This window comes from Nocardia sp. NPDC005998, assembly GCF_040614395.1.
Lineage (GTDB): Bacteria > Actinomycetota > Actinomycetes > Mycobacteriales > Mycobacteriaceae > Nocardia.
Genome location: NZ_JBEXUI010000005.1, coordinates 181,587 through 237,248, shown reverse-complemented (window position 1 = coordinate 237,248; position 55,662 = coordinate 181,587). Strand labels below are relative to the sequence as shown.

Annotated in this window: 59 protein-coding genes (1 of these 59 cut by a window edge); 24 read left to right on the top strand and 35 right to left on the bottom strand. The window is 66.4% G+C overall.

Going from position 1 to position 55,662, the window contains the following annotated elements:
• From ABZ293_RS11205 to ABZ293_RS11185, 5 genes are all read right to left on the bottom strand, one after another.
• A protein-coding gene (locus ABZ293_RS11205) for a bifunctional uroporphyrinogen-III C-methyltransferase/uroporphyrinogen-III synthase (RefSeq protein ID WP_355179509.1) crosses the window boundary here: on the bottom strand, positions 1-387 show its 5' end (the start). 1,176 nt of this gene lie to the left of the window's left edge; the window shows 387 of its 1,563 coding nt (coding positions 1-387); its start codon is at positions 385-387; its stop codon lies beyond the left edge, outside the window.
• A gap of 73 nt (positions 388-460) precedes the next feature.
• Positions 461-1,522: a hydroxymethylbilane synthase gene (hemC, locus tag ABZ293_RS11200; protein WP_355179507.1), complete on the bottom strand. Its 1,062-nt coding sequence runs from the start codon at positions 1,520-1,522 to the stop codon at positions 461-463.
• Positions 1,519-2,964 carry a glutamyl-tRNA reductase gene (locus tag ABZ293_RS11195; protein WP_355179505.1) on the bottom strand — a complete coding sequence of 482 codons (1,446 nt, stop codon included), beginning with the start codon at positions 2,962-2,964 and terminating at the stop codon, positions 1,519-1,521. The genes hemC and ABZ293_RS11195 overlap by 4 nt, the downstream gene beginning before the upstream one ends.
• A 73-nt stretch (positions 2,965-3,037) precedes the next feature.
• Complete coding sequence (locus tag ABZ293_RS11190) at positions 3,038-3,859, bottom strand: redox-sensing transcriptional repressor Rex (RefSeq protein ID WP_355179503.1); 822 nt, start codon at positions 3,857-3,859, stop codon at positions 3,038-3,040.
• A gap of 253 nt (positions 3,860-4,112) precedes the next feature.
• Positions 4,113-4,373: a glutaredoxin family protein gene (locus tag ABZ293_RS11185; RefSeq protein ID WP_354961370.1), complete on the bottom strand. Its 261-nt coding sequence runs from the start codon at positions 4,371-4,373 to the stop codon at positions 4,113-4,115.
• Positions 4,374-4,502: 129 nt separating this feature from the next.
• On the opposite strand from ABZ293_RS11185, the gene ABZ293_RS11180 reads away from it, so the two are divergent.
• On the top strand, positions 4,503-5,513 hold the full coding sequence (locus ABZ293_RS11180) for an HAD-IB family hydrolase (RefSeq protein WP_354961381.1): 1,011 nt from the start codon (positions 4,503-4,505) through the stop codon (positions 5,511-5,513).
• Between the two features lie 114 nt (positions 5,514-5,627).
• On the opposite strand, the gene ABZ293_RS11175 is transcribed toward ABZ293_RS11180, so the two are convergent.
• From ABZ293_RS11175 to ABZ293_RS11135, 9 genes are all read right to left on the bottom strand, one after another.
• Positions 5,628-6,659 (bottom strand): lysophospholipid acyltransferase family protein, encoded by a 1,032-nt coding sequence (locus ABZ293_RS11175; RefSeq protein ID WP_355179501.1) that lies wholly within the window; start codon positions 6,657-6,659, stop codon positions 5,628-5,630.
• Positions 6,656-7,687, bottom strand: a complete 1,032-nt coding sequence (locus tag ABZ293_RS11170) for an NAD-dependent epimerase/dehydratase family protein (RefSeq protein ID WP_355179636.1) — start codon at positions 7,685-7,687, stop codon at positions 6,656-6,658. The genes ABZ293_RS11175 and ABZ293_RS11170 overlap by 4 nt, the downstream gene beginning before the upstream one ends.
• Positions 7,688-7,968: 281 nt before the next feature.
• Positions 7,969-8,070: an AURKAIP1/COX24 domain-containing protein gene (locus ABZ293_RS11165; RefSeq protein WP_003402602.1), complete on the bottom strand. Its 102-nt coding sequence runs from the start codon at positions 8,068-8,070 to the stop codon at positions 7,969-7,971.
• A 169-nt stretch (positions 8,071-8,239) separates the two neighbouring features.
• Positions 8,240-8,428, bottom strand: a complete 189-nt coding sequence (locus ABZ293_RS11160) for a helix-turn-helix domain-containing protein (protein ID WP_040696222.1) — start codon at positions 8,426-8,428, stop codon at positions 8,240-8,242.
• 378 nt (positions 8,429-8,806) lie between these two features.
• Positions 8,807-9,646 carry a pyrroline-5-carboxylate reductase gene (proC, locus tag ABZ293_RS11155; protein WP_355179499.1) on the bottom strand — a complete coding sequence of 280 codons (840 nt, stop codon included), beginning with the start codon at positions 9,644-9,646 and terminating at the stop codon, positions 8,807-8,809.
• Between the two features lie 71 nt (positions 9,647-9,717).
• Complete coding sequence (locus ABZ293_RS11150; RefSeq protein WP_355179497.1) at positions 9,718-10,638, bottom strand: thioesterase family protein; 921 nt, start codon at positions 10,636-10,638, stop codon at positions 9,718-9,720.
• Positions 10,639-10,783: 145 nt separating this feature from the next.
• Positions 10,784-11,692 carry a sugar phosphate isomerase/epimerase gene (locus ABZ293_RS11145; protein WP_355179634.1) on the bottom strand — a complete coding sequence of 303 codons (909 nt, stop codon included), beginning with the start codon at positions 11,690-11,692 and terminating at the stop codon, positions 10,784-10,786.
• Positions 11,693-11,777: 85 nt separating this feature from the next.
• Entirely contained in the window at positions 11,778-13,502 is a 1,725-nt protein-coding gene (locus tag ABZ293_RS11140; protein ID WP_355179495.1) for a hypothetical protein, read from the bottom strand.
• Complete coding sequence (locus ABZ293_RS11135) at positions 13,499-14,530, bottom strand: Ppx/GppA phosphatase family protein (protein ID WP_355179493.1); 1,032 nt, start codon at positions 14,528-14,530, stop codon at positions 13,499-13,501. Before ABZ293_RS11135 ends, ABZ293_RS11140 begins: the two co-directional genes overlap by 4 nt.
• 162 nt (positions 14,531-14,692) lie before the next feature.
• Here ABZ293_RS11135 and ABZ293_RS11130 point away from each other — a divergent pair, with 162 nt between their 5' ends.
• Both ABZ293_RS11130 and ABZ293_RS11125 read left to right on the top strand, forming a co-directional pair.
• On the top strand, positions 14,693-15,556 hold the full coding sequence (locus tag ABZ293_RS11130; protein WP_355179491.1) for a hypothetical protein: 864 nt from the start codon (positions 14,693-14,695) through the stop codon (positions 15,554-15,556).
• A gap of 223 nt (positions 15,557-15,779) precedes the next feature.
• Positions 15,780-16,112 (top strand): hypothetical protein, encoded by a 333-nt coding sequence (locus ABZ293_RS11125; protein ID WP_354956909.1) that lies wholly within the window; start codon positions 15,780-15,782, stop codon positions 16,110-16,112.
• 147 nt (positions 16,113-16,259) lie between these two features.
• On the opposite strand, the gene ABZ293_RS11120 is transcribed toward ABZ293_RS11125, so the two are convergent.
• The 3 genes from ABZ293_RS11120 to ABZ293_RS11110 all read right to left on the bottom strand — a co-directional run bounded on the left by ABZ293_RS11120 (position 16,260) and on the right by ABZ293_RS11110 (position 18,691).
• Positions 16,260-16,949: a response regulator transcription factor gene (locus ABZ293_RS11120; protein ID WP_040696229.1), complete on the bottom strand. Its 690-nt coding sequence runs from the start codon at positions 16,947-16,949 to the stop codon at positions 16,260-16,262.
• Positions 16,946-18,181: an ATP-binding protein gene (locus tag ABZ293_RS11115; RefSeq protein WP_354956908.1), complete on the bottom strand. Its 1,236-nt coding sequence runs from the start codon at positions 18,179-18,181 to the stop codon at positions 16,946-16,948. The genes ABZ293_RS11120 and ABZ293_RS11115 overlap by 4 nt, the downstream gene beginning before the upstream one ends.
• 126 nt (positions 18,182-18,307) lie before the next feature.
• Complete coding sequence (locus ABZ293_RS11110; RefSeq protein ID WP_355179489.1) at positions 18,308-18,691, bottom strand: helix-turn-helix domain-containing protein; 384 nt, start codon at positions 18,689-18,691, stop codon at positions 18,308-18,310.
• 91 nt (positions 18,692-18,782) lie between these two features.
• Between ABZ293_RS11110 and ABZ293_RS11105 the strand changes: the two genes are divergently transcribed.
• Entirely contained in the window at positions 18,783-19,448 is a 666-nt protein-coding gene (locus ABZ293_RS11105) for an NAD(P)-binding domain-containing protein (protein WP_355179487.1), read from the top strand.
• 354 nt (positions 19,449-19,802) lie between these two features.
• Here ABZ293_RS11105 and ABZ293_RS11100 read toward each other — a convergent pair whose 3' ends face one another.
• The 5 genes from ABZ293_RS11100 to ABZ293_RS11080 all read right to left on the bottom strand — a co-directional run bounded on the left by ABZ293_RS11100 (position 19,803) and on the right by ABZ293_RS11080 (position 24,519).
• Entirely contained in the window at positions 19,803-20,549 is a 747-nt protein-coding gene (locus ABZ293_RS11100) for a phosphoglyceromutase (protein WP_355179485.1), read from the bottom strand.
• A 54-nt stretch (positions 20,550-20,603) separates the two neighbouring features.
• Positions 20,604-21,509: an ROK family protein gene (locus ABZ293_RS11095; protein WP_355179483.1), complete on the bottom strand. Its 906-nt coding sequence runs from the start codon at positions 21,507-21,509 to the stop codon at positions 20,604-20,606.
• 91 nt (positions 21,510-21,600) lie between these two features.
• The gene (locus ABZ293_RS11090; protein WP_355179481.1) at positions 21,601-22,101 is read right to left on the bottom strand and encodes a YbjN domain-containing protein; all 501 of its coding nucleotides are present in this window, start codon (positions 22,099-22,101) and stop codon (positions 21,601-21,603) included.
• The gene (mshA, locus tag ABZ293_RS11085; protein ID WP_355179479.1) at positions 22,098-23,525 is read right to left on the bottom strand and encodes a D-inositol-3-phosphate glycosyltransferase; all 1,428 of its coding nucleotides are present in this window, start codon (positions 23,523-23,525) and stop codon (positions 22,098-22,100) included. The genes ABZ293_RS11090 and mshA overlap by 4 nt, the downstream gene beginning before the upstream one ends.
• A gap of 172 nt (positions 23,526-23,697) precedes the next feature.
• Entirely contained in the window at positions 23,698-24,519 is an 822-nt protein-coding gene (locus ABZ293_RS11080; RefSeq protein ID WP_355179477.1) for an alpha/beta hydrolase, read from the bottom strand.
• 98 nt (positions 24,520-24,617) lie between these two features.
• Between ABZ293_RS11080 and ABZ293_RS11075 the strand changes: the two genes are divergently transcribed.
• Together ABZ293_RS11075 and mscL are read left to right on the top strand one after the other, a co-directional pair.
• On the top strand, positions 24,618-25,352 hold the full coding sequence (locus ABZ293_RS11075) for an SDR family NAD(P)-dependent oxidoreductase (protein ID WP_355179475.1): 735 nt from the start codon (positions 24,618-24,620) through the stop codon (positions 25,350-25,352).
• Positions 25,353-25,477: 125 nt separating this feature from the next.
• Positions 25,478-25,927: a large conductance mechanosensitive channel protein MscL gene (gene mscL / locus ABZ293_RS11070; RefSeq protein ID WP_355179473.1), complete on the top strand. Its 450-nt coding sequence runs from the start codon at positions 25,478-25,480 to the stop codon at positions 25,925-25,927.
• A 66-nt stretch (positions 25,928-25,993) separates the two neighbouring features.
• Here the strand turns inward: mscL and ABZ293_RS11065 are convergent, their stop codons facing one another.
• Positions 25,994-27,232, bottom strand: a complete 1,239-nt coding sequence (locus ABZ293_RS11065) for an Ig-like domain-containing protein (protein WP_355179471.1) — start codon at positions 27,230-27,232, stop codon at positions 25,994-25,996.
• A gap of 68 nt (positions 27,233-27,300) precedes the next feature.
• On the bottom strand, positions 27,301-28,392 hold the full coding sequence (locus ABZ293_RS11060) for a UDP-N-acetylmuramate dehydrogenase (protein ID WP_355179632.1): 1,092 nt from the start codon (positions 28,390-28,392) through the stop codon (positions 27,301-27,303).
• Positions 28,393-28,432: 40 nt separating this feature from the next.
• On the opposite strand from ABZ293_RS11060, the gene ABZ293_RS11055 reads away from it, so the two are divergent.
• Complete coding sequence (locus tag ABZ293_RS11055) at positions 28,433-28,918, top strand: DUF2505 domain-containing protein (RefSeq protein ID WP_355179469.1); 486 nt, start codon at positions 28,433-28,435, stop codon at positions 28,916-28,918.
• A 307-nt stretch (positions 28,919-29,225) separates the two neighbouring features.
• Here the strand turns inward: ABZ293_RS11055 and ABZ293_RS11050 are convergent, their stop codons facing one another.
• Positions 29,226-29,768 (bottom strand): VanZ family protein, encoded by a 543-nt coding sequence (locus tag ABZ293_RS11050; RefSeq protein WP_355179467.1) that lies wholly within the window; start codon positions 29,766-29,768, stop codon positions 29,226-29,228.
• Between the two features lie 121 nt (positions 29,769-29,889).
• Between ABZ293_RS11050 and ABZ293_RS11045 the strand changes: the two genes are divergently transcribed.
• Together ABZ293_RS11045 and ABZ293_RS11040 are read left to right on the top strand one after the other, a co-directional pair.
• Positions 29,890-30,411 (top strand): DUF2505 domain-containing protein, encoded by a 522-nt coding sequence (locus ABZ293_RS11045; RefSeq protein WP_355179465.1) that lies wholly within the window; start codon positions 29,890-29,892, stop codon positions 30,409-30,411.
• Positions 30,381-31,175, top strand: coding sequence for a class I SAM-dependent methyltransferase (locus ABZ293_RS11040; protein ID WP_355179463.1), 795 nt, complete (start codon positions 30,381-30,383; stop codon positions 31,173-31,175). The genes ABZ293_RS11045 and ABZ293_RS11040 overlap by 31 nt, the downstream gene beginning before the upstream one ends.
• A 39-nt stretch (positions 31,176-31,214) precedes the next feature.
• On the opposite strand, the gene ABZ293_RS11035 is transcribed toward ABZ293_RS11040, so the two are convergent.
• Positions 31,215-31,823: a hypothetical protein gene (locus ABZ293_RS11035; RefSeq protein ID WP_354956893.1), complete on the bottom strand. Its 609-nt coding sequence runs from the start codon at positions 31,821-31,823 to the stop codon at positions 31,215-31,217.
• 99 nt (positions 31,824-31,922) lie between these two features.
• Here ABZ293_RS11035 and ABZ293_RS11030 point away from each other — a divergent pair, with 99 nt between their 5' ends.
• The gene (locus ABZ293_RS11030; RefSeq protein WP_355179461.1) at positions 31,923-32,648 is read left to right on the top strand and encodes a DUF2993 domain-containing protein; all 726 of its coding nucleotides are present in this window, start codon (positions 31,923-31,925) and stop codon (positions 32,646-32,648) included.
• 329 nt (positions 32,649-32,977) lie between these two features.
• Here the strand turns inward: ABZ293_RS11030 and deoC are convergent, their stop codons facing one another.
• Positions 32,978-33,604 carry a deoxyribose-phosphate aldolase gene (gene deoC / locus ABZ293_RS11025; RefSeq protein WP_355179630.1) on the bottom strand — a complete coding sequence of 209 codons (627 nt, stop codon included), beginning with the start codon at positions 33,602-33,604 and terminating at the stop codon, positions 32,978-32,980.
• Between the two features lie 194 nt (positions 33,605-33,798).
• On the opposite strand from deoC, the gene ABZ293_RS11020 reads away from it, so the two are divergent.
• A complete protein-coding gene (locus ABZ293_RS11020; protein WP_355179459.1) occupies positions 33,799-34,368 on the top strand; it encodes an N-acetyltransferase in 570 nt (189 codons plus the stop codon).
• Positions 34,369-34,632: 264 nt separating this feature from the next.
• On the opposite strand, the gene ABZ293_RS11015 is transcribed toward ABZ293_RS11020, so the two are convergent.
• Positions 34,633-34,908 carry a hypothetical protein gene (locus ABZ293_RS11015; protein ID WP_354956888.1) on the bottom strand — a complete coding sequence of 92 codons (276 nt, stop codon included), beginning with the start codon at positions 34,906-34,908 and terminating at the stop codon, positions 34,633-34,635.
• Positions 34,909-35,035: 127 nt separating this feature from the next.
• On the opposite strand from ABZ293_RS11015, the gene ABZ293_RS11010 reads away from it, so the two are divergent.
• The gene (locus tag ABZ293_RS11010) at positions 35,036-35,989 is read left to right on the top strand and encodes a formyltetrahydrofolate deformylase (RefSeq protein ID WP_355179457.1); all 954 of its coding nucleotides are present in this window, start codon (positions 35,036-35,038) and stop codon (positions 35,987-35,989) included.
• A 323-nt stretch (positions 35,990-36,312) separates the two neighbouring features.
• Here ABZ293_RS11010 and ABZ293_RS11005 read toward each other — a convergent pair whose 3' ends face one another.
• The 5 genes from ABZ293_RS11005 to ABZ293_RS10985 form a co-directional block, all read right to left on the bottom strand.
• A complete protein-coding gene (locus tag ABZ293_RS11005; protein WP_355179455.1) occupies positions 36,313-37,347 on the bottom strand; it encodes an alpha/beta fold hydrolase in 1,035 nt (344 codons plus the stop codon).
• A gap of 1,325 nt (positions 37,348-38,672) precedes the next feature.
• Positions 38,673-38,969, bottom strand: a complete 297-nt coding sequence (locus tag ABZ293_RS11000; protein ID WP_354956879.1) for a DUF2516 family protein — start codon at positions 38,967-38,969, stop codon at positions 38,673-38,675.
• Positions 38,970-39,040: 71 nt separating this feature from the next.
• Positions 39,041-39,697, bottom strand: coding sequence for a heparin-binding hemagglutinin (locus tag ABZ293_RS10995; RefSeq protein WP_355179453.1), 657 nt, complete (start codon positions 39,695-39,697; stop codon positions 39,041-39,043).
• Positions 39,694-40,194, bottom strand: a complete 501-nt coding sequence (locus tag ABZ293_RS10990; RefSeq protein ID WP_355179451.1) for a helix-turn-helix transcriptional regulator — start codon at positions 40,192-40,194, stop codon at positions 39,694-39,696. Before ABZ293_RS10990 ends, ABZ293_RS10995 begins: the two co-directional genes overlap by 4 nt.
• A 103-nt stretch (positions 40,195-40,297) precedes the next feature.
• Complete coding sequence (locus tag ABZ293_RS10985) at positions 40,298-41,740, bottom strand: DUF445 family protein (protein WP_355179449.1); 1,443 nt, start codon at positions 41,738-41,740, stop codon at positions 40,298-40,300.
• Between the two features lie 234 nt (positions 41,741-41,974).
• Between ABZ293_RS10985 and ABZ293_RS10980 the strand changes: the two genes are divergently transcribed.
• From ABZ293_RS10980 to ABZ293_RS10940, 9 genes are all read left to right on the top strand, one after another.
• Entirely contained in the window at positions 41,975-42,655 is a 681-nt protein-coding gene (locus ABZ293_RS10980) for a TetR/AcrR family transcriptional regulator (RefSeq protein WP_354956918.1), read from the top strand.
• A gap of 264 nt (positions 42,656-42,919) precedes the next feature.
• Positions 42,920-44,359 carry an AarF/UbiB family protein gene (locus ABZ293_RS10975; protein ID WP_355179447.1) on the top strand — a complete coding sequence of 480 codons (1,440 nt, stop codon included), beginning with the start codon at positions 42,920-42,922 and terminating at the stop codon, positions 44,357-44,359.
• Between the two features lie 31 nt (positions 44,360-44,390).
• A complete protein-coding gene (locus ABZ293_RS10970) occupies positions 44,391-45,641 on the top strand; it encodes a saccharopine dehydrogenase NADP-binding domain-containing protein (protein ID WP_355179445.1) in 1,251 nt (416 codons plus the stop codon).
• A gap of 268 nt (positions 45,642-45,909) precedes the next feature.
• Positions 45,910-46,299, top strand: coding sequence for a hypothetical protein (locus tag ABZ293_RS10965; RefSeq protein ID WP_355179443.1), 390 nt, complete (start codon positions 45,910-45,912; stop codon positions 46,297-46,299).
• 3 nt (positions 46,300-46,302) lie between these two features.
• Positions 46,303-46,971 (top strand): hypothetical protein, encoded by a 669-nt coding sequence (locus ABZ293_RS10960; protein ID WP_355179441.1) that lies wholly within the window; start codon positions 46,303-46,305, stop codon positions 46,969-46,971.
• Positions 46,968-47,663, top strand: coding sequence for an ESX secretion-associated protein EspG (locus tag ABZ293_RS10955; RefSeq protein ID WP_355179439.1), 696 nt, complete (start codon positions 46,968-46,970; stop codon positions 47,661-47,663). Before ABZ293_RS10960 ends, ABZ293_RS10955 begins: the two co-directional genes overlap by 4 nt.
• 20 nt (positions 47,664-47,683) lie before the next feature.
• Positions 47,684-48,529, top strand: a complete 846-nt coding sequence (locus ABZ293_RS10950) for a polyphosphate kinase 2 family protein (protein WP_355179437.1) — start codon at positions 47,684-47,686, stop codon at positions 48,527-48,529.
• 145 nt (positions 48,530-48,674) lie between these two features.
• Positions 48,675-49,454, top strand: coding sequence for a thioredoxin domain-containing protein (locus ABZ293_RS10945; RefSeq protein ID WP_355179435.1), 780 nt, complete (start codon positions 48,675-48,677; stop codon positions 49,452-49,454).
• Positions 49,451-50,017 carry a vitamin K epoxide reductase family protein gene (locus tag ABZ293_RS10940; RefSeq protein WP_355179433.1) on the top strand — a complete coding sequence of 189 codons (567 nt, stop codon included), beginning with the start codon at positions 49,451-49,453 and terminating at the stop codon, positions 50,015-50,017. Before ABZ293_RS10945 ends, ABZ293_RS10940 begins: the two co-directional genes overlap by 4 nt.
• Positions 50,018-50,023: 6 nt before the next feature.
• Here ABZ293_RS10940 and ABZ293_RS10935 read toward each other — a convergent pair whose 3' ends face one another.
• Positions 50,024-51,145: a trypsin-like peptidase domain-containing protein gene (locus ABZ293_RS10935; protein ID WP_355179431.1), complete on the bottom strand. Its 1,122-nt coding sequence runs from the start codon at positions 51,143-51,145 to the stop codon at positions 50,024-50,026.
• Between the two features lie 107 nt (positions 51,146-51,252).
• Here ABZ293_RS10935 and ABZ293_RS10930 point away from each other — a divergent pair, with 107 nt between their 5' ends.
• Together ABZ293_RS10930 and ABZ293_RS10925 are read left to right on the top strand one after the other, a co-directional pair.
• Entirely contained in the window at positions 51,253-52,305 is a 1,053-nt protein-coding gene (locus ABZ293_RS10930; protein ID WP_355179429.1) for an NAD(P)-dependent alcohol dehydrogenase, read from the top strand.
• A 107-nt stretch (positions 52,306-52,412) separates the two neighbouring features.
• On the top strand, positions 52,413-53,618 hold the full coding sequence (locus tag ABZ293_RS10925) for an AI-2E family transporter (RefSeq protein ID WP_355179427.1): 1,206 nt from the start codon (positions 52,413-52,415) through the stop codon (positions 53,616-53,618).
• 7 nt (positions 53,619-53,625) lie between these two features.
• Here the strand turns inward: ABZ293_RS10925 and ABZ293_RS10920 are convergent, their stop codons facing one another.
• On the bottom strand, positions 53,626-54,915 hold the full coding sequence (locus tag ABZ293_RS10920) for a condensation domain-containing protein (protein WP_355179425.1): 1,290 nt from the start codon (positions 54,913-54,915) through the stop codon (positions 53,626-53,628).
• Positions 54,916-55,039: 124 nt separating this feature from the next.
• Here ABZ293_RS10920 and ABZ293_RS10915 point away from each other — a divergent pair, with 124 nt between their 5' ends.
• Entirely contained in the window at positions 55,040-55,615 is a 576-nt protein-coding gene (locus ABZ293_RS10915) for a TetR/AcrR family transcriptional regulator (RefSeq protein ID WP_355179423.1), read from the top strand.
• The last annotated feature ends 47 nt before the right edge of the window (positions 55,616-55,662 follow it).

The window sequence follows — 55,662 nt, the reverse complement described above, 5'->3', positions numbered from 1 at the left end:
ATTGGGCAGACCCGGCAGCACCTCGAAGACCATATGCGAACGAGTGACCGCATTGACCTCGGCGATCACCGAATCGGTCGTCAGCGGATCACCCGCGACGACCCGGACCACATCGTGGCCGCTACGCGCCTCGGCGATCAGCGTCTTGGCCACCTCGGCGGGATCGCCGAGCGCGGGCCGCACATCGACCGGACGCTCGCCATCCGCGCCCGGCTCGACCTCGATACCGATCAGCGCAAGCACGCTCTTGTCGACATCGGGATCGGTGAACGCCAGCGTCGCGCGACCGAGCACCTCGCGAGCACGCACTGTCAGCAGTGCCACATCGCCGGGACCCGACCCGACGAACAAGATCCGACCAGGGTGCTTCTTGTGTGCTCGGCTCATGCCAGTACCTCGCTAGCGCTCGGCACCGGCATGCCCGAAGGCGCTGTGCTGATGATTCGCTCGCTGCACTCGCTCATTGGCTGTTCTCCATTGGGCTGGAATTGATGAAGTCAGTGGCGGGCGGGTTCACCGCCGATGTGGGGGAACCGGCAGACTCCGGTTCCGGCGCGCTGAGCAGTTCGCGGGCGCCCAGTTCGAGCAGTTCCCTGGCCAGCTCGCGGCCCAGTTCCGCGGCGCGCTCCGGCGGGCCGACCACGGAGGCACGCAACACATCGGAGCCGTCGACGGCCGCCGCGCAGCCGCGCAGCGAGAGTTCGTCGACGATCTTGCCGTCATCGTCGAGCGATTCGACGACCTCGGCAATGGCGCCGATCGGCGCGGTGCAACCGGCCTCGAGTTCGGCGAGCAGCGACCGCTCGGCAATGACGGCCGCACGGGTGGCGGCGTCGTCGAGTTCGGTAAGCACCTTGATCAATTCCGCGTCATCACTGCGGCATTCGACCGCCAGCGCGCCCTGCGCGGGTGCGGGCAACATCTGCACCGGCTCCAGTGCCTCGGTAACCGCGTCGAGCCGCCCGATGCGGGCAAGCCCGGCTCTGGCAACCACCACCGCGTCCAACTCGCCTTCGCTGACCTTGCGCAGGCGGGTATCCAAGTTGCCGCGCAGCGGCACAATGTCCAAACCGAGTCCGAGGGCCCGCAATTGGGCCGCGCGGCGCGGCGCGGAGGTGCCGACCTTTGCACCGGCGGGCAGCTCACCGAGCACCAGACCATCGCGGGCCACCAGCGCGTCACGCGGATCCTCGCGGTTCGGGATGGCGGCGATGGTGAAGCGCGGATCCTGTGCGGTCGGCAGATCTTTGTACGAGTGCACCGCGATGTCGATATTTCCGGCGGCCAGTTCGTCGCGCAGCGCCGAGGTGAACACGCCGACACCGATCTTCTGCACCGGATCCGAGGACAGATCGCCCGCGGTCTTGATGACCACCAGCTCCGCATCGTGTCCGGCCGCGATCAGGGTGTCGCGAACCGTGCCCGCCTGGGTGAGGGCGAGCAGACTGCCTCTGGTGCCGATCCGCCACGGCACGCGTGTGCTGCCTGCGGTCACGTTTTCCTCTTCCTGCACAGCTGTCATGCCGTCTGCCCCTGTTCGTCGCCGCGGTGTCCGGCGGTGAAGTCGTCGGCAAGCGCGATCTCGCTGTCCCCGGTAAATCGCAGGGCGCCGCGCTCGTCGCCGATCGGACTGATTTCCATCGGTGTCGCAACCGCTTGCGCCGCACCGGGTTTGAGCTCGAACAATTCCCGCAGCGCCTCGGCGTAGGTATCCCCGCCCGGCGTCGAGGCCAGCTGCTTGACCCGCACCGTCGGCGCGTGCAGCAGTTTGTCGACGACGCGGCGCACCGTGCGCGCCACCTCGTCGCGCTCCGGATCGGCCAGCCCCGGCAGCCGGGAGTCGAGTCTGAGCAGTTCCGCCTCGACCACCTCGGCCGCACGCTGACGCAGTGCGGCCACCGTCGGGGTGACCTCCGCCATGCGCTGGCCCGCAAGGTATTTCGCGAGTTCATCGGCGACGATCGAGCGGGCGGCCGCGGTATCGTCGGCGGCCGCACCGGCCGCCGGATCGCGCTGCAACGTCTCGATATCGATGACGGTCACACCCGGCAGACCGGCGACGGCGTGTTCGACATCGCGCGGCAGACCGAGATCGCAGAACACCAACGGCCGCTCCGCCGCAGCGAATTCGCTGCCGCGCTCGCGTTCGGCCAGGGCGCGGTGGCTATCGGCCAGCGTCACCACCGCACCGACCGCGCCGGTACAGGTGATCACGACATCGGCGGAGGCCATCGCCTCGGTCAACCGCGACAGTTCCATCGAATCGGCCTCGACACCGTGGCTGCGCGCGGTGTCCGCCAGCCGCTTGGCCCGCGCGAGGGTGCGGTTCACCACGACAATGCGGCCGATGCCGGCACGCGACAGATGTGCCACCGCGAGTCCGCCCATGGCACCGGCCCCGACCACCACCGCGGTCCGTCCGGCGAGCGGGCCGAGCACCTGCTGTGAGCGATCCAGCGCCACCGAAACCACCGAGGCACCGGCCCGGTCGATACCGGTCTCCGAATGCACCCGCTTGCCAACGCGCAATGCGTGCTGGGCCAGTTCGTGCAGGGTCCGCCCGACCGCCTGCTGGGCATCGGCGGAGGCATAGGCGCCGCGGATCTGGCTGAGCACCTGCTGCTCGCCGATCACCATCGAATCCAGGCCGCTGGCCACCGCGAACAGATGTTCGGCGGCGGCCTCGCTGTAGCGGACGTAGGCGTGCTTGGTCAGATCCGGCAGCGGTAGTCCGGAATGTTTGGTCAATAGTTCGCCGACCTCGGCGAGACCGCCGTGGAAGGCGTCGACAACGGCGTAGACCTCGACGCGGTTGCAGGTCGAGACGATCATCGCCTCGGAGACGTGGCTGGAGGTGAGCATTCGGTCGATCAGCTTCGGCCGGTCCGCGTCGGTGATCGCGACCTTCTCCAGAATCGAGACAGGCGCGCTGCGATGCGAAATCCCGACTAACAGAATGCTCATGACTCCGCCTCGCTGGCGCTCGGCTGCGTCATGCGCATGGCGCGCTGGCACATGATTCGTTCGCTACGCTCACTCATGGTGTAACCACCGATCCCTTGCTGGATGGCTCCGTTGCCGAATGCGAGGTCGTCGAGTGTTTGAGTGCCGGATGTCCGGCAGCAGTGTGCGCGGGCACGCGATGGGCGATGCGGCCGGAGACCGCGTGCGCGATCTCGGGCAGGGCCGGAGCATTGCGCGCGGTCTCGAACGACAGCATCTGCAGCTCGACCGCCAGGTCGACCCGGCGGACCTCCACGGTCTCCGGCGCGGTTAGCTCACACGGGGCAAAGCTCAGGATCGACTGCAGCCCGGAGGCGACCAGCTGGTCGCAGACGTCCTGCGCCGCATCGTCGGGCACGGTGATCACTGCGATGGTCGGCTTCAACGCATCGATGGCCCGAGCCAGATCCGCGACATCGCACACCACCAGACCGGCGACGGATAAGCCGATCACCTCGGGATGGCTGTCGAACATGCCGACCACGGTGAATCCACGCCGCCGGAAGCCGCCGTAGCCCACCAGGGCCCGGCCCAGATTTCCGGCGCCGACCAGCACCACCCGATGTCCCTGCGACAGACCGAGCACATCCTCGATCCTGGTGCGCAACTTGGCGACGTCATAGCCGACACCCCGAACGCCATTGGGGCCGAGGAAGGAAAGGTCCTTGCGCAACTTGGCGGAATTGACACCCGCCGCGACAGCCAGTTCCTCACTCGATACGATGGCAACACCGTCGTCGGCCAACATGGCGAGGACCCGGAGATAGGTGGCCAGTCGCGCCACCGTGGCCTGCGGGATGTCCTTCTGCAGAGCCCTGCCGGAGACGCCGCTTGGCGCCTCATGCTGCTCTGTCACGTCGTCGGCTCCTCGTTCCGGCCTCCGGCGAGGTCCGGTTCATCGTTCGACCTCGTGTGCCCGGGGCGGTCCGGTGCCATGGTCGAAGTATTCGGAATGCTGGGTTCACTACGCGGTGGATCCGCAGCCTCTGCATGCGGGTCGCGTGCCACCACCGTAACCGCTTGTGCAGCCCTTCACAAAGTCGGTGAATTTGGCCTCATTTTCCGCCGCGACCAGCAGCGCGGCGGAATCGGGCCGGATCAGCTATCGCTCAGCGAGTCAAGTCGGCCCGCAATCGGGGCTCGTCGACATCGAAATAGCTGTGCTCACGGCCGTCGAGCAGCACGACAGGAAGCCGGTCGCCGTACTCCGCGCGCAGGCCAGGGTCGGTTCCGGCGATTTCATCGACATCAACGGTCGAGGGTTCGATGTCGAATTCGGCACAGATCGCCCGAAGTTGCTCGAGCGCGGTGACACAGAGCCCGCAGCCCGATCTCGTCAGCAGCGTCACCGAATGTGTGGGATTGGTCATGGCCGATATTAAATCGCCTCGGCACGCCCCGATCGGAGCGTGCCGTACTGCCTTAACTGTCACCGCGGCCAGCTAATGTGGGGGTGGTTCGCGCGACGGGCGGAGGTACTGGTGCCGGAACGATCGAAGGTGGCAAGGGCAGGTTTCATCGCGGGACGATTCGGCGAGTTTCCGGTGCGGTGGAATCAGGGTCGGCTCGGCCAGGGTCTGCAGGACCAACTCGCACGCATCTCTCGCAGCCCCTTCGGCCCGAGCGAGGAAGAGCTGCGGGCCAATCTGGCCGGTGAGGCCAGTGCCGAGGCGGCGCTGTCACTGCACGACGCCGAACTCGCCGAGGCCGATGTCGAGGCGCTCGGGCCCGAGGTACCACGTGACCTGACCGCGGCCGCGTTCTTCGATGTCGACAACACCATGGTGCAGGGTGCGTCGATCGTGCATTTCGCCCGCGGGCTGGCCGCGCGCAAATACTTCAAGACCTCCGATCTGGTGGACGTCGCCTGGAAACAGGTGAAGTTCCGGGTCACCGGCAAGGAGAACAGCACCGATATGGCCGCGGGCCGGGAGAAGGCACTCGCATTCATCGCGGGCCGCCCGACCGCCGAATTGGCCGCCCTCGGCGAGGAGATCTACGACGAGATCATCGCCGACAAGATCTGGCCGGGGACAAGGGCTTTGGCACAGATGCACCTGGACGCGGGGCAGCAGGTATGGCTGGTTACCGCGACGCCGGTCGAGTTGGCGCAGGTGATCGCGAAGCGGCTCGGGCTGACCGGCGCACTCGGCACGGTTGCCGAGAGCGTGGACGGCAAGTTCACCGGACGACTGGTCGGCGACATTCTGCACGGGCTGGGCAAGGCACATGCGGTGCGCACGCTGGCAATCCGAGAAGGCTTGAACCTCAAGCGTTGTACGGCCTACTCCGACAGCCACAACGATGTGCCGATGTTGTCGCTGGTCGGCACCGCGGTGGCGATCAATCCGGATTCGGATCTACGCGAGGTGGCGAAGAATCGCGGCTGGGAGATCCGCGACTTCCGTACCGGACGCAAGGCCGCCAAGATCGGCGTGCCGACGGCGCTGGCGCTCGGTGCCGCCGGTGGCGCGGTAGCCGCGGCGGTCACCCGACGCCGCGAGCACTGATCAGCCCGCACCGTCGCCCCTGCGAACGCCGGAATCCAGTGCGGTCGAGGGGTTTCCGGACTGGGTCCCGGCGTTCGCCGGGACGACGGGTCGGGCGAACGTCCGGGTCGTCCGCTAACCCGTGAACGCGTTGCGACGCTTGGTGAGTAGCTTGTAGAGCGTCTGCTGGATGGTTTCGCGGACCTGGTCGGTGACCTCGAACATGGTCATCGGATCGTCGGCCGCCTCGGCCTCGTAGCCGGTGGTCGGGATCGGCTCGCCGAATTCGATGTACCACTTGGACGGCAGCGGCAGCGCGCCGAGCGGGCCCAAATGCGGGAACAGCGGTGTCACCGGGAAATACGGCAGATTGAGCAGTCGCGCCAGCGGCTTGATATCGGCCAGCTTCGGGTAGATCTCCTCGGAGCCGACGATCGAGCACGGGATGATCGGCGTGCCGGTCCGCACCGCCGCCGCGACGAAGCCACCGCGACCGAAGCGCTGCAGCTTATACCGGTCGGTGAACTGCTTACCGACGCCCTTGAAGCCCTCGGGGAAAACACCGGTCAATTCGCCAGCGCGCAAAAGCCTTTCGGCATCCGGGCGGCAGGCCAGGGTGTGGCCCGCCTTGCGGGCCAGCACGCCGAGCACCGGCATCTCGAAGATGAGGTCGGCAGCCAGCAGGCGCAGTGCGCGTTCCTTCGGATGCCGATCGTGGACCGCCAGTTGCAGCATCAGCCCGTCGAGCGGAACCGTGCCCGCGTGGTTGGCGACGATCAGCGCACCGCCTGCCTCGGGAATGTTCTCGATCCCGTTGACCTGCACCCGGAACCAGTAATCCGAGAGCGGGCGCAGCGTGGGCAGGATGAGCGATTCGAGCAGATGCTCGTCGAAACCGAATTCGTCGACCTGGTAGTCGCCGGTCATGCGGCGACGCGCGAATTCCGCGGTGCTGCGGATCTGCTTGCCGACGGCGCCGCGCAGCATATCCGATAGGGACTGCGGCGCGGGCGGTTCGCTCGCGGCCAGACGTTCGGTGAGCGAGGTCACCACCTGGCTCGGCGTTGCCTCGCCGGTCACCGGCTCCGGCCAGCGCCGGGGCGCGGTTCGCTGACGCGTTTCTATGTTCAGATCGTGGAGTTGGATGACTTTGGCTACGTCATTCATGAATGTGCTCCCGTACCGGCCCCCAACAGGCCGAGCAGTTTATGTTCTGCGGCATCGACCCAGGCGGGATCGATGACGGGCCGCGACGCTGCGCCCCCGATGAAGTCGTCGAATGCCTGCACCGTCGTCCAGCGCGGTACGAACCCGAGCTCGGTGCGCATGCGGGTGGTGTCCAGGCCACAGCCGAAATGGAAATAGTCGAGCTGTTCACTGGTGAAGTCACGCATGATCGGCCCCATGAGCGCGCGACCCGCGGTGCGGAACACCATCCACGGGATCGGCAGCTCGATGCGGCCAGCGCGCCGGATGGCCTGTGATAGCGCCAGCGCGCCGTCACCGGCAATGTTGTAGGTGCCGCCGGGTGCCTGCCGCGCGGCGTGTGCCATCGCGGCGATGGCGTCCTCCTCGTGCAGCAACTGCAGCCTGGCATCGCGGCCGAAGACCGTCGGCGCCACCGGCGAACGCAGATACTGCACACCGCGCCCGGCCAGGCGCGGGCCAACAATGGGCGCCAGACGCAAAATCGCGGTAGCAATATCGGGGCGGCGTCGACCGAGTCCGCGAACGAATCCCTCGATTTCGATCATGTCCCGAGCAAACCAACCGCTCGGTGGCGTTCGCGCCCCCATTTCCTCGGTGAATTTCGCCGGATCCTTGGCGCTGCATCCGTAGACCGCGGAGGTCGAACGCACCACCACCCGACGCACCGAAGGCGATTTCTGACAGACCGCGAGCAGTTGCATGGCGCCGAGGACATTGAGATCCTTCATCACCGCCCGGCCGCCACCGGCCGGAGGATGCGCGACCATCGACGCGTGCACCACGGTATCGACCTCATTGCCGCCGATTACCTTGCGGATCAAGGGATTTCGAATATCGGCGCGAATGAACTCGGCGCGGCCCATGCGCCGTTGCAGGTCACGACCGGGGGTCATGGTGTCGACGGCCAGGATGCGTTCGATGTTCTGATCCTGGGCCAGCCGCGCGACCACGTTGCCGCCGAAGAATCGGCTGGCACCGGTCACCATCACCACCTTGGGTGTATGTCCATCCCGTACCTCAGAACCCACCGCACCGGATCCCAACTGTGACAGCCCCCCATTCCATTGACTGCGCTACCAGCGTAACTGGTCGATTCGCATACGCCGGGATTATTAACCAGGTTCTAACGATGACTTCAGTCACCCGAAACACGAGCAGCTTTCAAAACTCGCTGTTTCAAAAAGAAAAGCCCGCCACCAATCGGTGACGGGCCTCCCAGCTAACGCGCTGACCGTTTCGAGCGACCTGCAAGCAGTCGCTACGCGACTTACTTGCCGAGTTTGCGCCGCTGAACACGCGTGCGGCGAAGCAGCTTGCGGTGCTTCTTCTTCGACATGCGCTTGCGGCGCTTCTTGATCACAGAACCCATAGGGTTGTCCTCGCGTTCTCTCTACTCGGCGCGCACGCCAATCACGTACGCCTGTTTCAGCGTCCGCGCCGCCAGCAGGCACCGGACACCACAAAGCGGTGCCGCCAGGCAGGCGCACACGAACCGAGGGTTCATCCTACCGGGACACCGACAAGCGGATGAAATCGCCTCATCCAGCGTCGAAGTAGGACGTCTCCAGGTAGTCGTGGACCGCTTTGGCATGCACCCGGAACGAGCGACCGACCCGCACGGCGGGCAATTCACCCGAGTGCACCAGCCGATACACGGTCATCTTGGATACCCGCATGAGATTCGCCACCTCGGCGACGGTGAGGAACTGGGTACCACCGCCGAGCACTGATTGCGTCGGAGACGCCGAGCCGCCTTGCGTCCGGGAACCGGCCCGGCCGCCCGATGGTCCTGAGCTACCTGGCGACGTCCCTGAGCTATTTGCAGACATCTTGTTAGACATCATTGCACCACTGACCTCCGGCACGTCCGCGCCGCCGGCTTCCCCACCGGCGGAACAGACACGCACGTGCTCCTTGAAGCTTAGCGGGACCAGTGGGATTACTGCGACGGGTGTGAGAAATCAGGTTTACATGCAGGGAACCGACCGGTCATCGTGAATATGCGCTGAGTTTGATTTCGGTCACCCCGTACTACCCCCTACCGGCAGGCTACCGCCGCCGGGCCGGTTGCGCGCCGCTGTCGGCACTCCCAGGGCCCCGCGTGGTCACACTGCGCTACCGCCTCCCGGCCCATCGCCCGCGCCCTGCTCCGCCGACCTGTGCTTGGCAGCATGCAATGCCTCGAGAAAGGCCGAGCGCACCCCGCCCCGCTCCAATTCCCGCACCGCGGCGGCGGTGGTGCCCGCCGGAGAGGTCACGGCGGCGCGTAGCTCGACGGCAGTCTGCCCGGACTCCTCGAGCAACGCGGCCGAGCCGATCATCGTCTGCACCACGAGCTGGGTGGCGACATCGCGGGCCAGGCCGAGTCCGACACCGGCATCGATCATGGCCTCGACCACCAGGAAGAAGTACGCGGGTCCCGAGCCCGATACCGCGGTCACCGCGTCCATCTGCGCCTCGGTCACGGTGGCCACCTTGCCGACCGCGGCGAGCAGTTCGGTCACCTGGGCCAGCTGTTCGGAGCGGGCGTAGCGGCCCGGTGCGAGCACACTCATGCCCTCGCCGACCAGCATCGGGGTATTCGACATCACCCGCACCACCGGGAATCCGGCGGGCAGTTTGTTCTCCAGGCGCGTCGTCGGCACACCCGCGGCCAGCGACACCAGGATCTGATCCCGGTCGCTGTCGAGTTCGGCCTTCGCCAGCTGGGTAAGGACGGTATCCACATCACCCGGCTTGACCGCGATGACCAGGACATCCGCACCGACGACCGCGTCGGCGATCGAATCGGTCACCCGCACACCGAGCCGGTCGCCGATCAGTTCGGCGCGATCCGGATGCGTCTCCACGACGACCAGATCCCTGGCCGCCCGTCCCGATTCCAGCAACCCGGCGATCAACGCCTCCCCGATGCGACCGCCACCGATCACCGCAACTCTCGTCATAGGACTAGAGGCTAATCGCGCGGCAATATCGCCCCGGCGCTGGGGAACCGGTGCCGGTGCGGAAACCCGTGCTACCGCTGCTGCGGCACCAGCGCGAGCTGGCGACTCTGCGCCACGACCGCACCGGTGGAGTCCAGCACCAGCTGGTCCTCGTCGAACATGCGGCCGCCGACCTCTTGACTGGTCGCGATGATCCGCAGCCAGCCCGGAGCAGGCCGACGGCGCAGGTAGGTGGTCATCTGCACCGTCGGGGCCCAGCCGAAGTGGCCCAGGTTGACCGGAACCGGCGGGCTCATATCGGCGGACATCATCGCGAAGTACATGGCGACATCGAGGTCCTGCTGATCGCCGTCGAAGGGACGCATCCAAAGACGCAGACGCGGTTCACCCTTCTCGCCGTCGAGGAACGGCGCCCAGGAACGGTCGAGGTACAGGTCGGCACCCTGGGCGACATGGACGAGCTTGCCCATCGACGAGCCCTGGTATCCGATCGCATCGGCGGGCGGTTCGACCGGCATATCGCCGTGCTGCGGCGCGAAGACCGGCTCGACGTCATCGAGGTGGCCGAAGGTGAAGGCGGTGCGCACCAGCTTGCGTCCCTGCTGGATCAGGTTCACATCGACCAGGCAGATCTGTCGACCCACCTTGCTGATGTGCACCTCGTATTCCACCTCACCCGGTTCGGGGGCACCGAGGAAATCGGAGCTCGCCGCGATGGGGGCCATTGCCACCAGGGCCGGATCGGCGGCGCGCAGCCAACGGGTGGCCGCAGCGGCGCTGGTCGCAACCATGGTGCCGCCGTGCACCTTCGGGCCGATGGTCCAGATCTTATCGATGAAGCCCAGGTAGCGGCCGGTTTCGGGAGTTGCCGCCAGCAGTTCGGTCAGGGTGACCACCCGGCTGAAAGGTGCATTGCTGGCGACTGCTTGCGGGTCGCTGGAAGCGACACCGCTAGCGGCGGTTCGCTCGAGATCGGCGGTCAGCTCCGGCATCGTCACTCCTATCGTCGGTCGGCCACAAAAGCGGCTCGCGGCGTTCGTACAGCGTAAACGAGGCGGATTGCGGTTCGCATTCCCCTCTGCCGGGAGATCGGAGCAAGATCACACCTCGGTGCTGGATCCGCAGCTCGGTGTCGGATCAAACGCGGTTCGCATGCCTCGGCGCGGGGGCGGGGGCGTTGAGGTGCTGTCTGGCGAAGGCCAGCGTGCGGTCCAGCATGCCAGCGCGGTCCGGTGTGGTGCGGGCGTTCTGGGTGTTGATCTCGGCGATCGCGTGCCCGGCGAAACCGGATCGGATCAAGGTCGCGCACAGCTCGGCGCACGGCTGGGTGCCCTCGCCCGGTACCAAATGTTCGTCGTGCGCCGCGCCACGGCCGTCGGCGAGATGCAGGTGGGCCAGGCCGTGGCCCATCCGCGCAGCCAGCGCCAGCGGGTCGGCGCCCGCGGTCGCGGTATGCGAAAGGTCGAGGGTGTAGTGCCGGAATCCGGTATCGGTCGGATCGTAGGAGGGGCTGAACGCGGTCACCCCGGGTCCGGGCCCGCCGCGGCGCTCCAGCCGCTTCGCCGAACCGGCGCCGCGACCGAAGAGGGTGTCCGCGCGCATGGGAAACATATTCTCCACCGCGACGATGACGTGGCTGTGCTCCTCCAGCTCCGCGACCTGGTCGGCGAAGCCTTGCGCGTAGCGGCGCTGCCAGCGGAACGGCGGATGTACCACCACGGTGCCGGCACCGAGCGCCTCGGCGGTGCGCACGCTGCGCTCGAGTTTGGCCACCGGATCCGAACCCCATACCCGCTGGGAGATCAGCAGGCACGGTGCGTGGATGGCCAGGACCGGTATGTCGTATTTGCGGGAGTAGGCCTGGACCGTGGCGATGCTCTGACTGGCTGGTTCGGCCCAGACCATCAATTCGATTCCGTCGTAACCGATTTCGGCCGCATACCGGAACGCTGCCTCGGTGTTCTGCGGATACACCGAGGCCGTCGAGAGGCCGACGAGGATCTGCTGTCCACCGGGCCCGCCGAGCGGGTGGGGTTCGGTGTGCACGTCATGATCCGGCGCGGGCCCCCGCTCCGCGCTGTCCGCCCTGATGTCGTTCGCCTGCCCGATGTTCCCCACAGCTGCTCCCTGCTCAGTTCGTACTGAGAAGAAAGGCTAGCGGTCCCAACGTGACAAAGATGCCCACGACGACGGCGATCACCGTACTGAGAATGTCATCGGTGCGCCGCAATATTCGCACCAATGCCACCAGTCCGAGGATCACGATCATCGCCAGGCACAGCGCGACCCAGGGAAGCATTTCCCACATCCGCTCGAAGCCCTTGAACAGCAACATTCCGGCGACGGCCGCGCCGGTGCTCTGACCGCCGAGAATCATCCACTGGCGGCGATTGGCGTCGTCCTCCGCCTTCCGTGCTCGGCGTGAGCGGCGCGGGAACGATGCGGCACGCGAATGTTCCGAATCCGAGTCGTCGTCGTAATCGTCGTCGTAATCGGCGTCGTGATCGTCGAGGGCATCGCCCGTCGAGAACGGTTCGTACACATCGGTTCGACCGTCATACCCATCGTCCAGATCGGTAGGTGCCGGACCTGCGTCACGTTTCGATCGGCCACGCCGGCCGCGCCCGTTCGCACGCTCGGCATCGGCGCGCTCGGCCCGTTCGACACCATCGCGCAGCAGGTCGCCCGCCACGGTCTGGCCGGAGACGAGCTGTTGATCCTGACTGGCCAGTGACCACGCAGCGGTGGGGATGCCACCGGATTCGGGCGCGCTGTTGTTGGGTGGCACATGTCTTCGCGCCGACCACGCGGGCAGACCGCCGTCGGCCGGTCCGCGCGAACCGTCGCGTCGTGTGGATCTTCGCTGCTCGGATTCGGGATCGACCCCGCGATTCGCGGCCCGGTCGGGAGCCTGCGATCTCGATGGACCGTCCGGCAGCGGCAGCGGCGCCGACTCGGGCGCGAAGCCATTGGTGGACGGTGACCACGCCGCGGTCGAAGGTCCGACTTCGGCCTCGGCCTCGGCCTCCGCGGCGCGTCGCCGGGCGGCTCGGCCACCGGCTCGCGATCCGTTCTGCTGCGGGGCGGGTGGGGCATCCGCACGGTGGCCGGTGCTGCGGCCGATATCGTGCAGCGGCCGGACCTCGGTGGTCTCCTCGACCGGTTCCGCGTGCCGGTGTCGACGACCGATGCGGCCGGAGCCCGCGGCGGATGCGCCATCCGACAGCGGTGACGCGTACGGGTCCGGTGCCGGGGCATAGAGATCCGACAGCGGTGCCGACAACGGATCCGCGGGAGCCGAGTGCCGCGATGGCGCCACATCCCGGCCCGGCATTTCCCGCCCCGGCATGACCCGGCTGGACCATCCGGGTTCGGGCAATGGATCGGCGTCCGGAGCGGCATAGGCCGAAAGCGGGTCGTATCTGCTGATCGGCCCCGACATCGGCGAGTAGTTGGGCAGTTCGGGCGCGGGCGGTGCATACGGTTCCGGCGCGGCATACGACGACGGTTCCGGCGCGGCATACGAAACCGGTTCGGGCGCAGGCGTTTCGAACCCGGCGGAGCCATAGCCGCCGGACTCGAATCCGGCGGACCGGTAGCCGGAAGCGTCATACCCGGTGGATTCGTACGACGGTGGTTCGTATGCCGGTTCCTCGGCGGCCTCGGGTGCGGCGTGCGCCGAATGGCCGCCACCGCCGCCGGCCGGAATGGCCGGGAGGTCACCGGTCAGCTCGGCTACCGAGATGCCGCGGCCACTGCGCCGCCGCCGACCACCGCCACCGGATGAGGCCGCGCCCTGCGCACCGTTGCGTGCCAGCAGCTCGGCAACCGATAGCTGCTTGGAATCCTCACTCATGACGACACCGTTTCGATCGGGCCCGATATACCGCCGCCGGGCACCGGCTTACCACTGGCGTCCACGACGACACCCGGCAATGCCCTGGCCCTCGGTCCACCGTTCATATCGGTATCCAGTTTGCGCAAGATGAGCCCCTCGCGCAGTGCCCAGGGACAAATCTCGAGGGTATCCAGCGATAGTGCCCGCATACTCGCCTCCGCGACCAATGCGCCAGCCACCAATTGCTGTGACCGATCGGAACTTACGCCTTCCAATTCTGCACGGTCCGCCGCCGTCATTCTCGAGATGAAGGCGATCAGTTGGCGCAGACCTGAGCTGGTGAGTGTACGGCGCACCCGTAGCCCGGCCGAAGAGGGTGCCGCTCCGGTGAGCCGGGCAAGGGACCGAAAGGTTTTCGATGTCCCCACCGCGAGATCCGGTTTACCGGCCTCCAGCAGCTGTTTCGTCGGCGTGACCAGTTCCGCGTCGAGCCAATCGCGCAGCACCGCGACGCGACGCTTACCCGGCGGATCCTCGCGCAGCCATTCCCTCGTCAAGCGTCCGGCGCCGAGTTGCAGCGAGAGTGCGGCATCGGGTTCCTCGTCACCGCCATTGGTCATTTCCAGTGAGCCGCCGCCGATATCGAGATTCAGGATCCGCCCCGCACTCCAGCCGTACCAGCGGCGCACCGCGAGGAACGTCAGCCGCGCCTCGTCGACACCGGAGAGCACCTGCAGCTCGACACCGGTCTCGGCCCGGACCCGGGCCAGGACTTCATCGGAGTTCGTCGCCTCGCGCAGCGCGGAGGTAGCGAACGGCATCAACTCGACGCATCTGGATGTCTCGGCGATGCTGGCGAATTCGGCGACCGTCGCGATCAGGCGTTCGGCGCCCTGGACGGTGATGCGGCCCTGGCCGTCCATGTTCTCTGATAGCCGTAACGTGGCCTTTGTCGAGCTCATGGGCATCGGATGACCACCACGATGGGCGTCCACCACGAGCAGGTGAACGGTATTGCTTCCGACATCGAGAACCCCAAGCCGCACATGAACACGGTACTGGGTGAACCGGCCCTTTAGACCAGGCGACTGAGCTGTTAGCGTCCTGAGTGTGACGGTAGGCGCAGCAGTGAGTGAGCGCAGCGGGCGAACCAGCAAGCACAGCGCGGCGCCGCGCACGACGGAGCCGAGCGCCAGCGAGGCGCAGTCGTGAGCGGCTCCAAGAGACCCCGACCAGCGGGAAAGATCGATCCGGCGCCGGAGGTCGATCTCGACTTTCCCCGGGAATGGATCGAGTTCGTCGATCCAGCAAACGACGAGCATGTGATCGTCGCCGATTTGACGTGGCTGCTGTCGCGCTGGACGTGTGTCTTCGGCACTCCGGCATGCCAGGGAATTCTGAGCGACCGCCCCGATGACGGCTGCTGCTCGCACGGCGCATTCCTCTCCGATAAGGACGATCGCAAGCGCCTGACCAATGCTGTGAAAATGCTCACACCGCAAGACTGGCAGCTGATGGACGAGGCGACCGACGCCGAGGGCAAGATCACCAAGAAGGGCTATCTCGAGCTCGACGAGCTGGAGGACGAGCCCGCACTGCGCACCCGCCGATTCGACGGCGCCTGCATTTTCCTGAACCGGCCCGGCTTTGCGGGCGGCGTCGGCTGCGCACTGCACACCATGGCGCTGCGCAAGGGCATCGAACCGCTCGAGGTGAAGCCGGATGTGTGCTGGCAGCTGCCGATCCGGCGCACCCAGGATTGGGTGGAACGCCCCGACGGGGTGCAGATCCTGAAGACCACCATCACCGAGTACGACCGGCGCGGCTGGGGTCCCGGCGGTGAGGACCTGGATTGGTACTGCTCCGGCTCCCCCGACGCGCATGTCGGGGCCCGTCCGGTGTGGCAGTCCTATGCCCCCGAACTGAAGGAACTGCTCGGCGTACCGGCCTATGAGGAACTGGCCAGGCACTGCAAACGCCGGGAGGGGCTCGGGCTCATCGCGATCCACCCGGCGACCGTGCACGCGAATCGGATGAAACCCGAAGCGAACATCACAGACCAGTCAGCGTGACAGACGCAATCGTCCGCGGCGACAGCTGAATTCGTGCGTACCTGGGTAACTCGTCCGGCACGCCTAGCAGCGATCACGCACCCGGCCGACAGCCCGCAACGTGATCTCGCAGCACCGACGACCGGCAAAAGATTCGGGAGGCGAACGAGCGTGAGGTTTGCATAGCGGGCGATTCACCTACCCGCCATGCGAGCTTTACCCGGATGGGGTTGGATGTGCGGTCATGTTGAAGAAAGCACTCGCCCTGACCACCATCGCGCTCGGTGCCACCGTCGCGCTGACCGGGGCCGCGCACGCGGAACCCAATGGTGACCCGGCCAAATACGCCGATTTCACTGCCGACTTCCTGCCCGCCAACACCCCCGAGGCAATCAACGCCCAGGCGAATGGCAAGAACCTGATCATGAGCCCGTATGGCATCAGCCGCACCATCGCCTGCCGCGGCACCAGCGCAGCCGATGTCTACGACTGCATGCAGGAAGACGATCTCGGCTGGATCACCCTGCGCAAGAACGACCTCCCCGGCCTCGGCCCCACCTGGGTTTACCTGCCCTGATTTTCCCCTGACGTAGCGTGCAGCCGAGGTTGTCGGGGCCTCGGCGGCTGCGCCCGTCATCAATTCGCGGTAATTCGCCGCCGTACGCCATGCGCCACCGCTGCGCGGCGGACGATCCGTACGGCTGGCCCGCCTCGCTGGCGCCGATCAGGCCTCGAGCTTGTAACCGAGGCCGCGCACCGTCACCAAATGCTCCGGCTTGGCCGGATCGCCCTCGATCTTCGAGCGCAGCCGCTTGACGTGGACGTCGAGGGTCTTGGTGTCACCGACATAATCGGCACCCCAGACCCGATCGATCAGCTGGCCGCGGGTCAGCACCCGGCCGGAGTTGCGCAGCAGGTACTCGAGCAGATCGAATTCCTTGAGCGGCAGGGTGACCTGCCTGCCGTTGACATGCACAGTGTGGCGGTCGACATCCATCCGCACCGGTCCGGCCTCGAGCACACCGCTCTCATTGCCGCCGTCCAGTTCATCGCCAGCGCCACGGCGCAGTACCGCCCGGATGCGGGCGATCAGTTCGCGTGCGGAGTACGGCTTGGTGACGTAGTCGTCGGCGCCGAGTTCCAGACCGACCACCTTATCGATCTCGCTGTCACGCGCGGTCACCATGATCACCGGGACACCACTGCGCGTACGCAACTGTTTGCACACATCAGTGCCGCTCATACCGGGCAGCATCAGGTCGAGCAGCACGATATCGGCACCGGAGCGGTCGAATTCGGCGAGCGCGGATGGTCCGTCACCGACCACGGTGACCTCGAAGCCCTCCTTGCGCAGCAGGAACGCAAGCGGATCGGCCAGCGACTCCTCATCTTCGACGATCAGAACACTCGTCATCTGCGTGCCTCCACACCATTTGGTCTACCCGGCCCCGTGGGGCGCGGGTGTATTTCTCTCATGCTCACCACGGCGCCGTCGACCTCTTCCTCGCCGCCGGATTCGTGGTGGGCAGGTATTCGCAGGGTGAACGTCGATCCGGTGCCCAGCTTGCTCCACAGGGTGATTTCACCGTTGTGGTTGGCTGCCACGTGTTTGACGATAGCCAGGCCGAGCCCGGTACCGCCGGTGGCACGCGAGCGTGCCTTATCGGATCGGAAGAAGCGTTCGAACACCCGCTCCTGGTCTTCCTTGGCGATGCCGATACCGCGATCGGTCACCGCCATCGCGACGTGATCGCCGCGCAGTGAGCGGCTCACCGAGACATGGGAGCCGGTCGGCGAGTACGCGATGGCGTTCTCCACCAGGTTGGACAGCGCGGTAACGAGCAGCGTTTCGTCGCCGAGCACTTCGAGTCCGCTGGGGCGATCGGTGCTGACGGTGATGCCAGCGGCCTCGGCGGCGGTGCGGGAGCGGTCGACCGCCTGCATCACCACCGTGTCGACGTCCACCACCTCGAGTTCGGGCAGCTTTTCCGCACCCTGCAGCCGCGATAGCGCGATCAACTCGGTGACCATCTTGCCCAGGCGCCGGGATTCGCCGAGTACCCGCTGACCGAAGTGCCGGACCGCCTCGGGATCCTCCGCCGATTCCAGCATGGCCTCGGCCAGCAGGCTCATCGCGCCGACGGGGGTTTTGAGTTCGTGACTGACATTGGCGACGAAGTCCCGGCGGGTGGCCTCCATCCGCGCCTGCTCGGAATCGTCGTCGGCGAACAGCACGGTGAAGCTGGTTTCTTCGCGCGATAGCTGCCTTGCCACTCCGCGCACGGCGATCCGGCTGCGGCCGGGCATCGGATTTTTGGCGGTGAGATCGAATTCGGCGGACTCGCCGGTGGCGAGCACCTTCTCCACCGCCGCCCAGGCACGCTCGTCGAGCAGCCGGTTGCGAACCAGGCCCAACTCCTCTGCGCGCGGGTTGACCAGCACCACATCGCGGTACTCGTCGACGACGGCGATACCGCTCTCGGACGCGAGCACGATCAGGTCGAGGACCTGGGACATGGTGAGGCCGGAATCTGCCTGCCTGCGGGCGGCCTGCCTGGCGTTCATGAACGGGATAAGTAGCCCGCCGACTGCCAGGCCGACGACAGCCGCGAGGACTGCCAGAAGGACGGCCTGGGGAACACTCACCCTTGAATCGTACGGTCGCCGACCGACAACCCAACTCCGGGTACGTGAAGTTTCGCGCAGGTCATGGGTACTTCGAGCCTTGTTAGCCGATCGTTTACGAGTTGTTACCCCCCGCCTCCGCGAGCATCAGTCGTCTTCGCCCGCCAGTGCCGCACCGACCGCGCGACCATGCTTGTCCACCCATTCGCCCAAGGCATATATCGGGGTCAGCAGCTCGCGTCCGGCTTCGGTGAGTTCGTACTCGACCCGCGGCGGGGCCTCGGCGTAGCGGTGGCGCTCGATGAGGGTCATGGACTCCATCCGGCGCAGGGTCTGGGTCAGCATCTTCTGACTGATGCCGCCGATGGCCGCGCGGAGTTCGCCGGGACGCATCGGGCCATCGCGCAGCATGTAGACGATCACCGTGAGCCAACGGTTGCCGAACAGGTCGACACCGAGTCGGGCCGGGCAGTCGGCCTCGTAATCGCCGTATGGCGCGAATTCCACCGGCTGTGCGGATTCGACCGTCATGACACCAGCCTGCCACCGCCATTGCGCACCTTCGGGTGCCTATCGGAATCCCTAGCGTCGCTTCCGAATACATCCCGAGCTAGGAGTTGGTATGCGAATCGGAATCATCGGAGCCGGAGCGATGGCGAGGGCACTGGGCGGCGGCTGGGCCGCGGCCGGACATGAGGTTGTCATCGGTGCGCGGTCCCGCGTAGCAGCGGACGCGCTAGCGGCATCCATCGGGCACGGGGCACGCGGCGGAAGTATCGGCGCGGCGGCCGAATTCGGGGCGGTCGTATTGCTCGCGCTTCCGGTAAGTGCCCTTGACGAAGTGCTCGGCGAAATCGGCGGCTCACTCGCCGGACGAACGGTGATCGACTGCACCAATGCGTTCCTGCCGGACGCGGCCGCGCCGGAGGGGGTGCTGGCCTTCGTGCTGTCAGAGGACGCGGTCGCCGCACGCATCGCGGCAACGGTTCCGGATGCGCATGTGGTGAAGGCGTTCAATGTCTGCGCGGCCGAGGTGTGGGAATCGAAGCGCCGCGTCTTCGAAAACAGCAGGCTGGCGGTCCCGATCTGCGGCGACAACGCGGACGCGGTGCGACAGGTCGCAGTGCTCGCCGAAGATCTCGAGCTGCAACCGATTTCGGCGGGCGGACTGCATCGCGCCAAGTACCTCGAGGCCACCTCGGTATTCACCGTCGGACTCTGGTTCGCCGGTGCGGATGCCCGCGCGATCTTCCCGCCATTGGCGGCGGCATTCGCGGTGGTCGACTAGGACCGAGTGGCCCAGGTCCGAGCGTGCACAACCGCCCATACCCCGCGGGTTCGAGCATGAATGCGCGAGAAGTGCACGCTCGGGCCGGATTCGGCTTACCAGCCCGGGTTCCCCCGCACCGGGACATTGACGAAATTCGGCGCAGACGCGCGGTCCTACTTCCCAGCGACTCGAGCAAGCCCGAACCCGAGACCACGCTCGCATCAAGGGACCGGCCATCCGCGGCGGCAATTCGATAGCGGTACCCGGCTGCGGCAACTTGTCGGACACCCGACCGCGCGACGGCCGGAAACAGCAACCCGCCGCGACCGATGCCGGTCGCGGCGCGTTGTCGGCCTCAGCCGAAGGAAATACCTACTTGCCGCCCTGGCTGGCGACGGCCGCGGCACCCGCGGCGGCGGCCTCGGGGTCGAGGTATTCGCGCGGGCGAACCGGGCGCAGGTTCTCGTCGAGCTCGTAGCGCAGCGGGATGCCGGTGGGGATGTTCAGGCCCGCGATATCGTCATCGGAGATCCGGTCCAGGTGCTTGACCAGTGCGCGCAGCGAATTGCCGTGTGCCGCAACGAGGACGGTCTTGCCGGAGAGCAGGTCCTTGGAGATGGTCGACTCCCAGTACGGGACCATCCGGTTCACCACGTCGAGCAGGCATTCGGTCTTGGGGACGTCGATGCCCTGGTAGCGCGGGTCGCCCTCCTGGCTGTACTCGTTCGCCGGGTCGATCGGCGGCGGCGGGGTGTCGTAGCTGCGCCGCCACAGCATGAACTGATCGTCGCCGTACTGGTCGCGGACCTGCGTCTTGTTCTTACCCTGCAGATCGCCGTAGTGGCGCTCGTTCAGGCGCCAGTCGCGCACGACCGGGATCCAGTGCCGGTCGGCGGCGTCCAGCGCGATATTCGCGGTGCTGATCGCGCGCCGCAGCACGGAGGTGTAGACGATATCGGGCAGGATGCCGTGTTCGGCCAGCAGTTCCCCGGCGCGCTTCCCCTCGGCCATGCCCTTATCGGTCAGGTGCACGTCCACCCAGCCGGTGAACAGGTTCATGGCATTCCATTCGCTCTCGCCGTGGCGCAGCAGCACGAGGGTGTACGTCATGCCCGCCATTCTGGCATGCGCGCGAACCGCGCTCGCACCCGTTCCCGCCGGTCAACCGACCACTCAGGAGACGGCGTCGGCGGTATCGTGCCCCGCGGCCAGGACGCCGGCGCCAACGAGGGTGGCGCCGTTGGTGATTCGGGACGGCACCACCCGCAGGTCGTGCAGGAAGTCCAATCCGGCGTGCCGGATCAGCGCCGCACGCAGCGGTTCCCAGAGCGGTTCACCCGACTGCGCGAAACCGCCGCCGATCACCACCCGATCGATATCGAGGGTCGACGCGGCGGAGGCGATGGCCGTGCCGAGCGCCGTTCCGGCCCGGTGCAGCGCGGCGAGCGCGATCTCGTCACCGGAGTGCGCGGCCTTGGCGAGTCCGGCGCCGGTTTCGCCGCGCCAGCCCTGCTCACGCGCCCAACGCACCGATGACATGCCGCTGGCGATCGCCTCCACACAGCCGACGCCGCCGCATTCGCACGGCACATCCCAGCCCGGCACCACGATATGACCGACATGCCCGGCATTGCCGGTGCGACCGAGCACCACCCGGCCATCGGCGATGATGCCGCCGCCGATGCCGGAGGAGACCGTCATCGCCAACCCGTTCGGCACCCCGCGCAGCGCACCGACATGATGTTCGGCCAAGGCCAGACAGGCGCCGTCGATGGCGAATCGGACCGCGGCGGAAGGAAAGAGCCGCTGTACCTCGGCGACGATCGGAAAGCCCCACTTCCATTCCGGAATGTTCAGCGGACTGGTCATACCGGTGCGCACATCGACGGGTCCGGCCGAACCGATTCCGATCGCCGAGACCGTCGCATCTCCCGCCACCTCGCGCAACAGCTCGCGGCAGGCCGACCACACCGATTCGCGAGGCACGTCGACGCGTCGCACATCGCGCACCTGCCGACCCGCGTAGACCACGCCGACGGCGAACTTCGTGGCACCGATATCCAGAGCAAGAACCATCATCGTCGTGCGGCCTCCTATATCTCGCGGCCCATTCACACAATGCGCCACAGCGCGATTGTCGCCTACACGGGACGTGTCGGTGCGCGATCGCTCAGGGCTGGTCCGCGGCCTCGACCAAGTGCTCGAAGGCGCGCAGGTTCTTGAGTGATTCGCCGCGCGAGACCCGCCACTTCCATTCCTTCCGAATGGACTCGGCGAAGCCGAGTTCGAGCAGAGTGTTGAAGTCGGCGTCCACGGCCTCGAGGACCTGGCCGAAGACCCGGTCCAGTTCGTCGGGGGTGACGGCGTGGGTGGCCATGCGGCCGACCAGGTAGATATCGCCGACCCGGTCCAGGGTGTAGGCCACACCGTAGAGGCGGCGGTTGCGCCGCAGCAGGAATTTGTAGACGCCCTCGAAGTTCTCATCGGGCTTGCGGCAGACGAACGATTCGATCCGCACGCCGTGCTTGCCGACGGTGAGCATCACGGTGGTCGCGAGCTTGCGCTCGCCGGGCAGGATGACGACGAAGGTGTCCTGGTTCGGGTGGGTGTACTCGATCTCCCGGTCCCGCAGCGTTTCGTCGATCAGCTGCGCGGTCGCGGCCGTACTCATCGGTGCGCTCCCGTCCGGCGCCGCCACAGCGCCCGCGATCTGGCCTGACTGCTCTCGCCGAGGAGAGCAGCACTGCGTTCACCAGCGAGGCTAGCCCGTTCACCGGGCGGTTCGGCCCGCGCGCTATCGAGGACCAGGCTGCGGCGTGCACTGAAACCCGAGCGGATCGCACGGAAGTCGGCCAGCGCCGCAGAGTAACTGGTGAGCAGTCCGTCAGCGGTGTGTTCCCAGGAGAAGTGTGCGGCGTGCTCGACCGCGTGCAGACCCATCCGGTGTAGTCGCCCGGCATCGTCGAGCAGGTGGCCGAGGGCGTCGGCCCAGTCCGGCGTCTGGTGTCCGGGCACCAGCAGACCGGTCTCGCCATTGCGCACCGCGGTGCCGAGTCCGCCGACATCGGCCGCGAGCACGGGGGTACCGCTGGCCTGGGCCTCGATGGCGACCAGCCCGAACGATTCGTTATAGCTGGGCACCGCGACCAGATCGGCGGCCCGGTACACCTGGACGAGCCGGTCCGGCGGCTGCGGCGGCAGGAAGGTGACGTGGTCGGCGATGCCGAGCGCGGCGGCGAGTTCGATCAGCGCATCCGGACGCTCCAGTCCGGTGCCGGACGGGCCGCCGACGATGAGCACCCGCAGCTTGCGCGCCGGATTCCGGTGCAGCAGTTCGGCCGCGGCTCGGACCAGCACATCGGGGGCCTTGAGCGGCTGGATGCGGCCGATGAACGCGACGATCTGCTCGTCGGCGCGCAGGCCCAATTCGGCCCTGGCGACGGCCTTTTCACCCGGACGGTAGCGGGTCAGGTCCGCACCGGGCGGCACCACGTCGATGCGCTCGGGATCGGCACCGTACAGCTCGACGAGCTGACGCGCCTCCTCCGCGGTATTGGCGACCATCCGATCGGCCTCGGCGATCACCTGCTTCTCGCCGATCTCCCTGGTCGCGGGTTCGGGACAGTCCCCTTCGGCCAGCGCCGCATTCTTCACCGCGGCCAACGTGTGCGCGGTGTGCACCAGTGGCACCCGCCAGCGGTCGCGCGCCAGCCAGCCGACCTGACCGGAGAGCCAGTAATGCGAATGGACGAGGTCGTAGTGGCCGGGCAGATGTCTGGCCTCTTGGCGCAGCACCTCGGCGGTGAACGGGCACAGCTGGGTCGGCAGATCGCCCTTATCCAGTCCCTCGAACGGTCCAGCCACCACATTGCGCACCAAGACCCCGGGGGCCGCCTCCTGAACCGGCGGAACACTCGAGGAGGTGGCCCGGGTGAAGATCTCGACCTCGGTGCCGCGTCGGGCCAGCTGAATGGCGGTTTGCAGCACGTAGACGTTCATCCCGCCCGCATCACCGGTCCCCGGTTGAGCAAGTGGTGAGGTGTGCACCGATAGCACGGCAATCCGATTGGGCCGTAGGTCCGGGCGTTGACTCACACTTCCATAGTGCACGGTGCATTGCCGAACTCAGACGCCGTATCCGAGCCAAGTGACAGCTGTCACAGCGCTTCGTGCGGCTTCTCCTCCGCCGGTACGGCTATTCGCCCGGCTAGAGCACGGAACCAAGTCTGTTCGAGCCGGGCGCGCGGCGCCAGCGAATTTCGGACGGCTAATTCAGCCCGTCGATGAACGCGCCGACCTCGGCGACGAACCGGGCGCGATCCTCGATGAACAGCCCGTGTTGCGCATCCTCCCAGAATGAGGCGCTGGCATCGGGCACGGCGTCGACGATGTAGCGGCCGTTCTCGATCGGCACCACCGGATCCTTGGTTCCGTGCAGGACCAGCACCGGAATATCGAGGGTGCGCAGCGTTTCGGTGTTGTCGACGGTGCGGTAGAACAGCGCCTTGCGCACCCGAGGCGGTGTGCACAGGCTCGCCCCGAACAGTCGCTGCGCATCGACACCCTTATCCGGGCCCGGCCCGGTATTGGCGTTGCCGAAGGCACCGAATGCGCGCACCGCACGTCCGGCGCTTTCGTCGAAGACGCCGGGCATGGCCTCCTGCATGGCCGAACCGGTCTCCGCGCCGGGTGCTCGGCCGATATTGGCCATCGAACCCGAGTAGATGACGCCCGCGACCGCGCCGGTGCCGTACGCGGTCAGGTAATCGGTGAGCACGATGCCGCCGTAGGACCAGCCGAGCAGCACCGCCCCGGTTTCGACGCCCTCGGCCGCCAGTACCGCGGCGAGATCGGCGGCCCAGTTCTTCGGATCGTCGTAGCCGGTCTCCGGTGCGTCGGAGTAGCCGTGACCACGCAGGTCGACGGCGATCACGCGGAAGCGCTCGGCCAGTTCGTCCGCGGCCGCACCCCAGCACTGCAGGTTGGCCGACCAACCGTGCACCAGCACCAGCGGCCTGCCCGCCGCCGGGCCGCTGACCCGATAGACGATGTTCGTTCCGTCCGCGCTGACCGCATCCCGAATAGCCATGCCCCGAGGCTAGTAGCGCCCGAGCCCGGGGCGTGATCCGGGCAACAGCCGGGGTCGCCAGCAAATGTGGAGCGCGGCGACTGCATAGGATCGGCCATATGAGCATTCGCACCGCCGTCGTCACCGGAGCCAGCTCGGGAATCGGGGAAGCCACCGCCCGGGAACTCGCCAAGCAGGGTTATCACGTGTACGTCGGTGCGCGCAGGCTCGACCGGCTGCAGGCCCTGGCCGACGAAATCGGCGGCACCGCACTCGAACTCGATGTGACCTCGGATGACTCCGTGCGCGCGTTCACCGATGCGATCGACAGCGCCGATGTGCTCGTCAACAATGCGGGCGGCGCGAAGGGCCTGGCCTCGGTGGCCGAGGCGGACCTGGACGACTGGCGCTGGATGTGGGAAACCAATGTGCTCGGCACGCTGCGGGTGACCAAGGCGCTGCTGCCGAAGCTGATCGCCTCCGGCGACGGCCTCATCGTCACCATCACCTCGGTCGCCGCCTTCGAGGCCTACGACAACGGCTCCGGCTACACCTCGGCCAAACATGCCCAGGCGGTGCTGCACCGCACACTGCGCGGCGAATTGCTCGGCCAGCCGGTGCGGCTCACCGAAATCGCGCCCGGCGCCGTCGAAACCGAATTCTCGCTGGTCCGCTTCGCGGGGGACGCGGAGCGCGCTGCGAAGGTCTACGAGGGCATCGACCCGCTGGTCGCCCAGGACATCGCCGAGATCATCGGGTTCGTCGCGTCGCGACCGTCACATGTGAACCTGGACCAGATCATCGTCAAGCCCCGTGACCAGGCCGGGCCGGGTCGCTTCGCGCGCCGCGGCTGACGGAATCGGCGATACTCCATCTGGATTCGAGCGGTCGCGATAGCTGTAAATTCGCCCTGATCGCTGGCGGCGGTTAGCATCGCGAGTTTGAAACACATATAGACCAGATTGGAGTTGTTCGGCTCATGCTCAAGGGTTTCAAAGATTTCCTGATGCGCGGGAACGTTATCGATCTTGCGGTCGCGGTGGTCATGGGCACCGCGTTCACCGCGGTCGTAACCGCGGTGACAAAGGGAATCATCAATCCATTGCTCGCGGTCATGGGCAAGACCAATGAGTTGGGGCTCGGCGTTCAGCTGGTCGCCGACAAACCGGCCACCTTCATCGCGGTCGGGCCGATCATCACCTCGCTCATCGACTTCGTCATGGTCGCCGCGGTCCTGTACTTCGTGCTGATGGTGCCGATGAAGACCCTGAAGAACCGGTTCGGCACCGCCAAGGTAGCCGAGCCGACCGAGGTCGAACTGCTCATCGAGATCCGCGATCTGCTGGCCAAACAGCAGGCGGATTCGATCATCGATGCCGAAACGTTCGGCAAGGACGGCTCGCTCGTCAAGGATGGCGCCGCCCGGTAATCACCTGGCGTCGAATACGATTCGCCCCCGCCACGATTGCGATCGTGCGGGGGCGAAATCTATCGGCTAGCGCGGCGGTCCCGGGGCCACCGGGGTAGCGGAAATGCTGGCACCGGAGGTTCCGTCCGAGGCGGACAGCGACTTCCACTGATTCCAATCGATGGTCCAGTCGTAGAGGTCACCGTCGGCGGCGGACAACTGGATCGATGTGCCGGTCACCTCGACCGGATCACCGTAGAGCGCGGTCGGGAAGAATGCCTGCGCGTCAGTGGGCGACAAATTGATGCACCCGTTGGTGACATTCGAGGAGCCCTGTGCCGAAACCGATTCCGGGTTGGCGTGGATGAATTCGCCATTGTTGGAGATGCGTACGGCCCAGCGTTCGCGAACGTTGCTGTAGAACGGCGGATTCGACATCAGGAAGTCTTCGTACTTCTCGGTGACCACGTGCACACCCGTACGGGTGACATTGCGTGCCTGATTGCCCTCGCCGTAGCTGACCGCGAAATCGAAGACCGTCTGTCCATCGCGCACCACCTGCATGCGGTGACTCGGCGCGCTCGCCTTGACGATCTGGCTGCGGCCGATGCGGAAATCCGAAGTGAGATCGGAGTATCCGTAGTTTCCGCCGCCGAGATCCAGGCCGTAGAGCTTGGCCGCGACGTGCACGGTGGTGCCGGGCACCCAGTAGTCCTTGGGCCGCCAGTGCACGCGGGAGCCGCCGTTCTCGTCGGGGAACCAGGCCCATGCGCCCTCGGCCGGCGGGGTGGTGGTGACCGTGAGTGCCTTCTCCACCGCGGCCTTGTTCTGCACGGATCCCTTGAACTGCAGGATGATCGGCGCGGCGATGCCGACGTCCTGGTTGTCGGCGATATTGAGCGTCGCGGGGAAGGTGTTCTTCGGCGCGAGCGTGGTGAAGGCGCCATCGATCGGAACCGGCTTGCGGTCGGCGCCGATCGCGGTGCCGGACCAGGAGTATTTGGCGTTGTAGCCGAGCGGTTCGGTGATCTGGTAGCTGCGCTTGTCCGGGGCGAGCTCACCGGTGACCTGCTTGCCATTGGCATTGGTCAGTGCGATCTGGTCGATGGTGCCGTTGGCGACGGTGACCGAGACCGGGGCGGTCGGGTTGACGTTCTTGGCATCGGCGGCCGGTGCCAGTGTGACCTTGGCGACCGGGGTGTTGTCTGCGACGGCGTCGGCTTTGCCGCCTTTGTCGGTCGTGCATCCGGCCACCAGCCCGACCACGACGAGCAGCACGGCGGAGACGGCGACGGCCGGTCTATGAATGCCTGGACGAATGCTCACCGCATCGAATTTACGCGGCGAGAACCGTTCGCTCGGCTAGCGAAGAGTGTGGTGTACGTTGCACCCGTTTAAAGCTCGACTCCGATGGGTACCGGCTCCGGTTCCAGCCGGATCCCGAACCGATCGGCCACCCCATCACGGACCGCACGGGCCAGCGCGACCAGATCGGCGGCGCTCGCGGCACCGCGGTTGGTCAGCGCCAGCGTATGTTTCGTGGACAGCCGGGCCGGGGCGTCCGGCCCCGGGAAGCCCTTGGCGAAACCAGCCCGCTCGATGAGCCAGCCCGCGGAGAATTTCACACCATCGGGCGCGGGGTAGGTGGGGATAGTGATATCGCCCACATGAGCGGTGATGGCGGCCTTCACTTCGGCGACGCGGTTGTCCGCGATGACCGGATTGGTGAAGAACGAGCCAGCGCTCCAGGTGTCGTGATCGGCGGGGTCGAGCACCATGCCCTTGCCCGCCCGCAGCTTCAGCACCGCGGATCGGACCTGGTCGGCGGGACGGGTGTCACCATTGGTCGCGCCGAGCGCGTTGGCGAGTTCGCCGTAGCGCAGTGGTGCGCTCGATCCGTCGGGGTTGAGTGCGAACTCCACCGCGAGCACCACGGCGGTATCGCGGTGCTTGAGCGCGCTGGTGCGGTAGCCGAAGCCGAGTTCGGACGGGTCGACCCAGCGGATCTCACCACTCGCGCGATCCAGCAGCCGCACCCGGCGCAGCAGACTCTCGACCTCGACACCGTAGGCCCCGACATTCTGTACCGGCGTCGCACCGGCCGAGCCGGGAATGCCCGACAGACACTCGAGCCCGCCGAGCCCGGCCTCGACCGTGGCCGCGACCACGGTGTCCCAGTTCGCGCCCGCCTCTACACGGACGCCGTCCGCATCGATCTCGACGCCGTCGTTGGCCACCCGAACCACGACGCCGTCGAAACCGTCGTCGCCGATCAGCAGGTTGGAGCCGCCCGCGAGCAGCAGCAGCGGAACGCCCGTCGCGTCCAGCGCGCGCACCGTCTCGACCAGCGCCTCGGTAGTCGCGCACTCGGCGACCGTCGCCGGACCGCCGACCCGCAGCGTGGTCAGCTCGGCCAGCCGGACCGATTCGCGCATCCGCGCACCGCTATCGGTCAGCAGCTCGCGCAGTTGATCCGACGACACCACCCGTGAAGTTCGCACGCTCCAGACGGTAGCCTGTTCGACCATGGCTACACCGCTGGCGTACACGGCCCGCTACTCGTATCCGGTCGCCGTCGTGCGCGCGGCCTTCGCCGATGAGCAGTACTGGAAGGACCGCGTCGCCGAGGTGGGTGGCGACAATGCCCGGCTCGATTCGGTCACCGTCAGCGGCGACCAGGTCAAGGTCGAGATGGTGCAGTCCATCTCCGCCGAACTGCTGCCACCCGCGATCACCGCGGTGCGCCCCGGCGATCTGATCATCCCGCGCACCGAGGACTGGACCGCCGATTCGGCCACTTTCACCGCACGCGTCGAGGGTGCGCCCGCCGAGGTCCGCGGGACCATCACCCTCTCGGCCGACGGCTCCGGGTCGGTAGCTCAGACCGACGGCACCATCGAGGTGAAGATCCCGCTGTTCGGCGGCAAGATCGAGGCCGCGATCGCCGAGCGGCTGACCGAACTGCTCGCATCCGAGGAAGAGTTCACCAACAACTGGCTCGCCCAGCACTGAGTTCGACGCCGCACCGCCGCACCACCCATAACAGCGCGCTTGCCCCGAGCTTCGTCTGACGAACCCGCCCCCAGGGCCGAGCGCGTCCCGAACCGGTCGCATCCGAGGACGAGTCCACCAACAACTGGCTCGCCCAGCACTGAGTTCGACGCCGCACCGCCCATAACAGCGGGCTCGCCCCGAGCTTCGTCTGACGAACCCGCCCCCAGGGCCGAGCGCGTCCCGAACCGGTCGCATCCGAGGGAGAGCCACCAACAACTCGCTCACCCAGCACTGAGTTCGACGCCGTACCGCCCATAACGGCGTGCTAGCCGCGAGCTTGGTCTGACGAGCTCGCCCCAGGGCCGAGCGCGTCCGGGGCAGACACCCACCAGCGGAATGATGCGAGTCCGGCGAGCAGTGCTCCGATGGCATTGACGAGGACATCGTCGACCGACGAGTGACGGCCGATGCCCAAGGCGAACTGCAGCATCTCCACCGCGGTCGACAGACACGCGCCGACCAGCAGCAGTCGCCACGGGTTGGCGAACCACGCCCACCGTAGGGGCAGTAGCGCGCCGAGGGCGGCGAATACCAATAGGTTTCCGCCGAGCTGCTCGATGACTCGGTCGTCGCGCAGCTGCTCGGTCAGATCGCGCAGCGGCACCGGATGCAGCGAACGGCCGCTGCCCGCCGGGTTGAGGAGCATCCACAGCCAGGGCACGGTGCCGACCACCATGCCCACCTCAGCGAGGGCAGTGCGCCATTGGCCGCGACGCCGCGCCAGCCACCACGCAACCCAACCGGCGAGCGGTAGTGCGGCCATCGACGCCAGTATCACGGTGCCCCACGCCGCCCACGTGCCATTCATCCCACAAGTCTGGCCGGACGATGTGGCGATTCCGCGTATCGCCGGTGTGGGGTTTGTGGCGAAGCCCCACAGTCAGCGCCGGGCGATGAGGCGGCAAGCGCTGCCGGTAACGTTGACGCTCATGGCTCGCCGACTGGACTATTCAGCCCGCTATCCGCTGCACACTACAAAAGAGCTGTACGCGGCGATGTCGACCCGTGAGTACTGGGAAGACCGGTGCGCGGAGCTGTCGAAGTACTCGCCGGGCAACGAGATCGCCAGCCTCGAGGTCAGCGACTCCGGCATCGATGTCGTGCTCAACCACATCCTGCCGCGCGAGATGCTGCCGGAGATCGCGCAGGCGGTGCTGCGCAAGGATATGGTCATCACCCGCAAAGAGAGCTGGGGACCGTTCGACGAGAACGAGTCCGTCGGCAAGTTCTCGGCCTCCATTCCGGCCGGGCCGGGCAGCCTCGGCGGCACGATTCGGCTGTTCCCCACCGACACCGGCTGCACCGTGCGGTTCTCCTCCGAGGCCAAGGTGTTCATCCCGATGGTCGGCCCGCGGCTCGAACAGCTGATGCTGGTGAACCTGGTCGACCTGTTCCGCGGCGAGGCCGAACAGACCGTGAAGTGGCTGGAAGAGCAAAACCCGACCCATTGAAACCGGTCGGCACCATCACCAGGGGCACCACCGGTGTCAACCGACTTCGACGCAGCGACCGCTGGCTGATCCACGACGAGCTGATCACCACGCGTCTGCGTGAGGCCGCCGATCCCCTGGTCATCGACCTCGGCTACGGCGCGAGTCCGTGGACCACGCTGGAGTTGGCGGCCCGACTGCGCACGGTCCGCCCCGATTTGCGGGTGGTCGGGCTGGAGATCGATCCGGAACGGGTGGTGCCCGGCCGCGACGGCGTCACGTTCGCCCGTGGCGGCTTCGAATTGGCCGGTCTGCGACCGCATCTGGTGCGCGCGTTCAATGTGCTGCGGCAATATCCGGAAGCGGCCGTGCCCGATGCGTGGGCCACCATTCTGTCCGGCCTTGCCGCGGACGGTCTGCTCGTCGATGGTACCTGCGATGAGCTGGGCCGCCGCTGCGCATGGGTGCTGCTCGACCGCACCGGACCGCTGTCGCTGACCCTGGCCTGGGACCCCTTCACCGTCGAGCGCCCGTCCGATATCGCTGAGCGCCTGCCAAAGGCATTGATCCACCGCAATATCCCCGGCGAACCGGTCCACGCACTGCTGACCGCCGCCGACCGCGCCTGGGCGCGGGCCGCACCACTGGCACCGTTCGGCCCACGAGTCCGCTGGCGCACCGCCGCGGAATACCTACGCCAAGAGGGCTTCCCCGTGCGCAGCTATCGCCGCCGCATGCGCGACTGCGTACTCTCCGTGCCGTGGTCCACGGTCGCCCCAAATTAATCGCGCACCGAAATACCGGCCGGGCACGCACCGCATCGATCACACGCCGGTGAGGGCACGGCGCACCCGCGCCGCCGCCCGGGGCGGCAGACGCACACTCGCGGAACGGATTTCGTCGATATCACAACGGCGGATGGCGACCGCGTCGCCGACCACCTCGTCCAGCGCGGACTGTCCGATATCGGCCTCGGCGAGATCGAGCACCGTGCGCACGGGTGTCGTCACCAGAAACGGACCCGCGGATTCGAGATCGGCGGGGACCAGTGCGCGCCGCAGCACCACCAGCCTCGGCGTAACCGGCGGTCGGCCCGCGCCGACCGATAGGTGCAGAAATCGCGGACGTAGTCGCCCGAGTCCATGCAGATCCGCCGCGCTCTGATGGGATACCGCGGCGGCACCGTCGAACCAGGCGGCCCACATGGCGTATTCATCGAGCGGGCCGGCGGGCCAATCGGTCAGGCGCAATAGCCCCACCCCGGCCCGCGTCACCGATCCGTCGCCGAGTCCGGCGCGCACTCGCGCCTCACATCCGGTACGTAAGACCTGTCTGGTGGTGAAGAACCCCGCGTGGCGCCCGGCCAATCGCCGCAGCACACGCCACCCGTGCTCGGCGGAATCGAGGGAGCGGCCCGCCGCGTCGCCAGCCATGTCGACCAGGCTACGCTCGAATCTTGTGTCACATGTCACAATCGAACCCCTCACCGCGCCCACAGAGCGAGCTCAGAAAAGTCCGGAAGAATCGAGGGCATGAGTACGAAGAGCCCATCCACCCTGAAGGTGAACCGGCGTGCCCTGGTGATCGCCCTAGTCGTGGTCGCGATTCTGCTCGCTACCGTGCTGGTCGGCGGGGAGGCGTATGCCAGACATCAAGTTTCGCGTTGCATCAGCACGCAATTCGAGAAGGATATGGGCTCGAAGATCGATGTGAGCTTCGGCCCGAAACCGATGCTGATCACCTGGATCGACGGCAAGGTCGGCCAGGTGAAGGTGGACAGCGCCGACACCAAATTCGGCCCCGCCGTCGGCATGGTGGTACATGCCAGGTTCAACGATCTCGAGATCACCGATAGCGGCCGTACCGGCGGCACGATCGGCAGCTCCTCGGCCGATGTCACCTGGGGCAACGACGGTATCCGGGAGACCCTCGGTGGCCTGGTCAGCGGCGTGTCGTCCTCCGCATCGACCGGGATGCTGACCCTGGATGTGCTCGGCGGGATCGCGCAGTTGCAGGTAAAGCCGCAGGTGAAGAATGGCGCCGTGGAGATCGAGACAATGTCGGCGGCACTGCTCGGCATCGCACTGCCGACCGATCTGGTGTCGGGCATCGTCGGCGTCTTCACGCAGAGTCTGCAGAGCTACCCGCTCGGCATGAAGGCCACCGAGATCAAGGTCACCGATAACGGCATTGCGGTGAAGTTGGCCGGCGGTCGCACCGAACTCCCCGCCGCCCAGGGCAATAACGTCAGCTGCTGAGGTATCCGGACAGCAATACCGTTCGTCCCCTGGGGAGTTCGCCAGGCCCGAGCACTGCCGCGCCGGATTCCCGCTCTCCGAGCAGCCTGCCCGACCCAGCAACCACTGCCATGTCGGACCACCCGACACCACAACCCCATTCGCCGACTACGCGCGACGTGCACATTCCTGCCCGATCGAGCGATCACTGCGATGTCGGAGCACCCAACACACAACTGCACTCGCTGACTGCACATGACGTGCGCATTCGTCCGATTCGGTGACTACCACCATGTTTGGGGCGAAAGGTGTACGCGGTATCGACGGATCGGGCAGGCGAGCTTCTTGGATCAGTCCGGGAAACCGTCGAGCACCGCACCGGATTTCGAGAGGCCGAGCCGCGTGGCGCCCGCGGCGATCAGCTCCGCGGCGGCCTCGGAGGTGCGGATGCCGCCGCTGGCCTTCACGCCGAGCCGCCCGCCGACCGTCTCGGCCATCAACCGAACCGCGTGCACGCTCGCCCCACCGGCCGGGTGAAATCCTGTGGAGGTCTTCACAAAATCGGCACCGGCGCGCTCGGCGACCCGACATACCTCGATGATCGCGGCGTCGGGCAGCGCCGCCGATTCGATGATCACCTTGAGTACCGCACGGTCACCCACGGCCTCACGCACCGTCACGATGTCGGAGAGCACCGCGGTGTAATCGCCTGCGAGCGCGGCACCGACGTCGATCACCATATCGACCTCGGCCGCGCCCTGTTCGACGGCGAGACGCGCCTCGGCACCCTTGATCAGCGAATGGTGTTTCCCCGATGGGAATCCGGCGACGGTCGCGACCACCAACCCGGGCGCGCGCACCGGCAACATAGACGGCGATATGCAGATCGCGTACACGCCGAGATCGCGTGCCTGCGCGACCAACGCGTCCACATCGGCGTCCGTCGCCTCCGGCGCCAGTAACGTGTGGTCGATCATGGCGGCCACTTCGGCCCTGGTAAGCGACGCGGAATTTGCCACAGGGTGAGAGTCTGGCATACCGGTGGCGAATTCCATTGCGCGCCTCGGATGCATCGCGCAGACTCGATAATGTCGGTGGAGCCGCTGCGCCTGCCTTGCCGACAGCTGCGCAGCTGCGGATGGCCCAATTTCGTTCAGGAGGAGACGACACCGTGCTGATCCGTCGCGAACGTGCCGACGATGCCACCGCGATCGCGGCCGTCCACCGCAGCGCCTTCGGACCGCATTACGCGAATGGCGATACCGATCGGCGGGAAATCGCCGAACTCACAGGTGAACTCGCCGATGTGGCCGATCCACCCGAAGTCGATCTCGTCACTCGGCTGCGCAGCGATTCCGGCTGGATCCCCACCCTCTCGATGGTCGCGGTGGAACACGATGCCGTAATCGGCCACGTCTGCCTCACCCGCGCCGGTGTAGGCCCGTTCCCGGTGCTCGCACTCGGCCCGATCGGCGTCCTAGCCGACCATCAGGGCCATGGCGTAGGCGCGGCCATGATGCACGCGGCCCTCGGCGCCGCGGACGCCCTCGACGAACCCCTCATCGGCCTACTCGGCAGCCTCGACTTCTACCCCCAATTCGGATTCGTCCCCGCCGCCCGCCTCAGCATCACCCCCGACACCCCCTCCTGGATCTCCCACTTCCAGATCCGCCCCCTCTCCGCCTACGACCCCCAAATCACCGGCGAATTCCACTACGCCGAACCATTTTACGACCTGTAACAGCGTCAACCAGGTCCCGCAACCGCGCTGAACTCCAGCAACACACCTCCAAACCCCCTCACCCCACACCCCATCACCCCAAGCGATGTTTCATGATCAAAATGCGCTGGTGCAGGCAGACGCCGAGAGCCCCCTGCATGAGCGCATTCTCGACGAGGTCAGCTTGGCTCGCGACAGCGGCGGCGGGGCTTGGGTGCCTGGTTCGAGATCGTCATGTGGTGGTGGGGCGAGGTTGAGAGGGGGGTGGGGAGTGCATTTGGGGGGTTAGTCGTGGTGGAGCATGGTGTAGATGTAGGAGCGTTCGTGTTTGCGGGAGACCCAGGTGCCTTCGGGAGGGAGGGGGCCTTGGCCGGGGTTGTCGAAGGGGCGGCTGAGGACTTCGCCGGAGTCGGTGCAGATGGACCAGCCGAAGTCGGGGAGGCGGCGGCACCAGAGGTCGTGGTCGACTTGTTTGTAGGAGGGGTGGCCGTAGGCCCAGCCTTCGCGGACGAATTCGTAGGTCAGGCCATCGAGCTGTCGGACGAACTTCACACGCGTCACGGCCGCATCCTCACATCGGGCCCTCGAGCGGTACGCGGGCCACTCAGGTTCATTATCCGGCGTCGGCGAGTACCGCGCGAGCAAACCTGTTGCGCGGGCGTCCTGGGCGGCCTGGGAGGATGAGGCCATGAGTTCCGCTCCACCCGCTCTGGACGACCGCCGCTTCGTGCTCACCCTCGGCTGCCCGGACCGTCCCGGCATCATTGCGAGGATCACCTCGTTCATCGCCGAATTCGGCGGGTCCATTGTGGAGGCCGGTTATCACTCCGTGCCGGGAGTGTCCGGCCCGGAGGCGGCAGCTCGTGTCGGCCAGGGAGTGCCGCGGGATACCGCCGCCGATACCGGCTGGTTCTTCACCCGCCAGGCGATCAAGGCGTCGACGGTGCCGTTCGGCATTGCGGAACTGCGGGACCGATTCGCGGGCGTGGCGGCCGACTTCGGCCCGGAGACGGAGTGGCAGCTGCTCGACTCCGGTGCACGCCGCCGCGCCGTTCTGCTGGTCAGCAAGGACGGCCACTGCCTGCACGACCTGCTCGGCCGCGCCACCAGCGGCGAACTGCCCGCCACCATCGAAGCGGTGATCGGCAACCACCCGGATCTCGCCGGTATGACCGAAGCACATGGCGTCAAGTTCCACCACGTGCCCTTCCCCAAAGATCCGGCCGAACGTGGCCCCGCCTTCGACGAGGTCCGCGCCCTGGTCGACGCCCACGACCCGCACGCCGTCGTCTTGGCCCGCTTTATGCAGGTGCTGCCCGCCGAACTCTGCGAACACTGGGCGGGCAAGGCGATCAATATCCACCACAGCTTCCTGCCCTCGTTCGTCGGCGCCCGCCCGTATCACCAGGCCTTCGCACGCGGCGTCAAGCTGATCGGCGCGACCTGCCATTACGTCACCGCCGAACTCGACGCGGGCCCGATCATCGAACAGGACGTCATTCGCATCGACCACGCCGACGAAGTCCGCGATATGGTCCGCCAGGGCCGCGATATCGAACGAGTGGTCCTGGCCCGCGGCCTCCGCTGGCACCTGGAGGGCCGAGTCCTGGTCCACGGGCGCCGGACCGTCGTCTTCTCCTGACCAACCGAATCGGCTCGATACGCCGACGACCATATGATTCGCCTCGACAAGTAAGCGCTCGACAATGCGACAGCCGATCGAGCTGGCTGGCGACTGCGGGCTCACCTGCCTGCAATCAGACAGCTGGACAACAGCTTCCAGCGTGCTCATCTGTCTAATGTTGCGCCGCAGCGGAACTTGAACAGTGGCACCCGACCACAGGCGGTCGACCGAGCAGCAGACGGCGGCTTGCCCCCGCAGCTTTTGGCGCGGTCGCCCGCCTGCGGTCGCGCGGCAAGCGGCATTTGATCAGCGGCGTCCGGTGGGCAGGGGCATGAGGTGGCTCAGCTGACGGCTGCGGCGGGCTGGTGGACGGACTCGAGGATCAGGGCTAGTTCCTCGTTGAAGCGATCGAACATCTCGGCATTGCCGAGGTGGCCCTGGGGTAGGACCTCGTATTTGACCAGACTGCCGGTTTCGCTGAGCATCTCGGCGATTCGTTCTGAATGCACCGGCGGTGTCATGTCATCGAACTCGCCTGCCAGGATCGTTGTCGGCACAGTGAGATTGCGTGCGGATTCGCCGAGATCCAGTTCGGCGAGCAGGATTCCGAATTTCGCACGTACTCGGGCGGGGCAGGAGCGGACGATGGCGAGGCTGTAGTCGACCACGTCACCGGCCGAGCGCGGGCTCATGATCTGCCGGGTGAAGGCCCACTTCACGGGGGCGATCGGCGGGAAGACGATCGGTGCGCCCAGGCCGAGGCGGCCGATGAAGTGCGGCAATGGGATTCGCAGGTGCAGCAGCGGGAGCGGCGTGTTGAACAGCGGTACGACGGTGGTCTCGGCGACCAGCTGCCCCGGTGCGGTGTTGGTCAGCAGTACCGCGCCGGCCTGCTTCGCGACCCGGTCGGGATAGCGTCCGGCCCATGCCTGCAGCGTCATGCCGCCCAGACTGTGGCCGACCAGCACGGCCCGTTCGCCGGGGTGCAGGGTCGCATCGAGCACGGCGGCCAGATCGTCGGCGAGCAGATCGGTGGTCAGCGGACTGGAACCCAGTTCGCTCTCGCCGTGGCCACGCACGTCATAGGCGATGACGCGGTATTCCCCGGCGAACGCGTTGATCTGCGCGTTCCAGTATTCGATGGCGCAGGTCCAGCCGTGCACCAGCACGATCGCCGGAGCATGGGCCGGTCCGTAGGCGTGCACCCGCAGCCGCGCACCATCGCGAGTGACAACGGGAACGACCTCGTACGGCGCCGTCGGCGGGTTCAGCGCCGCGATCGCATAGGTACGCGACCGCAGGTTGGCGCGGTGTGTACGGACCAGCCCCCGGACCTGACCAGGGAAGTCCCTATCTGCAGGCACCATTGCACGCATCGGACACTCCTTTGTGTAACTGTCAGAAACAGTAACCCCGAGGTGCTAGCTAATGCAAGCACCAAAAGTTATCCGACATTCCGCCGCCCACGCTCGCACCCCACCCCACATCCGACCAGCAACCCCCACCCCAACCGGCCCCTGAGCACCGCTCCCTCCCCTCCGCCCGGCACAAAGAACACCCCCATTCGACGACCGAGGACACAGCCGTTCGCCCCACCCAGGACTCAGCCGCCAGCCCACGTCGACCCGCTTCCCCTCGACCGCACATGCTCCCAACTACCCCTCGAGATGACGGAGAAAGTGACCGAACACCCCCGAAGTAACGAAACATCGCCCACTCTCCCCAACCGCACTCAGAGCAGCCACCACGCCGACCGCCTCCTATGAGCACCGCCTCCCTCTCTGACACCTCGTAAACAGCGACCGCACGAGGACCACAGCCCCCGGACTACGCCAAGTCGCATCCACCTCGACCGCACAATCAGCCACGCAGATAACCGTCGCGCTAACGATGAAATGAGCAACGGCTCGCTCCCCGACCTCCCCAAAGCCCCAAGGAACACCGCCGCGCTCCTAGCCGCCCGCCGCGCCCAACCGCCCCCCAAACGAGCACCGGCTCGACTCCCTCTGGCCCCAGCGACACTCGATCGAACCAGCTACAACAGCGCGGCGCCCGCACTGAATCTCGCCCGACTGCGGCCGCATCGGCAAATAGATGCCGTTCACGATGATGCAACGGTCACACCCCGGTCACCGAACGAGCAACGCCCCTGCCCAGTCGAGCGAGGCGCCCCACCCTCAAACGCACCATCACTGCGCAGCCCACACTGAATCTCACCCGTCGGCCACATCAACCGGGAGATGACAGTCACGGCGAGAAGCCAGCGCAACCGCCACACCCAATCTCCCGATGCGCACCAGCCACTCGAGGGGACCGACCGCACACGACTACAACAGCCACGGCACGCGCCGAACCCCTCCAACTTCAGCCGCATCGACCAAATCGGCACCGGTCACGAGATGACTCACGCAACGGCCGCACTCTTGCAATCACCCCAGCAAGCAAACGGCCCAAGGCCATTCAGGGGCACCCGGCCCAAATCATGGCGGTCGCGCTGATTCAGCGGGGACGACGGCCGCATCCCTTGATCACCCCGATAAGCAACTCCCTGCGACCCGGCCGAAGCGCCCCGCCCCACGCGCGCCACTACCTGCGCAGCGCACGCTGAATCCCATCCACTCATCGGTCGGCGACATCGTTCGAGCAGACAACACTCACGACGATGCGGACACGCCCGATCATCCCCGGGCCAGGGGCACCCCTACCAGCGCGGCCCGCGCTGAATCTCATCCACCTTCGGTCGCACGTCTGCCAGATACACGCCGGTGGCGATGATGGAAACCAAGGCGAGCAAGCTGGTGACGCTGAGGGAGAGGAGCAGGAACAGGAGAGCTGCGCCGAGGATTGCTATCCAAATCGGTTTTGTCAGCTTGTCCACTGCTGTGAAGGCGTCGGGGCGTTGGCGGATGGCGTGGATCAGCGCGAAGATTGTCGCGCCGAGCGCCAAGAGCCGCAGCCCGTCCAAGATCCAGCTAGCCAATCCGTGCGCTGTGTCCACCAGCCCATCATAGAAGCAACGGCCCCGCACACGCCGGGTGTGCGGGGCCGTCGGGGCGGAATACGAAGGGGTCAGGCCTTCTTGGGGGCCGCCTTCTTGGCCGGAGCCTTCTTGGCGGCGACCTTCTTGGCCGGAGCCTTCTTGGCGACACCGTCGGTGGCGGGCTCGGTCTCGGTGGTCACCTCGACGACCTCGGCCTCGACGACCGGGGCGGCCGCTTCCTCGACCTCTTCCTCGACCTCGTCCTTGGCCGGACGGCCGATCAGGTCGTTGACCTTGGCGAGCGCATCCTCGGCGCGGGTGGCCGCATCCTTGTAGAGGGTCTCGACCCGCTCGATCTGATCCTCGACCAGATGGTTGGCGCGCAGCCGATCGACGGTCTCCTCGCCGCGCACGGCCAGGTCCGCGTACAGGTCCAGGACCTGGTTGTAGTACTTCTCGGCGAGCGCCCGCAGCTCCTCCGGGGTGAACTTCTCGCGCAGTTCGGCCAGGTCCTCCGGCAGCTCGGAGGGCAGCCCGGACAGCCGCTCGCGCAGCGACTCGAACTGGGCACGCACATCGGCGGGCACATTGGCGAAGCGCTCACGGGCCTCTTCGACCCGACCGCTGACATCGGCGGTGGCAGCGCGCTCGCGCACCTGGGTGACGGCGTCGACAAACGCGGTGTACACCGCGTCACCGGCGCCGACGGTTGCGAACAGTGGCTTGATACTCGAGTTTTCGGTCATTCTTCGTTCTCCTGGCGTGGCGGAGTAGGTGTTGTGCTCGGAACGTCGCTGTCCCATTCAGTCCCCCCTGGTTCGCTTCCTCCGTTTTCCCGGCGAAACGATTCATAGATGTCCAGCAGCACCTGCTTCTGCCGTTCGCTGATCCACGTATCGGCAAGCAGGGCATCCCGGACCGGACTGTGCGGCCGCTGCTCGAGATAGCCAGCCCGTACGTACAACACCTCCGAAGAGACCCGCAGCGCCTTGGCGATCTGCGCGAGTACTTCGGCGGACGGATTGCGCAATCCGCGCTCGATCTGGCTGAGGTATGGATTACTCACTCCCGCCAGGGTGGCGAGCTGACGCAACGAGACTTGCGCGGCTTCTCGCTGTGCCCTGATGAAACCTCCGATGTCGTGCGCCGCATTCGCGACACGCGCCGCCTTTTCGCCGACGCCGCCGGATCTCTCCTGCGATTCGTCGGTGTACTCGGCGGAACCTTCGGGCTGGTCTGCCATCACTCACCTTCTGGCGGTTGTACGTTTCCAATTCTAAAGCAGAGTGCTAACTATTGCAAGCACCCTGTTAGCACCTTTCCAGCAAACATTCGGCGTGCAATGGTCAGCCGCCGAACAGCACCTGAGAAATCGCGTAGATCGCCAGCCCCGCCAGTGATCCCACGACCGTGCCGTTGATGCGAATGAATTGCAGATCTCGCCCGACCTGCACTTCGATCTTCTTGCTCGCCTCCTCGGCATCCCACCGGGCAACAGTATCGGTCACCAGCGTGGTGATCTCCGCGGCATAGTTTTCCACCAGATACCGTGCGCCGCGGTCGATCCACCCGTCGACTTTGGCCCGCATCTCGGCGTCGTCGCGCAACCGCTCGCCGAGCTGCTGCACGTTCTCGGCCACCTTGCGCCGCAGCGTGGAGTCGGGATCATCGGCCGACTCCAGGATCAGCCGCTTGGCCGCGCGCCAGGTCGCCTCGGCCATTCCGGTGATCTCTTCGCGACCCATGATCTGCGCCTTGATCCGTTCGGCCTTTTTGATCATCGCGTCGTCGTGTTGCAGGTCGTAGGCGAATTCCTCGAGGAACCGATTCGCCGCGAGCCGGACCTCGTGTTCCGGATCGGCCCGCACCTTCCAGGTGAACTCGACCAGCTCCCGATAGATCTTTTCTGAAAGCAGAATGTTTACGAATTTCGGAGCCCATTGCGGCGCGTCCCGCAAAACGATCCGGTCGATCGTCTCCTGCGAGCTGAGCGCCCACTGATGCGCGCGCTCGGCGAGCATGTCCAGCAGCGGCAGCTGCCGATTGTCGGCCAGCAATTCGGCGAGCACCCGGCCGATCGGCGGACCCCACAGCGGTTCGGCGATCCGCTTGACGATGGTGTTGTCGATGACCTGCTCGACGTCCTCGTCCCGCAGCACCCCGACCACCGCGCGCAGGATCGTCGAACTCTCCTGGGCCACCCGGCCCGCATGTCCGGGATCGGCCATCCAGCGCCCGACCCGCCAGGAGATCTGCGCCGAATTCACCTTCGCCGAAACCACGTCCGGGGCAAGGAAATTCGAGCCGACAAAGGAGCCGAGGCTGGCGCCGAGCTGATCCTTCTTCTTCTTGATGATCGCGGTGTGCGGGATCGGCAGGCCCAGCGGATGCCGGAACAGCGCGGTTACCGCGAACCAGTCGGCGAGTGCGCCGACCATGCCCGCCTCGGACGCGGCCCGCAGGTAGCCGACCCAATCGCCGCCCGACCCGCGCGATTCCAGCCACCGGCAGAACAGATAGATCGCCGTCGCGAACGCCAACAAGCCGGTGGCCAGCGCCTTCATCTTGAACAGGTCGCGGCGCTTGCCCTCGTCGTCGACGAAGGCCGCGAAACTGGTCGGCCGCGCTGGCGCGTCGAGCACCGCAGTATCGGAGCCGGGCCCTTCGCTGGCCCGCCCGTCGCCCACCGCTGCCCGCGACGTGCGGTCTTCGGCCGATTGCGCCGGTCCGGCCGCCACCACCTCCGCGCCCGTCGTTCGCGCTGTTGTGTTGCCGGGAGCTCTCTCCATGACACCCATTCTGCTGCGTATCGCGGACCGACCTCCGGCCCGATCGCAAGCGACATGCAACCGACACCGAACGGTCGGATTGTGTGCAACCTGTCGCAACCACTACCCAAACGCGCATGTTGGTCGTTGCCTGGACCTAAGCTGGTGGTTCCAGGATGCCGAACAACCGAGGGAGTCACGCTGTCCACCGAAGACCTTGTCGATGTCGGCGAGCTCGCCGAACGACCGGCAGCGGTGCGCACCGGCCGGACGGACGGTCGCAAGCGCCGATGGCGACAGCACAAGATCGACCGCCGCGAAGAGCTGGTCGACGGCACCCTCGCGGCTATCCGCACGCGCGGCAGCAATGCGGGCATGGACGAGATCGCCGCGGAGATCGGCGTCTCCAAGACCGTGCTGTATCGGTACTTCTCCGATAAGAACGACCTGGTCCATGCGACCATGCAGCGATTCATCGAGACCACCCTGATGCCGCGGGTGTACGAGGCGATCAGCCTCGACGCCGACGAGTACCACCTGGTGCGTTCGGCGCTGGCCGCCTATGTGGGCACGGTCGACGAGGACCCCGAGGTCTACCGGTTCATCATGGGCAACGGCTCGACCGATCAGTCCTCACTCGCCGAATTCGAGAAGCTCTTCGCCGACGTCGTCACCACGGTCATCATCGATCGCAGCGCCGAGCACGGCTTCGCGACCGAAGGTGCGCTGCTGTGGTCGTATGTGCTGGTCGGCGGCATCCAGCTGGCTACGCACTGGTGGACAACGGATAAGGCGATGTCGCGCGAAGAGGTCATCGACTACCTGACCATGATGGCCTGGAGCGCCATCGAGGGAATGGCGCGCGCCGGCGGTTCCCGCGAGATCTTCAACGCGCAGCCGCACATCCTGCCCAAGCCGCCGCAGACTGGTGCCTGACCGCTAGCTAGCGGTCGCCGACCTGATCAATTGCCCGACTTCGAGCCGCTAACAGGCCGCTAGCTGGGGCGCTAGCTGAAATAGTGACGGCGGTCTCGACATTGCCGCATCGTTGGCTACTCTGAAGCCCGAGCGGTGCATGGGTGTCCCACATCACCGCCCTCGCTCTGCCCGATGGCGGTCTGCGCGGGTCGCTACGTGGTTACGCGAGCTACCGCCTGCGCGCCCGTCGCTCCGACCGCTGGCACCAATGGAGGTCCCTCGATGGCGAAGCAAGTGCCGACTTCTCGGCTTGCTCGTGGCACCAAACTGGGTGCGGTGGCAGCCAGTTCGGTCATCCGAACCCAGCGCACGCGGCTATCGATGCGGGGCAGATCGGCGGCCGTGCGCGCGAAGATGGCCGAGGAATCGATGATCCGCACCACCGAACAGGTGGTCATGGTCCTCGGGACCATGAAGGGCGTGGCCATGAAGCTGGGCCAGATGATGTCGGTACTCGATCTCGACCTGGTGCCCGAGAGTCATCGGGAGCGCTTCCAGAAGCGACTGGCCGTGCTGCGCAATGCGGCGCCGACGGTGTCGTTCGAATCGATGCGGCAGGTGATCGAGGAGGATTTCGGCCAACCGCTGGATGCGGTCTTCGCCGAATTCGAGCCGGAGCCCATTGCCGCGGCCTCCATCGGGCAGGTGTATCTCGGGCGACTGCGCGACGGACGCCAGGTCGCGGTGAAGGTGCAGTATCCGGGCATCGACGCCGCGGTGCGCGCGGATCTGAAGAATCTGGCCATGTTCCGGCGCGTGCTGCAATCGGCGATGCCGTGGGTGACCCCCGCCGTACTCGACGAGTTGCGGCTGAATATGGAGAGCGAACTCGACTACCACGCCGAGGCCGATACCCAATTGCAGATCGCCGAGCTCTATGCCGGACACCCGTTCATCACGGTGCCGCGCTCACTGCCCGAACTCAGCACGACGCGGGTGCTGGTCAGTGAATATGTGGCGGGCAAGGGATTCGAGGAGATCCGCCAGCTGCCCGCGGCCGAGCGCAATCGGATCGGCGAGATCATCTACCGGTTCTATGTCGGTTCGCTGTTCGGCTTCAATGAGTTCTGCGGCGACCCGCATCCCGGAAATGTGCTGCTGGCCGATGACGGCCGGGTCGGCTTCCTCGACTTCGGGCTGTTCAATCGGATGGATCCCGAACATGTGCGATTCGAGACGATCTGCCTGCGCGCGGCGGCCGAGGATCGCGCGGAAGACCTGCGGCAGTTGATGATCGAGCGCGGTGTGATCGACTCGCCCGAGGAGATCGGGGCCGAGGAATGCTTGGAATACGTGCTCGCGGCCTCGGAATGGTGTCTGGTCGATGAGGAGCTGACCATCACATCGGAGCTGGCCAGCGGTGCGTTTCTGCTGGCGGTGGATCCGCGGGCCAGTGAGTTCGCCGGAATGAAACAGCAGAATCTGCCGCCGGAGCACCTGTTCTCGCGCCGCGCCGACTTCCTCACCTTCGGCATGCTCGGCCAGCTCGAATGCACTGCGAACTGGCACAAGATCGCCCGCGAATGGCTCTACGACGAACCGCCGGTCACCGAATTGGGTAAGGCGCACCGCGAATGGCTGGTCGAGCATCGGCCGACGCCGACCAAAAAGCCGCGGCCGCGCGCGAAGAAGTCCACCGCGCGCGGTTCCGGCGCGCAATAGGTCCACGACAGCAGCTATCGAACGGAAGACCATGACAGACAACCGAGAATTCGACCTAGTGCTGTTCGGCGCAACAGGTTTCGTCGGCAAGCTCACCGCACAGTATCTGCTCGGCGCGGCGCCCGCCGAGGCCCGCATCGCGCTGGCGGGGCGCTCGCTCGACAAATTGACCACCGTCCGTGACGAACTCGGCCCGGCCGCGGCGAATTGGGGTCTGGTCGTCGCGGATTCGACCGATCAGGCCGCACTCGACGCATTGGCTGCACGGACCACCGTCGTGGTGACCACCGTCGGCCCGTACCTGCGCTACGGCCTGCCGCTGGTGGCCGCATGTGCCAAGGCCGGTACCCACTACGCCGACCTCACCGGTGAGCCACTGTTCATCCGCGACGCGATCGACAAGTACCACGAGCGGGCCGTGGAAACCGGTGCGAAGATCGTGAATTCCTGTGGCTACGACTCGATTCCTTCCGATCTGAGCGTGTACCAGCTGTACCGGCGCACGGTCGCGGACAACACCGGCGAGCTCGAGGACACCACCCTGATCGCATCGCTGAAGGGCGGGGTCAGCGGCGGCACCATCGATTCGGGCCGAGCCATGATGGAGGCCATCGCCGCCGATCCGTCGAAGGGTTCGGTAATGAGCCACCCGTACTCGCTGAGTCCGGACAAGTCGATGGAACCCGATGTGGGCCGCCAGACCGATCAGGCGCTGCAGCGCGCAAGCACCATCGATCCCAGTCTGGACGGCTGGGTCGGCACCTTCGTCATGGCCGCGCACAACACCAAGATCGTGCGCCGCAGCAACGGTCTGCTCGGCTGGGTCTACGGCAAGCACTTCCGCTACCGCGAGGTGATGAATGCGGGCAAGTCGGCCACCGCGCCGCTGGTGGCCGCCGGAATGGCGGGCGGCATTGTCGCGACGATGGCCGCGGGCGCGGTGCTGTCGCGAGTCGCGGTGGGGCGCAAGCTGCTCGACCGAATCGTGCCGAAGCCGGGCACCGGGCCGAGCGAGCAGGCGCGCACCAGTGGGTGGTTCACGATGAAGACCTACGCGCGTACTTCCTCGGGTGCGAAATATGTCGCCACCTTCTCCGGCACCGGCGATCCCGGATACCAGGCAACCGCGGTAATGCTCGGCCAGGCCGGACTGTGCCTGGCCTTCGATGGTGCGAAGCTGTCCGAGTTGGCTGGCATCCTCACCCCCGCCGCGGCAATGGGCGATGCGCTCACCGATCGGTTGCGGGCGGCGGGGATGACCATCGAGGTCGAGCGCATGTGAGCCTGACACGCCCCACCATGAACGCCACTCGTCCGCGTAGTCGTCGCTGACTCCGCGGACGGGTGGGCGGACCACCTCGCGGCCCGTACGGCCGATACCGCGGCGGGGCGGGGTAATTGGAGATCGTGCGCCACATCACAATGGCGCGCGGCCGGGGCCAAGCCCGGTACACAGGTCCCTACCGAGCGGTAAAGTGCCGACCGAGTGCGGTGGGTGGACCGAGCGATAGGGGGCGACCCAGATGGCGGTACCTGATACCGGGCAGCGGATGGCCAGACAGCTATACGCCGCCGCCACCGGGACCAGCGGCGGCGAACCCTTCGAATTGGCGGCCGATGTCGCCGAAAACCTCGCCGCCGCATGCGACAAACTCGTCGACGATCTGCAAAAAGCCACTGCCAACGGACATTTCGTGACCGAAGTCAACGGCTTTCCCGACCTACCGACCGGACGCGGTCTGGCAAGGGGCTTCGCCGACAAAGGCGCCCAATTCCTCGACACCATTACCGCATTCCTGGAAACCGCCCTGCTGTACAAGGCCGCCTATCTGGCCGCGGGCAAGCGATTCGAGGATGCCGAGGCCGCCAATCGCGCGGCACTGCAACTGATCACCGACTACCTGGAGTCGGGCGATCAGGTCGGCGACGGAAGTCACTGAGCCATGGCAGATTCCGCAACCAAGGCCACCGCCGACGCCATCCGGGCCCAGCAGCGCGCCCTCGCCGACTCCGCCGGATCGGCAAGCGGCGGAACCGATCCCGCCTACGCAGCCGAGCGCGAACTGTTCGGCGCCTATACCCATCAGGAGATCTGGGATCTGGTGCACGAGGCCATCGATCCCGTCGCGCTCGGCCGGATCGCCGATGCCTGGCGCGCCAATGCCACCGCGGTCGCCGAGGCGTTTCAAGCCTTTTCCGATGCGACCAACCGTGAATTCGCGCACTGGACCGGCCGTTCGGCCGACGCCGCTCTGCGCGCCACCCGCGAATTCGTCCGCGCTGGCGCCGAGACCCATGACGTCTGCCGCGCGGTGCAGCGCCTGATGGAACTCAATTCCGATGCGGCACAGGCCATCCGATCGGCGATTGCGCCGCCGTCGCAGTATCGTGCACTGGAAGATCCGGCCGCCGAAGCCATTCACGGCGGACAACGCAGGATGGACCACGACATGGCCGCTGCTACGGCGCAGGCCGATGTCCAGGACACGATGACCTATGTCTACACCCCGACCATGCCCGCCTCCGGCGATCGTGTCCCCCGGTTCACCCCACCACCAAACGGTCCACAGATCGCGCGGCCGAACCCCGGCGGTGGGGGCGGCGCACGGTGAAGTGGATATTCACCCCGGACGAGTTCACGCATGTCTGGGAAAGCGAAACGAGCCTCGACCGCCGACCCTATCCGGTCAATCTGGCGCCCGCCGCCACGGTCCGCACCGAATCCGAGCACACCGCCCTGCGCCTGCATCAGCGCTTCGCCCGCCAGGCCGACGCGGATCTGGCCGCCGCGCTGATGCTGTGCGCGCGCACCGATGCCACCACGATCACCATCTCCGGTGAATCGGGCGGCAAGCGAATCCTGGTGTTCGCCGCGGTGGTGCACAACCACGCGGGCATCCTGGTCGCCGATATCGACAAGGTGACGGTGCGCATGTGCCACGCCCGCAGCCTGGGCAAACAGCTGATCGAGATCATCGGCTCGGCCGAGCCCGGCAAGCTGGCACCGATGCGGGAACCGCAGGACGCGGTGCTGAACTCCGACGGCGACGCGGCCGCGAGCAACGGCCATCGCCGCGCCGCCCGATTCCGCCAGACCCTGCGAAAACCGGTGGACGGTCGCGGATTCATCACCGTGACCGTGGAACCCGAGAACCCGATGTCGCCGCCCACTCGCCACCGCAGCTGGCTCGACTTCACCGGCGACGGACGCTATCTGCTCACCACCTCGCACGATCTGGCCCTGGCCCCGGTCACGGACGAGGAATTCGCCGACCAATTGCTTCGCTTGGCCCAGATCCGCTGAGCGCGCCATACGATATTCGAATGGCGAAGAAATGGTCTCTGCCGCCCATCGAGGCCCTGCGGGCCGACGGTTTACGCATCGCTGATCTCGACACCTCCGGCACGCCCGGATACAAGGGCGATAAGGCACAGGGCCTGGAACTGCTGACCGAACGCACCGCCGTGCTGGGAGATCTGCAGGAAAAGCTCTTCGCCAGCGGCCGTACCGGCGATACCCGCAGTGTGCTGCTCGTACTGCAGGGCATGGATACCGCGGGCAAGGGCGGCATCGTCCGCCACGTGATCGGTTCGGTGGATCCCCAGGGCGTCGACCATGCCTCATTCGGGGTGCCGACCGAGGAAGAGAAGCGCCACCATTACCTCTGGCGTATCCGCAAGGCACTGCCGCGCGGCGGACAGCTCGGCGTCTTCGACCGCTCGCACTATGAGGACGTGCTGGTCGTACGGGTGCACAACCTGGTGCCGCCGGAGGTCTGGGAGCCGCGCTACGACGAGATCAACGCCTTCGAGCGGGAACTGCTCGACGAGGGCACCACGCTGGTCAAGGTCGCCATGTTCGTCTCCCTCGATGTGCAGAAGGAGCGGCTGCGCGAACGCCTGGAGCGACCGGACAAGTACTGGAAGTTCAACCCCGCAGATATCGATGAGCGCGGCTACTGGCCCGCCTACCAAGAGGCCTACCAGGTGATGCTGGACCGCACCTCGACCGAATACGCCCCCTGGCACGTCATCCCGGCCGACCGCAAATGGTTCTCCCGCCTCGCGGTCACCGAATTGCTCATCGATGCACTGGACCGGCTCAAGCTCGACTGGCCACCGGCGCTATTCGATGTCCAGGAGCAGCAGCTGCGCCTCGAACAAGCCTGAGCACACGTTCTGCCGGGGCCAAGGTTCCTCTCAGGTTGACCACGGATGATGTGGGCCGTGCCCGTCCACGCCTTGGGTGAGTTCCGGATCTACCATCGTGGCGGCAGAGAACCGGCAGGCAAGCGAAAGGCGTGGTGAACGCACGGTGAGCAATAAACCGGGTGGTAAGAAGAATCCGCTCTTGGCGGCGGAGCGCGCCGACCGCAACCGCAAGATCCTCATCCAGGTGGGTGTGGCCGTCGTGCTGATCGGGCTCATCGCCGCGATCGGCATCGGTATCGCGGTGAAGAACTCCAAGAAGAACGATTTGGGCGCCACCCCGTCCATCGCAGCCACCGCCGCCCAACTGCTCAACGGCGGCACCGCGACGATCACCGATAACGGCGCGATCCGCATCGGCAAGCCGGATGCGAAGGTCACCATCCGCGTCGTCGCCGACCTGCAGTGCCCGGCCTGCAAGGCCTTCGAGGCGGCCAATTCTCAGGTGATCAAGGACGCCGTCGACAAAGGCACCGCCGTCGTCGAGTACAACGTGATCTCCTTCCTCGACAAGGCCTCCACCACCAAGTACTCCTCACGCGCGGCCAATGCGTCCTACTGCGTTGCCCAGACGGATCCGTCGAAGTACCTCGGCTGGCTGACCACCATGTTCGAAAAGCAGCCCGCCGAGGGTGGCACCGGTCTGACCGACGATCAGCTGATCGAGATCGCGACGGGCGCTGGCTACACCGATGCATCGGTAGCGCAGTGCATCAAGGACAACAGCTACAACAAGTACATCGAGGCCAAGACCAACGATGTGCTGAAGAGCGGAATCCAGTCGACCCCGTCGGTCTTCGTCAATGGCAAGCAGATCCAGTCCAGCCAAGAGCTGATGAACCTCGGTGGCCTCGCACCCGCGATCGCCGCCGCAGCCGGCCAGTGAACGACACCTCCGCCAGATCCGCCTGGGTGCTGCTGATCGGCGGGCTGGCTGGCTGGCTCGCCTCGGTCACCCTGACCATCGAGCGGTTCAAGCTGTTCACCGATCCCGGCTACACCCCCTCGTGCAGCATCAATCCGGTCCTGTCCTGCGGGAATGTGATGACCACCGAGCAGGCCGCCCGGTTCGGATTCCCCAATCCGATCATCGGCATCGTCGGCTTCTCGGTGGTGGTCACCCTCGCGGTACTCGCCGTCTCCGGGGTGCGCTTTCCGCGCTGGATCTGGGGCGGGCTGTGGGTGGGGACCGTGCTCGGCACGATCTTCATCTGCTGGCTGATCTTCCAGAGCCTGTACCGGATCGGCGCGCTGTGCCCGTACTGCATGGTGGTGTGGGCGATCATCACCCCGCTGCTGGCGGTGGCGACCGAACAGGTGTGGGGTGGTTCGCGCGGCCCGCTCGGGGTGGTTGTCGAATGGCGCTGGACTTTTGTGGCGCTGTTCTACGCGGTGGTGCTGCTGCTGGTCTTCCTGAAGTTCCAGGATTACTGGCTGTCGCTGGTCTAGGCGAGATCAGTTCGGTGTGCCCAGCGCGAGCACCACGCTGACCGTCCGCTGCGCACCACCCACACCGGTGACGCCGAGCAGCACGGTGTCATACGGCTTGTGCACATTGATGGCGGCCCGTAACGCCTTCGCATTGGTGATGTCACGGCCGTCGATCGAGGTGATCACATCCCCGTCGATGAGTCCTGCCGCATATGCCGGTAAGCCGTACAGCGCGACATCGACCCGTGCCCCATTGGGTTTCGCATCCGAGATCAGCACGCCGAGCGTCGCCGTCGGCCCGATGTGCACCGTCTCGGTGGGCGTGCCGGAACGAATCTGGTCCACCACCCGCATGGCCGTATCGATCGGCACCGCGTAGCCGTTCGGTGTGCGTCCGACCTCACGCGCGGTCTCCCCCGATGCGGCGGTGATGACGCCGACCACCGTGCCGCCGGGATCGGCGAGCGCACCACCGGACTGTCCCGCAGTGACGGGCGCGGCGATCTCGACCATTCCGGTCAGCGACTTGCGGGTCAGATCCGAGGTGTTGAGCGCGACGATCGTGCTGCTCAGATCGGTGATATCGCCCTGGACCGAGGTCGGGGTGCCGCCGGTGCCGCCCGCATTTCCAATGGCCAGCACCTGCTCGTGCATGCGCAGATCGGCGGAATTGCCGACGCGCGCGATCATCAGGTCGGCCGCGCCCGACAGTTCCAGCAGCGCGATATCCGCGCTGGAGTCGTAGCCGAGCACCCTCGCGTCGTAGACGGTGCCGTTGCCGACATCGGTGACGGTCACCGTATCGGCGCCCTTCACCACGTGATGGCTGGTCAGCACCTGGCCATCGGTGGTGAGCACGATTCCGGATCCAGCCGCACCGAGCCCGAACGGGCGCGAGGAGGTGCTGATATTCACCAGTGCCGGTTGCACGGCCTGCGCAACCGCTGCCGGATCCAGCGGTGGCAGCGGTTCGAGCAGGGCGGATGCGGAGTCGTCCGCGCCGGACGGCCAGGTCCATTCCGACAGCTCACCGCGGCAGCCGAAGAAGGCCGCGACCGCGAGCACGACGGCGAACAACAGCGCGAGCGCGCGCCCGCCGCCGCTGACGCGCTGCCCCTCGGGCACGCGGTGCCGTTCGTCGTCCATCGTCTTCCGCCTCCGGCTGGGCCTTTGACCAGTTCCATTGTGGCCAGGAGATGTCCAACAGGCGCTGCGTTTGGCAAACCTGCGCATGCGACGGTAGGCATGTACGCATGAGCGTTGCTGCCGCGTATGCGATGTCCGCGCCCGAGGGGCCGTTCGAGCGGCTCGTCATCGAGCGGCGCGAGCTCGGGCCGCGCGATGTGCTGATAGATGTCGCGTACGCGGGCATCTGCCACTCCGATATCCACACCGCCCGCGACGAATGGGGTAGGACGAAGTATCCCTGCGTCCCCGGCCATGAGATCGCGGGCATTGTCGCCGCGGTCGGCTCCGAGGTGACCAGGCATCGGGTCGGCGACCGGGTCGGTGTCGGATGCATGGTCGACTCCTGCGGCGTCTGCGGTCCATGTCTGGCCAATGAAGAGCAGTACTGCGATAACGGTGCCACCATGACCTACAACACCCCGGTGGACCCGTCCGTTCAGCCCGGCGGTCACACCTTGGGCGGCTACTCGACCCGGGTCGTGGTGACCGAGAACTTCGTGCTGTCCATTCCGGAGAGCATCGGACTCGATGTGGCGGCGCCGCTGCTGTGCGCGGGTATCACGGTGTTCTCCCCGCTGCGGCACTGGCACGCGGGACCGGGCAAGCAGGTCGCGATCATCGGCATGGGCGGACTCGGACACGTCGGGGTGAAGATCGCCGCGGCAATGGGGGCCGAGGTCACCGTGCTGAGCCATTCGCTCAGCAAGCAGGACGACGGCAAGCGCTTCGGCGCGCAGCACTACTACGCGACCGGTGACAAGCAGACCTTCCGCGATCTGCGCAACCGATTCGACCTCATCCTCAATACCGTCTCGGCCGACCTGCCGATCGACAACTACCTGCGGCTGCTGAAACTGGACGGCACCTTGGTGATCCTCGGCATGCCCGAAAACCCTATGAGCGTCAGACCTTTCACCATCGCCGGGTACCGTCGCGCGCTGGCGGGCTCAATGATCGGCGGCATCGCGCAGACCCAGGAGATGCTGAACTTCTGCGCCGATCACGGGATCGGCGCGGAGATCGAACTGATCTCGGCCGATGAGATCGACGGCGCGTACGACCGGGTTGTCGCCAGTGATGTGCGGTACCGGTTCGTGATCGACGCGTCGACGATCTGATACCGACACTTCGGGGGCACATTCGGTGCACGCGGCCGAGTCGAGTCGTGCGGCGGACGCGCGCATGTCGTTGCGCGAATCCGTGTTCGGTTCAGTAGCTTGGCGGTGTGTCTGCGGATGAAGATCGAACGCCGCCCGCCGAAACGGCAGTGGTTACCGCCGATGTGACGGCGGGGCCGCCGCCATGGCTGTTGCGGGCCTTCCTGCTGGCCGCGGCGACGGTGGCCGGGCTGGTATTCGGCTTCTGGGTGCTGCAGAAGTTGCAGGGATTTCTGCTGGTTCTGCTGGTTTCGCTGTTCCTGGCGTTCGCCATCGAGCCCGCGGTGAATTGGCTTGCCGCGCGCGGAGTGCGGCGCGGGCTGGCGACCGGGTTGGTCTTCCTGCTGCTGACCGCGGCCACTGTCGCATTCGTGTGGACGCTCGGCGCGCTGCTCATCGATCAGGTCACCACGTTGGTCAAGAACGCGCCCAATAATGCGGATCAGGCCATCGACTGGGTCAATCGCACCTTCAAAACCCATCTGTCCAGCGCCGATATCCAGAAGTATCTCGGTGAGTGGAGTTCCACCATCGACCGCTATCTGGTCGGGCTGGCCGGCAATGCCTGGGGCGTCGGCACCGCTGCGATCGGTGCGATCTTCCAGGCCCTCGGTGTGCTGCTGTTCACCTACTACTTCGCCGCCGACGGACCGCGATTCCGCAATGCGGTCAGCTCACTGCTGCCGCCGAACCGCCAGCGACATGTATTGCGTGCCTGGGATATCGCCGTCGAAAAGACCGGTGGCTACATCTATTCGCGCGCGCTGCTCGCGCTGTGCTCCACGATCGCGCACTATGTCGCACTGCGCGTGCTCGATGTGCCGTCCGCATTCGCGCTCGCACTGTGGGTCGGCGTTGTCTCGCAGTTCATCCCGACCGTCGGCACCTACCTCGCCGGTGCGCTGCCGGTGCTCGTCGCGCTGGTACACAACCCATCCAGCGCGCTGTGGATTCTGGGCTTCATTGTGGTGTACCAGCAGTTCGAAAACTATGTCCTGCAGCCGAGAATCACCGCGACCACGTTGGATATGCATCCGGCCGTCGCATTCGGCGCGGTCATCGCGGGTGCCGCGATCCTCGGGCCGACCGGTGCACTGCTGGCGATTCCGGTCACCGCGACGGTGCAGGCGTTCGCTGGCGCCTATATCCGTCGCTACGACGTCGAAGCGGATACCGACGCCGATAAGACCGAGCGGCCGCCGAAGAAGCAACGAAAGTGGACCCGACAGTGGACCATTCGTTTTTCCGGCAGCAGGCGGCCGCCGACCGGATAGCACCCGGCTATGCGCCGCCGATGCCCTGGAGTGCGTCGATCAGCGCCAGACCGATCTTGCCCAGCTGCGCTCGGTTGTGCTGTGCGGTGTCGTATTCGACCTGAATCGTGAGCCGTTCACCGACCGTGAATATGGTCAGCTTGGGTGGCATACCGGGGCCCATCGCATACACATCGTCGCGAATGATCCGGATGCCATCGGGGGTCGAATGTGCGGGCAGGCGGCCGATATTGGAGATGGCGAGGGTCGGTGCCGCGGATAGGATCGCGGCGGTCGGCTCGTCCGGTACGCGTTGCGCCGCGAGTAGGAAGACCGCCGCTTCGCGCCGCTCGGTGGCGGCGCGCATACCCGCAGCCACCTGGTGCGCGACCTCGATCGGGCTCGAATCGTGCGAGACCAGCGCGGGGGTGCCCACGCCCGAGGCGCAGTTGAGCATGGTGCTCGCGGGCAGATCCACCTCGGACCGCACATCAACGGCATGCCCGCAGAACATCGGCAGCGGGCCGGTAGCCGGCTCGAGCTGGGAGCGGAATGCGATCAGGCCCGCGCCACCGAGCAGGCTGTTGACCGAAAGGCCGTGTGCGCGAGCCGTATCGATGAGCACCCGGGTTTCCTCGGCGTCCAGTTCGATGCGCTGTACCGCGAAACGACCGAGCGGATCGACACGGCTGCCGTCTTCCGGCAGGGTGCGCGGGGCGGATTCCGGCCCCATGGTCGCGGCACCGGACCGGAGCTGGTCGAGCCAATCGGCGACCTCCGTGTCCGAGATGACCTCGCCGAGTCGGTCATCGATCGCCTCGGGCAGTCCCTGGTCCGAATCCGATTGCGGCAGTGCGGTCTCCGTCGCGTGCGCGGTGTAGCGCTGCCACATCTGCTCGAGCAGTGCGAAAGCCGATCTGCCGTCGGAGATGCCGTGATGAACGACCAGGACGATCTGATCACGATCGCGGTCGCGCAGCAGATGGGCGCGGAACAGGCCGTCGCGCCAATCCCGTGGCCCGTTCACCAGATTCAGATATTCGGCTTCGCCGCCATCGGCGACCTCGAGGCGCGGTCGGTATGCGTCGTCTCGAACGAAGTGCAGCACATTCTCCGCGTCGGCCACCGGCCTACTGCGCAGCAGCGGATGTGCGGCCGACAGTTCATCGAGTACCCGACGCAGGATTTCGATATCGAGCGAACCGTGCACGGTGGAGCCGATGAACAACGGCATATCGCCGGTCGGCACGCTGCCGAGCCTGCTGGCGGAGTCGAAGTAGGTCAGCTCGAAGGGGGAAATCGGTCGCTGCGTGGTCATCTCGTACCTCCTGTGTCGGAGCGGGCGGTGTCCTCAACATACAGCTGTTTCAAACGCTTGTCACAGACGCACGTTTGAAACATTCGTCACAAACAGGTGTATGCCGGACTGATAGGGTGCGGCTGTGGGAACCCGAGAAGATCTGCTCGCCGCGGCCAAGCAATGCCTGGCCGAACGCGGTTACGCGCGCACCACCGTGCGCGATATCGTGGCCGCGTCCGGCAGCAACCTGGCCGCCATCAACTACCACTTCGGCACCCGCGACAAGCTGCTCAATCAGGCGATGATGGAGTCGAGCGCGGCGGCGGTGCAGCAGATACTCGAGTCGCTGTCCGACCGCGCCGGCGCCGATCCGGCCGCCCGCCTGCACGATTTCCTCACGCGGCTGATCACTTCGTTCACCGAGAATCCCGCGCTGTGGTCGGCCAATGTGGAAAGCCTTGCCCAGGCGCTGCACTCCCCCGAACTGCGCGCCGAGTTCGGCTCCGCGCAGGCCGCGGCGCGCACCGGACTCGCCGAACTGTTCGGCCCGGTCGAGCCGGACTCTCGAATCGGCGATGTCCTGCAGACCATGATCGGCGGCCTGCTGGTCCAACATCTGGTGGACCCCGATCACGCTCCCACCGCTGCCGATATCACCACCGGACTGCGCGCGATCGCCGCGTTTCTGCCCCCGACTCGGCCACGGCCCGCACCGTAGCCACAGGCGAATGCCTTACGAGCGTGAACACCCTGGCCGCAGGCGAA

Excerpts from the sequence above, each read along its gene's own strand:
- ABZ293_RS11165 (WP_003402602.1), bottom strand. The coding sequence starts at position 8,070 with ATGGGTTCTGTGATCAAGAAGCGCCGCAAGCGCATGTCGAAGAAGAAG.
- ABZ293_RS10995 (WP_355179453.1), bottom strand. The coding sequence starts at position 39,697 with ATGACCGAAAACTCGAGTATCAAGCCACTGTTCGCAACCGTCGGCGCC.
- ABZ293_RS11045 (WP_355179465.1), top strand. The coding sequence starts at position 29,890 with ATGGCTCGCCGACTGGACTATTCAGCCCGCTATCCGCTGCACACTACA.
- ABZ293_RS10965 (WP_355179443.1), top strand. The coding sequence starts at position 45,910 with ATGGCCAGACAGCTATACGCCGCCGCCACCGGGACCAGCGGCGGCGAA.
- ABZ293_RS10930 (WP_355179429.1), top strand. The coding sequence starts at position 51,253 with ATGAGCGTTGCTGCCGCGTATGCGATGTCCGCGCCCGAGGGGCCGTTC.
- ABZ293_RS11110 (WP_355179489.1), bottom strand. The coding sequence starts at position 18,691 with ATGACGGTCGAATCCGCACAGCCGGTGGAATTCGCGCCATACGGCGAT.
- ABZ293_RS10960 (WP_355179441.1), top strand. The coding sequence starts at position 46,303 with ATGGCAGATTCCGCAACCAAGGCCACCGCCGACGCCATCCGGGCCCAG.
- ABZ293_RS11055 (WP_355179469.1), top strand. The coding sequence starts at position 28,433 with ATGGCTACACCGCTGGCGTACACGGCCCGCTACTCGTATCCGGTCGCC.
- ABZ293_RS10975 (WP_355179447.1), top strand. The coding sequence starts at position 42,920 with ATGGCGAAGCAAGTGCCGACTTCTCGGCTTGCTCGTGGCACCAAACTG.
- ABZ293_RS11100 (WP_355179485.1), bottom strand. The coding sequence starts at position 20,549 with ATGGCGGGCATGACGTACACCCTCGTGCTGCTGCGCCACGGCGAGAGC.
- ABZ293_RS11150 (WP_355179497.1), bottom strand. The coding sequence starts at position 10,638 with ATGCCGGAGCTGACCGCCGATCTCGAGCGAACCGCCGCTAGCGGTGTC.
- ABZ293_RS10970 (WP_355179445.1), top strand. The coding sequence starts at position 44,391 with ATGACAGACAACCGAGAATTCGACCTAGTGCTGTTCGGCGCAACAGGT.
- ABZ293_RS11035 (WP_354956893.1), bottom strand. The coding sequence starts at position 31,823 with ATGGCTGGCGACGCGGCGGGCCGCTCCCTCGATTCCGCCGAGCACGGG.
- ABZ293_RS11095 (WP_355179483.1), bottom strand. The coding sequence starts at position 21,509 with ATGATGGTTCTTGCTCTGGATATCGGTGCCACGAAGTTCGCCGTCGGC.
- ABZ293_RS11105 (WP_355179487.1), top strand. The coding sequence starts at position 18,783 with ATGCGAATCGGAATCATCGGAGCCGGAGCGATGGCGAGGGCACTGGGC.
- mscL (WP_355179473.1), top strand. The coding sequence starts at position 25,478 with ATGCTCAAGGGTTTCAAAGATTTCCTGATGCGCGGGAACGTTATCGAT.
- ABZ293_RS11010 (WP_355179457.1), top strand. The coding sequence starts at position 35,036 with ATGAGTTCCGCTCCACCCGCTCTGGACGACCGCCGCTTCGTGCTCACC.
- ABZ293_RS11090 (WP_355179481.1), bottom strand. The coding sequence starts at position 22,101 with ATGAGTACGGCCGCGACCGCGCAGCTGATCGACGAAACGCTGCGGGAC.
- hemC (WP_355179507.1), bottom strand. The coding sequence starts at position 1,522 with ATGACAGCTGTGCAGGAAGAGGAAAACGTGACCGCAGGCAGCACACGC.
- ABZ293_RS11080 (WP_355179477.1), bottom strand. The coding sequence starts at position 24,519 with ATGGCTATTCGGGATGCGGTCAGCGCGGACGGAACGAACATCGTCTAT.
- ABZ293_RS11120 (WP_040696229.1), bottom strand. The coding sequence starts at position 16,949 with ATGACGAGTGTTCTGATCGTCGAAGATGAGGAGTCGCTGGCCGATCCG.
- ABZ293_RS11125 (WP_354956909.1), top strand. The coding sequence starts at position 15,780 with ATGTTGAAGAAAGCACTCGCCCTGACCACCATCGCGCTCGGTGCCACC.
- ABZ293_RS10990 (WP_355179451.1), bottom strand. The coding sequence starts at position 40,194 with ATGGCAGACCAGCCCGAAGGTTCCGCCGAGTACACCGACGAATCGCAG.
- ABZ293_RS11170 (WP_355179636.1), bottom strand. The coding sequence starts at position 7,687 with ATGGTGACCGGTGCCAGCCGATTCTTCGGCGGCAACGTGGTCGCGCGG.
- ABZ293_RS11030 (WP_355179461.1), top strand. The coding sequence starts at position 31,923 with ATGAGTACGAAGAGCCCATCCACCCTGAAGGTGAACCGGCGTGCCCTG.
- ABZ293_RS11005 (WP_355179455.1), bottom strand. The coding sequence starts at position 37,347 with ATGCGTGCAATGGTGCCTGCAGATAGGGACTTCCCTGGTCAGGTCCGG.
- ABZ293_RS11195 (WP_355179505.1), bottom strand. The coding sequence starts at position 2,964 with ATGAGCATTCTGTTAGTCGGGATTTCGCATCGCAGCGCGCCTGTCTCG.
- proC (WP_355179499.1), bottom strand. The coding sequence starts at position 9,646 with ATGACGAGAGTTGCGGTGATCGGTGGCGGTCGCATCGGGGAGGCGTTG.
- ABZ293_RS10950 (WP_355179437.1), top strand. The coding sequence starts at position 47,684 with ATGGCGAAGAAATGGTCTCTGCCGCCCATCGAGGCCCTGCGGGCCGAC.
- ABZ293_RS11075 (WP_355179475.1), top strand. The coding sequence starts at position 24,618 with ATGAGCATTCGCACCGCCGTCGTCACCGGAGCCAGCTCGGGAATCGGG.
- ABZ293_RS11050 (WP_355179467.1), bottom strand. The coding sequence starts at position 29,768 with ATGAATGGCACGTGGGCGGCGTGGGGCACCGTGATACTGGCGTCGATG.
- ABZ293_RS10920 (WP_355179425.1), bottom strand. The coding sequence starts at position 54,915 with ATGACCACGCAGCGACCGATTTCCCCCTTCGAGCTGACCTACTTCGAC.
- ABZ293_RS11185 (WP_354961370.1), bottom strand. The coding sequence starts at position 4,373 with ATGACCAATCCCACACATTCGGTGACGCTGCTGACGAGATCGGGCTGC.
- deoC (WP_355179630.1), bottom strand. The coding sequence starts at position 33,604 with ATGATCGACCACACGTTACTGGCGCCGGAGGCGACGGACGCCGATGTG.
- ABZ293_RS11140 (WP_355179495.1), bottom strand. The coding sequence starts at position 13,502 with ATGAGTGAGGATTCCAAGCAGCTATCGGTTGCCGAGCTGCTGGCACGC.
- ABZ293_RS10985 (WP_355179449.1), bottom strand. The coding sequence starts at position 41,740 with ATGGAGAGAGCTCCCGGCAACACAACAGCGCGAACGACGGGCGCGGAG.
- ABZ293_RS11175 (WP_355179501.1), bottom strand. The coding sequence starts at position 6,659 with ATGAATGACGTAGCCAAAGTCATCCAACTCCACGATCTGAACATAGAA.
- ABZ293_RS10935 (WP_355179431.1), bottom strand. The coding sequence starts at position 51,145 with ATGGACGACGAACGGCACCGCGTGCCCGAGGGGCAGCGCGTCAGCGGC.